The sequence below is a fragment of the Bernardetia aquimarina genome (assembly GCF_042180575.1).
Taxonomy (GTDB): Bacteria; Bacteroidota; Bacteroidia; order Cytophagales; family Bernardetiaceae; genus Bernardetia.
The window spans coordinates 57,672-115,342 of sequence record NZ_CP170094.1 but is presented as its reverse complement, the minus strand read 5'-3'; the positions used below and the strand labels follow the sequence as shown (position 1 = coordinate 115,342).

Sequence of the window (57,671 nt, the reverse complement as noted above, 5' to 3'; positions counted from 1 at the left end):
AAGCCAATGTTAGCAGTAGTGCTTTTTCTTATTTGCTTTTTAATTCGTCTAACTTCTTTAAAAGTGCTTCTCTATTCTTTTTTGATGTCATCCATTTAGGAAGTCGGCTACCTAAACTTCTATTAGAAAGCTCTTGTCCGTTACGTTCTCTTAGTTTTGCTTCAATATGTCTACCAAGAAACTCAAGATGTTCTGAATTGTACGCCCATAAAATATGTCCATCAAATTCTGTCTTTAACCATAAAGGTAGGAAAAAAAATGGGTCAATCGCACCACTAATAATATAGCCTCGTCGCATAGTCATATTATTATTAGGAGAGTATAAAGAGTAACAGGGTTTGTCTATAAGTTTTTTGTTATGACCACAAGATAAACAAATTATCTTTGCATTTTTTTGCTCAACATTCCCAATTAAAAAATTGTCTGGTTTCACGATAGCTTTTTTTGAACAATTCGGACAATCTACTAAAATATCAAACTTAATAAAGTCACTAAGAAATTTCTGATAACTCTCTTTTACTCTTGGTTTCATCTTTATGTAGTTAATTCTTATTTAGCATTACTGCTAACTTGTATATAAACGCAACTGCATTCAATTATTTAAAAAGCTTCGTATATCCCTCTATGTAAAGAAATAAACGAATATTGTTATATCAAATATAAGAATCTTTTAGATTAAATTAAATGCGTTTGGGATAAACTAAACCTCAAAAGCAGCCAAAAGATAAAGGATAGCATATTTTTAACTATAAACTAACCTTATTTTTTTTTCGCCTTTATCTTTTAATTTCTTGAGGGTCATAATTAATTTGATGATTGAATCCATCAAAATTTCCTCTGTAATTATTCCATTATTAATTGGATATAATGATAAAGGATTTTCTTTTTGATAGTTAACTATTTTTTCAGAACTCAAATTTATATACTTTTCTCTATCATCTTTTGGATTCAATAAAACTTTGGAAAAATAGCTTTTATTAGTTTTCATTTTACTTTTAAACTCCATCAATTTATTGAGTAATTCCTCTATATCAATCCAAAAATCATTAGTTCTTTCATTAGATTCCATTTCTGGGTGATATGTTTTCTGAAACAGACTTAAATCAATATTTAATATTTTTTCTATCTGATGGGAAATACTTTTTTGTTCATATGCATCTACTTGTTCAAAAAAATATGATAAAGACTCTGGAAAATCAATATATCCCAACTCATTATTATTCTTTACCTCAATACTATAATACATTCCCATTTTGATACTATTTATTTTTGATAAAACTTAACCTATACTCAAAAAATTCTTCAAAAGCTCTTCGCCAGCGTCTGCACTTTTTTCTGGGTGAAACTGTGCTGCATAAAAATTGTCTTTCTGTAAAGCAGCCGAAAAAGGCAAGATATAATCACAAGTAGCAACGGTATCTTTACAAAGTTCTGCATAATAGGTATGTACAAAGTAAAACTGACTTTGAGATTGAGGCAAAGTATTTTCTTTTACTTTGCTAAACAAATCACTATTAAACAAATCCCCTTTTAAATCTTCTGTTGTATTCCAACCCATGTGAGGAACTTTGTCAGCCGAATTAGTTGGTTTAAATTCTTTTACATTTACATCAAAAATCCCTAATCCTTTTGTATTTCCTTCTTCTGTATGTGAGCAAAGTAATTGCATTCCCAAACAGATTCCTAAAACGGGTTGTTTTAACGTTGGAATAAAAGTATCTAATTCTGCATTTTTGAGTTGTTGCATAGCAGATGCTGCGTGTCCGACCCCCGGGAAAATAATTTTGTCAGCAGACTTTAATACTTCTTTGTCTGCACTTACCACAGCATTAACTCCCAAACGCTGCAAAGCAAAATCTACTGAACGAATATTGCCTGCTTTATAATCTATGATGACTATTTTCATAACAAAATAGTCGCTCGTGAGGACACGAGCAACGGTTAAATTTTGAATAAATATACTTACCATTGCTCGTGGGGACACGAGCAATAATTAAAAAATAAAATTAAACTCCTACACTTCCACTTTTTCCTTTTGAGGGATTTGTTGGAATTACTCTTATTTTTTTGGTTTCTTTATTTGATTTATTTTTTTGATTTACATCTTGTACTTCCAAAGGTCTAGCTGTTTTGTCTTTGTCTTTTACTAAAGCAAGTTTCAAAACTTCTCCAGCTCTTTCTACAAAATGAAACTTCATTCCTTTGATATAATGTTCTTCAATTTCCTCAATATCTTTCTGATTGCGTTTGCTCATCAAAATTTCGTTGATTCCTGCACGTTTGGCTGCTAAGATTTTTTCCTTAATTCCACCCACAGGAAGCACTTTTCCATGTAGTGTAATTTCGCCAGTCATTGCCAACTGATTTTTGACTCTTCTACGAGAATAAGCCGAAACCATAGCTGTAAGCATCGTAATACCAGCCGAAGGACCATCTTTAGGAACTGCCCCAGCAGGAACATGAACATGCAAATCGTATTGGTCAAAAAGCTGGTGGTCAATTTTCCATTCTTCTGCATTGGCTTTCAAATAAGAGAGTGCTGCACCAACCGATTCTTTCATTACATCGCCCAAACGACCCGATAAAGTAGTTCTGCCTTTTCCTTTACTCAAACTCACTTCGATAGACAAGATTTCACCTCCATATTGTGTCCAAGCTAGTCCAGTTGCTACTCCTACTGTTTCATTTTCTTCAAAAAGTTCTTTATCAAAAGAAGGTTTTCCTAATATTCTTTCAACTTCTTTAGGCGTAATTTTCTTTTGATAGTCCTCTTCCATCGCTACCGATTTGGCTACACTTCTGCAAAGCGATGCAATTTGTCTTTCCAAACTTCTAACACCTGATTCTCTTGTATAACCTTCTACTACAAAACGCAACGTTTCAGCAGTAAAACTAATATCTTTTGCTTGTAAACCGTGATTTTTTCTTTGTTTTGCTATTAAATGACGTTTTGCAATTTCAATTTTTTCTTCAATCGTATAACCAGAAACTTGAATAATTTCCATTCTATCACGCAGCGCAGGCTGAATAGTATCTAATGAATTTGCCGTAGCAATAAAAAGAACCTTAGACAAATCGTATTCAGTTTCTAAATAATTATCTACAAACGTATCATTTTGTTCTGGGTCTAAAACCTCTAGCAAAGCTGATGAAGGGTCTCCACGAAAATCACTACTTACTTTATCAATTTCATCAAGCACAAAAACAGGATTTGAAGAACCTGCTTTTTTGATATTTTGCATAATCTTTCCTGGCATTGCACCAATATAAGTACGACGGTGTCCTCTAATTTCAGATTCATCATGCATTCCACCCAACGAAATACGCATATATTTTCTACCTAATGCTTTTGCAATAGATTTTCCTAGAGAAGTTTTACCAACTCCAGGAGGACCATACAAACACAAAATAGGACTATCTAATGAGTTTTTGAGTTTCAGAACAGCTAGATACTCTAAAATACGTTGCTTTATTTTTTCTAATCCGTAATGCTCTTTATCTAATACTTTCTTAGCATTATGCAAGTCTAAATGGTCTTTTGTAGTAAACTGCCAAGGCAAGTCTAACATAAATTCCAAATAAGAAAGCGTAATAGAATAATCAGGAGAAGCAGGATTCATACGAGCAAAACGTTCTACTTCTTTCAAGAAAAACGTTTTTGTTTCTTCACTCCATTCTTTTTTCTCTGCCCTGATATGCAGTTTGTTTATATCTTTATCATTTTCATCTCCAATTTCATCTTGAAGTGTTTTAATTTGTTGGCGAAGAAAATATTCTTTTTGTTGTTGGTCTAAGTCCGAATTTGTTTTGTCTTTTATATCACTTTTAAGCTCTAAAAGCTGAATTTCTTTGTGCATAATCTTCAAAAGCTGAACAGCTCTATCAATTACTTTTGGAAGCTCTAGTAATTTTTGTTTTTCTTTTACCTCTACATTTGTATTTGCAGAGAGAAAATTAATAAGAAAATTAGGACTTTCAATATTTTCTAAGGCAATTTGCGCTTCTGGTGGAATGTCTGTACTCAAATGCAAAATCTTAAAAGCAGCTTCTTTTATAGATTCTATTAAAGCCTCCTTTTTGCGTTCCTCGTTTTTCTTACTTCCTTTTGAGTCACTTATGGATACATCTGTTAGATAAGTTGTTTTTCCAATCAAAAATGGCTCTTCTTGGGTAAGCTCATGAAGTTCGAAACGCTGTTTACCTTGTAGAATAATTGTTGTGTTTCCATCAGGCATCATAATTTTTTTGACAATTTTTGCCACCGTTCCTATGGAATGCAAATCTGATTTTTGAGGCTCATCTTCACCCAAGTTTTTTTGAGAAATGACACCAATATAACTCTCATCTCTATGTGCTTTTTTGATTAAACGCAAAGATTTTTCACGCCCAACAGTAATAGGCATAATAATCCCTGGAAACAAGACAGTATTTCTGACAGGAAGAATAAATAATTCTTCAGGCAAATCGTCTTCTAACTCACGAGCTGCATTTTCTAGCTCTTCCAAATCTATTTGAGGAATGTCTTCTTCTGTAAATGGCACTTGTATATTTTTCAAAAAATGTATGTGATTTTAGTGTACTTGAATATCAAAATTATAAAGAATAGATAACTATAACAATAGAAAAATGTCAGATTGTCAGCATTTGTATAAGACCTTTAATACTACAAACTAAATATGAAATTGTTATAAACTATAAAAATCATTCTTACGAGTGTAAAAAATAGTCAAAACGACTATTTTCTATATCCTGTTTGCAAGTGATGTACCAAGCCTATTTTTACCTTCTTTTGAATGAAAAATACGGCAAAATGGCAGTTTTTGCATTTTTTGTTTGAAGAAGTTTATTAATTAGAAATAGAAAAAATGAACAGCAATTTTATTCCAAGATACACAAAACTTCTTCAAACTTATTTCCTAAAAAACATTTTATTTCTTTTCGTTGTGGATTTAAAACTAGACCAAAATGCCAGTCTTTATCAAAAAAAGTAAGATGATTTTCCTTGTCAATATGAGAAAAATAAACTTCTAAATGTCTAGGATGTGTATGATACCAACCGATAAGCTGTTTTTTGGAATCTTTTTCTTCTATTTTGTCTTGTTCTTCCAACAAAGAATGCCAAGTAGCATGATTGAAATGTAGATGTCGCATCGAACCCTCAGCCGTAGTAGCAGCAAGTGCATAATTAACAATTCCTATAAATTTAGTTTCATTTTGTGCATTTTGATATTCTATTACTTCTCCAAAAAGCAAACCTCCTTGTTCGACTTGATTATCTTGAGTATCATTTCCAAAACCAATATGATTTTTAATAACTTCAAAGGCTTCTTTATGAAGAAAAATAGAATCTAAAACAGGTTGTTTTTGAAAATGGTGTTTCAAATTTTCTTCAAAAAAAGATTCCCAAAAAGGCATAGTTTCAGCTTTTTTGGGAAAATAAGGAGGTGTTTGTTTTGTGATATTAAACATAATTCAATTATGAATTACAAATTACGAATTACGAGTTAAAAATTAAATTATTTACACTGTAACTGAAATTTATAATTGTTCTTGTAAAATATTTTTTTTTTTTTTTAGTACTTTCCTTTTGCTTCAATGGCTTGCTCAATATGTGCTAAATGATGATTTGAGTGCCAAGAATAATTTGCTACCAATTCAAAAAGCGTAAAATAAACTTGATGTTCTGGATGAAAAAAGCGTTTTTCTAAATCAGATTCAGATAAAGATTCAATGATTATATTTAGCTTTTTATGAGTTCCTTCCAAAATAGAAATAGAAACTTCAATAGGCAATGTCATGTCTTGCAGTTCTGCCCATTTATTTTCTAAATACGGTTTTATAGTTGGTTCATCTTCTGTAAGAGTGAGTTTGAAACGAATAAGGGCATTGATATGACTATCCGAACAATGATGAATCACTTGTTTGATTGTCCAACCTTGAGGGCGATATTTCCAGTCTAGTTCTTCCTTTTTTAAGTTTAAAATTACGGCTTTTAATCGCATAGGAAAAGAAGAAATATCATTTTTCCACTCCAAAACCAAATCTTTAGCTTCTGAAAACTCAAATACAGGCTTTTCAAACTCTCCAATCGGATATTTGAGTTTGTCTAATTCTATTTTATCTAATTGAGTATTTTTCATCTCGTGTTTGTACTATACAAGCAAAGTAGGAAAAAGTATGCCCTTTTCCTACTATAATTTATTTACGTCTAACTTCTAAAATCATACTTTTGACTTTATTAGTGAATTCTGAATCCACCTCTTTTGTCATCTTGTGTAGTTGGTTCTGGCTTTTCTGTTGCTGTATCTGTTCCAAATCCTGTAATTTTGAATCCTGAGCTTTTCTTTGCAGCACGTTCTTTGGTTGGGTCAGGCATTTCTTGTTTATCACACGGAAAAATACCACTATTTCTCATACGCAAATACCAATTACGAGCTTCTTCATTGGCAGGGCTGTGTTCATTGGTGATTTCCATGTCATATTGAAGAGTACGAATCATTCGAATCATGTGCCTTCCCAAGCCTTCTGACATTTCCCAAGTTCCATAACACCAACGTCCATTTTTAAACCAGTTTGGATGATAAACGAAAGGTTCATCTAACAATTCTAATTGAGGTGGAGCTTGTGGATAGGCTTCAGGAAGTGTAATTTTGAGTCTGTGTTGATTGCGATAAGTAGGTTGTGTATCAGTAATACTTCGTACAAAAATAGTTACGTTATATTCTTCTACATAAGGCGCATTACCTACCAGTGGTTCAAAAGAAAGTAATGAACCACTAATATTTTCCATTTCTTTATAATCATTCGCCAAACGACGATTACGTATTTCTTGAGGAGTAGCCATAATCAGTTACCAGTAATCAGTTATATAGTAATCAGTTAATTCTAATGATTATAATAACTTTATGTTTAATTTTATTTTTTTTTTAATTTTAATAAATTATAGTTAGAAGTTTTGATTATAAATTATATTTACTTTTGACTTCTAAAATCTAATTTCTTACTTTATTTTCCTGCATCTGTTGCTGGGATTACTCTAAAAGTAGTTCCGTGAGTGATTCCTGCTTGCCCTAATGTTTGGTGATTGAGCATACGGTTTCCTCCTTTTATGGCAAGATTATATCCTTGCTGACTATTTTTGATAAAATCGTGTGTAATAAGTTCGCCTATAATTTCTTGTACGCTCATTGTGTCATCTAAAGTTGCACTAATCATGCGTCCATCAGTTGGGTGTACAAAGTTTACGTTTACGTCTGCCATGTTTGGAATTATCTATTTTTTGTAAGAATTTTTTTAATGATTTTTGAACTATTTTTTTATTCGAATTATAAATTGGAATAAAAGAATGGTTTTCTGATGCTCATTCTAATAAGCTACTAAGAAAATGAATTGCTATCAATTATGCAAAAAATAATTTGCTAAAACTAGCTTCTCTCTCTATTTGATAGTCAATTATACTAAATTAAATAGAATAAGGTTTTATTAGATAGTGCAAATTTACAGATTTACGATTTCAAAATCTATTTTCAAACGTAAGTTTTTGAGATTTTGTTTAGTTTATCACAAACTTCATTAAAAAAGCTATATTTTTCAAAACTCTTCACTCAAAAATTTAACAACAGCTTTACTCGTCTGAACAGGAACTTCTTCCATTGGCAAATGCCCCACACGTTCATAAATCAGCATCCTATTTTGTGGAATAAGCTCATGAAAACGATGTGCATTACGAACAGGAATCCAGCGATCTTCACGCCCCCACATAATCAAAACAGGCATAGCAAGATTTTTAAGATTCTTTGTGTTTTCTTTGTGTTTATTATTTACTAAAAGTAAAAATGCCTCTGGATTACCATCTCTAGTAAAAAGTTCGTAATAACGCTCTATCATCTGAGGGGTAATTTTGGATTGATTGTAATATACTTCTCTAACAAACTGTTCCAAAACATTGTGTTGAATCACATATTTTATAACACGTCCAAAAAACGGAGTACGAGCCATTTTGAAAGGCAATGGAATACTTTGTGCATCTAAAAAGCCTGCTGCATCTATCAAAATCAGTTTTTGTACTTTTTTTGGATAATGAAGTGCATACTCCCAAGCTACCCAACCTCCTAAAGAACTACCACCTAAATAAAATTTCTTTATTCCTAGTATTTCTAAAAAACTATTGAGATAATACAAATGTCTTTTCATCGAATAATCATCATCAGGAACTGTTCCTGTAAGTGCAAATCCAGGTAAATCCAAACGAATAATCTGATACTTTTTTGAAAGTCGTTTTGTCCATTCTTCAAAAGTGTGCAATGAGGAAAAAGCACCATGAAGTAAGACAAGTGGTTCACCTTCGCCTTCAATTCGGTAATGAATAAGCACACCATCAACACTCAAAAATCGTGAATGTTCGTTTGTATATTTTTTTAGAAGAGTTTGAAATTCGTTCACAAAGAGCTAATTGAAGTAAAAAATGAATAGTTTTTTAAAATATTTTGTGTGTTTGTTTATTGATTTAGATTCTTATTTCTCAAAAAATCTTTCCGAATAACGCAAATTAATAGCAAATTTCATAATCTATTTATCTAAAAAAAATGAATTAAAATAGTATCAGAGCTATAAAACACCTTATTTTTGACATTTATTATTATAAAATTGTATTTTTAAATTAATTTTTTACTTAAATCTATTTTTCATCTTTCTAAATCTACTCCTTCCCATTGAGGAACTGTTCGTAAATAACGATACGAATTAAGTTTATAGTTTCGGTTTTCAAATAACCTAAGAAATTGTATTGATACCAATGAAATAAAACCAGCAGTTATCATTACTTCAGAGCCATCTTTTTTTAATAAAGTATTTCCAACACCCAATGCCATAAATAAAACTCCTCCAGTTGTTACTGTTAGGCGAACAGCTTTTATATGTTTTTTACTTATTTGAATTACCCTAAAATCTTCTAAAGGTATCTTTGCAACTCCATTTATACTTATTGAATTCGAATCAATAGCTGTAATAGTAGCTGTTCGTTTGAAACCCTCATCTTTTAGTTTAAATTTTAGCTCATCACCAACATAAAAACGAATACGTTTCTTTCTACCAGGTTTGTTGAGTGTTAGATAATAACCCTTAGAGTTTGAATTATCTTGTGAAAATACTTCATTTATCACAAAAACAGAAAGGATAAAAAATATAAAGGTTGATAAGAGAAGTTGGGTAAATTTCATGGCAATTAATTTATAGATAGTTAAATTTTTGATAAAAAATGATAGAAATTCGTAGTTTTGATAAAATCAAATAACCTAAAAAGTCATGACTGATACGTGGATAATTGCTCAAATGCTGGCACAAAGCTGCTGTTTTTTTTTAATTTTGATGATTTTAACAACTGTTTTGAAAATTATTAAAAATTGGGATGTATCAAGTAATGATGAAACTCAAATCAATCTTGAAAGACGCACGTTTTTAGTTGGAGCAGTTTTAGAATTTGTGCTTTTATTTCAAAGTTTTTCATTGATTGCCTTTTTGGTTACAATTAATGAACATATTCCTTCACTTTTGCGTGGTGCAATGTGTGCAACAGGTGCTTTAGAAGCAAATCAGTTTGGTTATCCTCTTTTATATTTTAAGATAGGAAGTTTATTTGTGTATAGTAGTTTTTTGTTTTTACATTTTTTGGATAAAAAAGAACCTACTTATCCTCTTACCCCTCAAAAATATTATTTAGTTGTTCCTGCTTTTTTGTGTGTCAGTACAGAACTTGTTTTGATATCTCTTTATTTTTGGAATATCAATCCTGATTTGATTGCAACATGTTGTAGTGTGAGTTTTTTTAGTCAAGAAGTAGATCTTACTCATTTTCTCAATTCATCCGTATTTCTTAATCAAGGTATTTTTGTCTGGATTACTACAGGAAGTATTTTAGGAATATATTTAATTTTTAATTTATTTAAAAATAATAAATCCCACAAAACACATAAATTAAGTAAAAAAACTCTTTTTTCTAATTTGCTCCTTTTTGTAAATGGTATTTTGTATATCGTTTTGAGTGTTTATGTGTTGAAATTCTTTTTTGTAAAATACATTTATGGCTTACCTTCGCATCTTTGTTTATTTGATATTTTTTTTCAGAAGTACAATTATATTGGCTATCTGATTTTTTTTAATTTATTTTTTTTAGGACTTTTTTTGGTCAATAAATTAATTTTTGTGTCAGTAGAAAATAGATTAAAAACCAACTATTCTTTATTTTGGAACAAATACCAAAAAATCACTTTGCTATTTTGGATTCTATCTTGGCTTGTTCCATGTATTTATTATTTTCTTTGGAATGGAAGTTTATAAAATTCATAAATAACTACAACTATCTTAAAACCACAACTCTAAATCCTTTTCTACAAAACCAATCGGTAAAAGAATTTCTTCTAATTCTTCTTTTTTATAGATTTTATCTACCAAATTTTGTAATTCTCTATTTAATAAGTGGTTATCGTCTGTACTAATTTCTTGAATTACTGCACCTCTACTCAGCTTTATTTTGATAGAATATTCTTGATTTTTTAAAATCACTTTCCTAGTAACTTCACTTGCTGGCGAACGTCCCCAAATCCATTCAAAAGATTTATATTTTTCGATGGCAATTTTTTCTATTTCTTTTACTTCTTCTTGAGTAAATGTGTGTAAATGAGTTGGTTTATTGAAATACAATAGAATAAAATACGCTAATCTTTCTTCAAACTCTTTTATTGTTGGAATATCTGAATAATGATTATTCTCTAAAACTTCTTTGATATTAATTACTTTACTTCTAACTGATTTAAGACTTTTGGAGTTTACTTCTATATTTGTAGGAATTGTTATAGCTTTTTCTAGCTTGTCCAAGTCTGAATTAAAAAGAAGTGTTCCGTGTGTAATAAAACGGTTTTTGTTGGTGTACTGAGCCGTTCCTGTAATTTTTCGTTTTTCTCCTGCTGTATTTTTAAGCCAAATATCCGAACGTTCTCCTATATTTGCTTCTAATCCTAGTGTTTTCAAAAATTCTACAATCGGAAGTAAAAGTGAATCGTAATTAGCAACCAATTTTGTATTTAAAGGCTTTATGAAGCTAAAATTAAGATTATTCAAATCGTGATACACCGTTCCACCACCCGATATACGACGAGAAAGAAAAATATTTTGAGAACTTAAATAATTATAATTCATTTCTTCCCAAGCATTTTGATTTTTGCCCATTACTAAGGAAGGTTCATTACGATAAAATAACAAATACTCACTTTCTTTGTCAGTAAAATTAGATAGATATTCCTCTAAGGCGAGATTGAAAAAAGGATAGTGAGAAGGAGAAAAGATTAGTTTCAAGTTTTTTGATTTTTATTTAATTGATTGTTCATTTTTTAATTCTTCTATTTTTGATAAGGGTAGTCCTGTAGCTTGTGCAATTTGAGAAATATCCATTCCCATATTGATTAGATTTATTGCTGTTTCAATCTTACCTTCAATTTTACCTTCAATTTTGCCCTCTATTCTTCCTTCACCAAAATACGTATCCATTGCACTTTTCAAGTCCCAATAATCTTTTAAACTTTCTTGATAAACAGCTAACTCTTTTCTATCCATTTTTGCAATCTCTGCAATTTCAAAAAGACGTTTAAAAATTCCGTCAGTTAGTTCAATAGGAAGATTTGATAATTTGTGAAGATTTTTGAAAGCAAACAACCAACGCTCATAATCATTTTCTAATTCCTGTAAAGTCTTATCAAATTTAGGAATTTCTAAAAAAATTAGGGTTAGTTTATTGTAAAAAACAGATTTTGAGTAAGTTTCCATTAGTTGAACATGTGATTCCCACTTATTTTTTCGCTTCGCTTCCTGTTCTTTTGTAAGGTTGTGATCGATTTCGAAGTCTAAGATACCAATCGTATAAACATTTTTCAATTCATATTTCCATTCTTTTCCAACTTGTGCCTGTTCTTGAATTGCAAAGCTAGAGTAATAAATACTTCTATCTTTAAAAAATTTTTGTTTCACTCGTTGTACTTCTACAATAAACTTTTCTCCTTTATCATTGGTGCAATACAAATCAAAAACGGCTTTTCTATCTCTATCATTTTTTCCCATGTGTTCGGTATTGAGATAAGTTAGCTCTGTTATTGTTTCCTTGTCTTGTAATAGTTCATTTAAAAAATTCATCAATAAATCTTTATTTGGCTCTTCTCCAAATACTTTCTTGAATCCGTAGTCTGTAAAAAGATTAATATATCTATCTGTCGTCGTTTTCATTTATTTTAAAGTTTAAATTATAACACAAGATACTAATTTTAATAAAATAATTCACAAAAAAGACGATACTATACTAGCATCGTCTTTTTTATAAAATTAAACTGTATTACAATTTACTTACTTTTTTTGCCTGTAACTAAGTTCATTTCATCGATAAGATGAGAAGCACCAGCAAGTTTGTCAATACAAAAAAGTACATAACGAATATCTACATTGATACAACGTTTGTACTGCTCATCAAAAACTAAATCCCCTGTCATAGCTTCCCAGTTTCCGTCAAAAGCTAAACCAATAAGTTCGCCATTTCCATTGATTACTGGACTTCCAGAGTTTCCACCTGTGATGTCATTGTTTGTAATAAAACCAACGTGAAGTGTTCCATCTTTATCTGCATATTTGCCATATTCTTTAGACATTTGCATCTCTAAAAGTTCTTTAGGTACATCAAATTCATCGTCTTTAGGTACATACTTTTCAGCAACTCCTTCTAAAGTAGTAAAATACTGGTATTTAACACCATCTTTTGGCGAATAGTCTTTTACATTTCCATAAGAAAGACGAAGCGAAGAGTTTGCATCAGGATAATATTTTTTATCCTTATTTTTTACTAAAAGACCAGCTACATAATCTTTCATAGCAGAAGCAACTTCTTCATTAGCGACCATTAATTGAGGTCTTACTTTTGCATAATAAGTTTCTACTACTGAAGTAATAAGTTGTATAACTGGGTCTTTTTCCATTGCATCTGCATTTGGATTTTCTAAAAGTTTCATTGTTTTTTCTTGACTTGCAAAAGCAGAGTTTTCGAAAATAACATGTGCATACTTATTAAAGTCGCCTCCATTTTCTCCAGCTATTCTACCAAATATTTCTGGGTGATATTCTTTATCAATATCTGTATAAAACATTCCTAATAAAGCTGCTGTAACATTTTCATCAACAGTTGCATTGTATTCTTCAAAATGTTCTTTGGTAGCTTCTTTGAGTTTTTCGATCATTGCATCTACTTGCTCTTGATTTTCTTCGTTTACTCCTGCTGCTAATGTTTTTTGTAATTGAAGAAAACTAGTACCAAATTCTACGATTTCACTTCCAAAGAATGCTTCTTGCCAGTAAGCACTCCAAAGTGAATAATCTACCGAACTACTATATGCTTTATCCAAACGAGAAAGTGCTGTACTGTACGCTTCATTTCCAGAAGCATCTGCCCATGTTTGATATTCTTTTTCTTCTACTCGTTTTTTATCAATCGTTTTGAGACGTTTTAGTCCTGCATTCTGTCCAATAAAATATTTGTAATAGTTGCTAATTCCAGCATATTTTGAAGCATACGCAATACGAGTAGCAGCATCTACATCCATTTTTTCTTTCATAAGTGACAGTCTTTTTTCACGTAGTTTTATACGAGCGGGGTTTGTAACAGCATAATCAACATCAAGACCATACGAAGTTTTGAAACGTTGAGTGCTACCTGGGAAACCAAAAACCATAGCAAAATCGCCTTGATTCACACCTTTCATAGAAACAGGTAAAGAATGTTTAGGTTTCAAAGGAACATTTTCAGTAGAATATTCAGCAGGCTTTCCATCTTTGTCTGCATAAACACGAAGCAATGAAAAATCGCCTGTATGACGAGGCCACATCCAGTTGTCTGTATCACCACCAAATTTTCCAATAGAAGAAGGAGGCGCACCTACCAAACGAACATCCAAAAACACTTCTGATACAAAAAGATAATACTCATTTCCGTAGAAAAAGTCTTTGATGTATCCTTTGTAATGTGTGTCTTTTGTGTGTTCTGCAATAATTTCAGCTTTAATCTCTTCTAATTTCTTAGCTTGGTCATCAAGACTAAGTCCATCAAGAGCTTTTTTCACACGCTCAGTTACATCTTCCATTTTTACCAAAACAGAAGCTGTAATACCTGGGTTTGGAAGTTCTTCAGCAAGACTTTTTGCCCAAAAACCATCTGTTAAATAATCATTATCTACTGTACTATGATTTTGAATCATATCAAAAGCACAGTGATGATTAGTAAGCAAAAGTCCTTTTGATGAAATAGCTTCTGAAGTACAGAAGTTCCAAGAAGGGTCGCCATAACCAAGACCAAAAATAGCATCTTTCAAACTTGAGTTATTGACACTATAAATTTCTTCGGCTGTCAGTTTTAAGCCATTTGCTTTCATATCTGCTTCATTTAAGCGTTTTACAAGCATAGGCAACCACATACCTTCATCGGCACGAGTATAGCCTGTTAGCATTGTAAATGCCAAAATCAGAGTAGAAATTTTTAGGCTAATTTTAAAATTAGGTTTGTACATTGTGTGTATTTAATTTTTAGAAATAAGGGAATAAACGTAAAATGACTGATTATTTTTTCACTAAATTTAAAGGAATTAGTAATTTAAAAATCAGATAACTTACAAATGTAAAAAAAAATGCTAGTGTTTTTAGCAATTTTTAAATAAAAAATGAATATCTATTAATCTATTTTATGAAACTACTTTCCTGCAAGGAGAAAAACACATCAATAATAAAGTTTTTAATTTGTTTTTTTTAAGTAAAAAATTCTTATATGATTATTATTTCTGCTAATATTCTTTTGTAATACAGCACTTGAATCAGTCAGAGTACTAAAACACATATTACCAAAAAAGTAAGGTTTGCCTCTATCCTCTTGAATTACAAAATCAAGAGTTAAAGAATCTTTTTGGATACAAATTCCTTCCTGTCCTAAAAGCCAGTAAGTTGTAGTATCTTTTATTTTTTCTTTAAAAGATAGAAATCCATTAAAATCACTTAGTATATTTCCTTCTGAAGCATAAATAGTCGTATCTCCTTGCAAAATTTCAACAGTTTTGTATAAATGCCATTTTGATTCAAAGAATAATTTTGTGTTTTTAGAATTCAATTTGACAAAATCATTGTCTTTAGTAGAAAAACACAGCAGCAATAAAGTAAAGGTTATAAATTTCATAATTTAGTTTATTTAAGTAGAAACGTAGTAAATTTTTCAGCTAAATTCAATTTTTTATCTTTGTCCAAAAAAAGAAAATAACCTGGGTTGTTACACTCTATAAAATAAAATTTATTTTTTGTTTCTATAAAATCAAAACTTCCAAAATCTAAATTAAATGAAGTAAGATAATCAAAACAAGATTGACTAAAAGAAAAATTTTCGATGTAAGTAAATTTAATTTTATCCTCAGAACGTCGCCAGTCTAATGTATAATCTCCTTCTATTTTGAAGGCATATAACTGATTCCCAAAAATAACAACTCTATACTCACAAATAAAGTCTAATTTTTCTTGAAAATGATAGATATGAAAATCAATCTCATCATTTATAATCCATTCATACATTTGTGGACTAATGAGAGTTGGATACGTAAAATAAGCATTTTCAGAATTTTCTTTTGTGATATAATCCGAACCATAAATAGATTTGAACAATATTGTTTTGTCTTTTGCAAAATCCTTAAAAGACTCTATTGTATTGGTAATGACTTGCTTAGGAATTTGAAAACCGACTTTTTTTGCCTGTATCTGTTGTTTTATTTTATCTGCTGCTTGTCGTGTAAAATTTGGATTAGATACAATTTTGATAGAAGAATTTTCAGCACAAGCCAGTAACGCATACAAACTAGCTGAATATTCATTCGTTAAAAATGTCTTTAAATGCTCCTCTATTTCTGAACTATCTATATTTGAATCTCTTGACCACCAAATTGTCTTTATTTCAGTAGAATGAATAGAAATATTTGTGTTTTTGTTAGTTACTCTGAATTCAAACTCTTCTAAATCAATATAAATTTCATATTCTGTATTAAGATTATCTGTATTTATTCTAAGAAATACATCTTTTTCAAGACTTTTTTCTATCTCATCTACCTCATAATCAGTAGTATTACTAATAATTAAAATCTTAGTTCTTTTCATAATAAAAATAGGAATTAAAAAAAACTGTAATATAGATTATTACAGTTTTTTATATTAGAATATAAAATTATATTTATTTTCTAGCTCGTTCTTGTTTTCTTTGTGCAGATTTATTGTGTTCTTCTCTTTTTACTCCTCCAATAACTTTAGCAAGTTCTTCTTTTTTTAATGGCGTAATAGATAATGAAAGTTCTGTCAATGATTTTTTCACTTGTTGATTTTTCATAATAACGAATTTTTATTAGGTTAAGTCAATGTACTAAACAACGTGTATAGTTACATTTTCAAATATATGCTATTTATTTTAACTATACAAATTTAGGGCAAACGCACGAAATTTTTAATATGGTTGTAATAGCTCAAAAACAGGCTTTATTTATCAGAGTAATATTAAAATACAAAGTCAAAAACTAGCTTGATTTGTTTTAAATAGACACAGAAAAATTTCGTGCGTTTGCCCTAATACAAATTTAACGTCTAAATATTCTCCATTTTTTAGCTTGTAGTAAAACTATCTATTTTTTATTCTTAAAATTTAGTATCTTGAAAATTACTTCTACTAGCCTAAACTCTACTTATGAAAAGAAATAAAAAATCAACTACCCTACTCATCCTACTATTTTGCTTTATTTCTCAAATTTCTATTGCTCAATTTGATATAAATGGAACTCCTTTTATTCAAAATTATGATAGAAAGATTTACAAGAGCAGTAATGTAATTTGGACTATTACACAAGATAATCAAGGAAAAATATATGCAGCTACACGAGATAATCTATTACAATACGATGGTGTAAGCTGGAAAAAATTCAAAACTTCCATCAATGGAGGAGTTAGAGATATAGTTATTGATGAAAAAGGAACTTTATATATTGCTGATGAATCTGATTTAGGTTATATAAGTCCTAATAAACATGGAAAGTTAGTTTATCATTCTCTCTCTCATTTGTTACCCAAAGAATATCAAGATTTAACGTTTATCACGCAAGTAAATTATTTCGAAAATGAGGTTTATTTTTCTAGTGAAGATATTTATTATAAATTCAATCCTGCTGATAGTAGTTTTGTGATAGAAAAACAAACAAATGGTAATAAGTTAAGTCTGTTTCAATTTGAAAAAAGACTTTTCTTAACTAAATCAGATAAAGGATTATTTGAAAAAATAAATGGAGAGTGGATACAAAAATTAGATACAAGTTATTTTACAGACGATAACATAAAAGGTTTCTTTCCTTACAAAAAAGACCAACTACTTTTTTTTGGTTCAAAAACTGGGGCTTTTTTATATGATGAAAAAAAAGATACTGTAAGCAGATTCCAAACTCCTGCTAATGAGTGGATAGAAAAAAATTATTTATATAAAGCTACTTATTTTCAAGACCAAAATAAAAATTATTATTATATATTAGGTTCTTTTGATGATGGTGTTTTGATAATTGATACAAATGGAAAAGTAGTTCAACATATAAATAAAAAAGTAGGTTTAATTTCAAATGATGTTTCAGATTTTTATGTTGATAATCAAAATGCGCTTTGGGTAGCTACCTATAAAGGCTTAACAAAAATTTCTTTCGAACTTCCTTTTACATTTTTTAACTTTAATCATAATGTTACCAATCGTGTTAATCAAACTTACAAAAATACAGATAATACGATTTATATTGCTGCCAACAATGGTTTATTCTTTTTAAAAAACAACAATTTTGAAATAGTAAAAGATTTTCCTCATACACAATGTTGGGAAATTGTTCCTGTTACAGATTCTAAATTTGTGGCAGCAAGTGGAAATCGTGGTTTTTTCTATGTTTCAAATAAAAAAGTCATTCAGAATGTAGATGGAGATTGGGCTACAATGGCAATAGCTCGCTCAAAAAAAGACAGTTCTATTTTTTATAATGGAAAATATCAAGGTTTTGAAGTGCTGCGTTATCAGAAAAATCAAGACAGATTTATTCGTTTGGGAGAGGTAAAAGCAATGGAAGAAATTATTACTAGAGGAGTAATAGAAGATATAACTGGTTTTGTTTGGACAACTAATCCAGCTAAAGGATTTTATCAGATTGATATAAAAGATTTTTCCAAAAAAAGCATTGAAGAAGCAAAAGTAACTCTACAAACAAAAGGTTTAGAAGAAATTAAGAATTGCCGAATGAAAGAGCAAGGAGATAAAGTTATTTTTACTTCAGCAGATAAGGAATATATTTTTGATTATGAAAAGCAACTTTTTGAACCTTATGTCAAAAGTAGGTTTACTTTAGTCAAAAATCTTTTTATAGATTCTCAAAATAATCATTGGGATTTAGCTAATAAAATAATTTATCAAAATGGAGATAAAAACAAAGCAGATTCTACCACACTTTTAGCTATTGATGGAGATATTCGAAATGTAGTAGAAGATACAAAAAATGAAAATAAAGTTTATTGGATATCTACAAGTGAAGGACTTACATTTTATCAACCTCAACTAAATTTTGGAAAAAAATCTGAATTTGTTACCTATATCAGAGAAATAAAATTATCAAATTTGGATAGTATTATTTTTTATGGAGAAGGAAATGCAAATGAAGTTTTGGAAGAAAATCATTTTGAATATAAAAATAATTCATTTGTTTTTAGTTATGCAGCTCCTAATTATTATCTTGAAAAAGAAACACTCTATCGTTTTAGGTTGAAAGGTTATGAAGATAACTGGTCAGAATGGACAAACCAAACACAGAAAGAATATACTAACTTGGACAGAGGAGAGTATATTTTTGAAGTTCAAGCCAAAAATTTTCTTAATCAAATTAGTAGTATAGATTCTTTTTCTTTTTCTGTAAAGCCTCCTTTTTACAGAACTACTTTAGCCTATATCATTTATTTGATTTTGGCAATTTTATTTGTTTATGGAATAGTTAAGGTGTATACATTTCGTTTGAAACGTTCAAAGAAAAAATTAGAAAATATAGTAGAAGAACGAACACAAGAAGTAGTTCAGAAAAATGCAGCTTTAGAAACCCAAAAAGAGGAAATTATACTTCAATCTGAAAGTCTAAGACAAATAAATGAAGAGTTGAGTATTACGGTAGAAATGGTAAATAATCAAAAAAATGAACTTCAAGAACAAAACAAAAATATAAATTCTAGTATTACTTATGCCAAACGAATACAAGAAGCTATTCTGCCTTTTGAGAGTAGAATAAAAACAGCTTTAAAAGAACAAGGAAATAATGATTTTTTTGTTTTTTACAAACCTCGTGATGTCGTAAGTGGCGATTTTTATTTTTTTGAAGAAGTAAATGATAAAATAATAATTGTAGCTGCTGATTGTACAGGACATGGTGTTCCAGGGGCATTTATGTCTATGATAGGAAATCAACTTTTGAATACAATTATAAAAGTAAATGAAATTACAAATCCTGCCCAAATATTAGAAGAATTACACAAAGGAATTTTTGAAGCATTAAAGCAAGATGATTCAAAAAATATGGATGGAATGGATGCAGTAGTCATTACATTACACAAAACCCAAAATTTCAATTCTTTTTCTCATTTAGAATATGCTGGAGCTATGAATCCTTTGTATATTATTCAGAATGACGAATTACAGATTTTGAAAGCAAATAAAAGAAGTATAGGAGGAAAACAAAAGAGCAATCAAAAGATAGAAAAAGTTCAATTTTCGACACAAGAGTTTTCTTTTTATGATAAAAGTAAAGAAGATAAAAATATACCTACTACGACGATTTATTTATGTACTGATGGTTTTCAAGACCAATTTGGGGGGGAGAATGGAAAAAAATTGATGTTGAAAGGATTTAGAAATATTCTTTTAGAAGCAAGCCAAAAACCTATTTCAAATCAAAAAGCATTCTTTGAAAATCAGTTTGTAGAATGGAAACAGAATGAAAAGCAAATTGATGATGTACTTGTTTTTGGATTGAGAGTGGGATAATGTAAAATGGATATTCTGAATTTATATATGAAAAAACATAGTACAAAAGAACGATTATTCTGGAAAGTTGATAATGATTTAGCAAATGATGATTTGGATAAAGCTACCTCTAGGCTAGAAAGTTCTTTGCAGTTTAATATTCTTGATACAACGTATAGGAAAAAACTTGGAAATTTATATCTACAAAAAAACAACTTTATCAAAGCAGGAAAATATTTTTATTTGCTAGAAAACAAATCAGAAGTAGAGCAGGAAGCTATAAAGGTCTTTGAAAAACGTTTTGGAAATGATGCTATTTTAATCTGTAAAAATATTATAACCCAATGTCATTTTTCATTTTCAAGATTAAGTAATCATCAAAAAAGCATTTTTAGAAACTTACTTCTTGATATTCATTTAAAATTTGGTATTACTCCTAATTTTTTAAAAGGGTTAGAAAGACACTTGAATAAATAAAACATATCTGAAAAAAAAGTTATGCAAAAAGAATGTTTTGAGCATCATGGAATAAAATCGTTTAAACACTTTATTCTATCAAAATTTTTATTTTATGATTAATTTAACCCTCAAAAAGTTTGTATTCATTTTACTATTATTCTCAAGTTTCACTTTGTTTAGTTCTTGTTATCCTTCCAAAAGGTATGCTGCAATGACTCAAAACAAAGGAGATTACTCTAATTCTTCAGCTAGTTTAGAAAAAATTAAACTGGATAAAATTCAGAAAAATCCTAAAGATCCCAAAACACCAAAAGAAAAACGAAAAATACTTTATTCTGCCAATCTCACACTCATTTCTACTCTACCAGATAGCATAAATCCACAATTAGAACAAATCACAGAAAAATATGATGGTTATATAGGTAATTTGAGTACAACTGAAACAACTATCAGAATTAAGAGTGAATATTTTGAAACAGTTGTGGAAGAAATAGGGAAACTAGGAAAAATTACACATAAAAATATTTATGGAAACGATGTAACTGAACAGTATTGGGATGCTCAAATCCGTTTGGATAATGCATTAGAAACTAGAAAACGTTATTTAGAACTCTTAAAAATGGCTCAAAATGTAGAAGAAGCTATTTTAGTAGAACGAGAATTAGCACGGATTACACAAGATATAGACCTTTTGAAAGGGCAAATTAATAGATTAGATAATTTAGAAGAATTTGCTACCATTAGCATTTCTATCAAAGAAAAAAAGAAATTAGGTGTTTTAGGTTATGTAGGAGTAGTTTTGTACAAAACAGTAAAATGGTTTTTTGTGAGAAACTAGAAAAAGTAATTTTACCTGTAAACCATCAACCTACCTTAACCATCCAGTTTTTTTGAAAGATTCATACATTTGTCCTAAATTCTTTTCTGTCAATATATCTTTTATTTTTTCTGTAATTCCTATAGTACAACCTTGACAAGTATTAAGTTGTATTTCAGATTTTCTTAGTTCATTCATTTGTTTTACTTCATTTTGCTTAATTTTAACTCCATTCTTATTCAAAAAATCAAGTCCAATATAACCATAAGTTGAAATTTCTGGATTTATTGACTTTAACCAATCTGCTAACTTAGTATATTTTTTTTCTTGAACCAGTTCAAGCATTTCTTGACATTTTTTGGGTGGCGAACCTCCAATACCACAAAAAGTACCATATATATAGGTATCCAAATCACTATTTTCTAATTGACTATTCTCTATTCTTTCAACAAGTGTTTTTTGGTCTTTATTTTGAATTAATTTTAAATATGCTAAATTGTTGTTAAGTGTAATAATATTTAGTTCATATGAATGTCCAACAAGTCTAATTTCTATATTTTCTTGTACTAAACTTTTTTCAATTTGTCTATTAAAAACTATTTGCTTTTCAAGTCCATAAGGTTTTTTTTCAGTCACTTTCTCTTCAGACCAAAACTGACCTAATCTTTCAAAATCAAATTCTTCTAGTTTAAGAATTGATATTAAAGTATCTATCTTTTTTTGAACAGGCTTGTAATTAAATTCAAAATTAACTCTTGAAAAATCTCCATATCGACCATCATTATTAATTTCAATTTTATAGATTTTTTTGCTTGCATCATACCCTTCATCATTAGAGTCTTTTCTAATATAAAATGATATTCCACTTTGAGAATGATGAGCATCAGATTCTGATGTAAAACAGCCTTTATCACCATATTTAGTCCAAACATCTTTCATTGTACTTTTACCTAATACAATTCCATTTTTTGTTTTTGCTTCGAAAGGTAATTCTATGGAAATTGACCTTACAATTTGATTTTTGTCGTAAGGGTCTATCTGAAAAGCCAATCCAATTTTATCAAATACATAAGTTGTTACTAAAGTATGTTCTAGTAATTTATAATCAGTTCCATAGATTTCAATCACATTTGAAATTTTAGAAGAATCAATAACAATGGGAACTCCTTCAACTCCTTTTCTTGGAGTAACTAAATTCGTTTGTCCAAAAGCTGAATGAAGATAAAAAACAAAAAAAATGATACTTATTACTTTGACTATTTTTTGCATAAATTACCTAAAATTAAATTTTAATTAAGAATTTTTCAAGACATTTCATTCTCCTTCCTACATAACAGAAAGAGAGTTCAAAGCTATATTTACACTCATAACTTCACTTGCAAACCATCATACGCCAGTTCTATATTTGGTGGTAATTCTTCCAAGACTGTTTTATGAAATCCCATTTTATGACTAATGTGTGTCAAATAGGCTTTTTCAGGATTTAATTTTTGTATCACTTCGATGGCTTCATCTAATGTATAATGAGAGATATGTTTTTCTTTTTGTAATGCCCCCAAAACTAATATTTTTGTTCCTTTTACCTTTTCTAATTCTTCATCAGAAATAAAATTAACATCAGTAATATAGGTAAAATCTTTAATTCTAAAACCAAAAACAGGGAGTTTGTAATGCAAAACTTCGATAGGAATTATCTTTACACCTTCTACTTCAAAAGGTTTATTTTCAATAATATGTGTTTCTACTTGTGGCACTCCAGGGTATTTGAAATCTGCAAAAATATAGGCAAACTCTCGCTTTAATTGCTCTAAAACAGATTCTCGTGCATAAATAGGCATATCTTTTTGCTGAGAAAAGTTAAAAGAACGTATATCGTCCATTCCTGCCGTGTGGTCTTTGTGTTGATGCGTAAAAAGAACAGCATCAAGTTGTGTAATTCGTTCACGAAGACATTGTTGTCTAAAATCTGCACCTGTATCGACGATAAAACTTTTCATTTCGCCTTTATTATTTTCCACTTCAATCTGAATAGAAACACGCAAACGCTTATCTCTATAATCTAAAGATTGACAAACTTCACACTCACACGCAATAACAGGAACACCCTGTGATGTTCCCGTTCCTAAAAATGTTACTTTCATTTATTTATATTTTTATGAATACTTTTTTTAGACAACTTGGAAGCTATCTTCTACGGTTTACCTATTGTTCTATCAAAAAGTTGATAAATGCGCTTGTATTCGTCTGCCCAACTGCTTGGATAAACAAAACCATGTCCTTCAATCGGATAAACAGCAAGTTCCCAATTTTCTTTTCTTAGTTCGATTAATCGTTGCGCTAACCTAACCACATCTTGAAACTGAACATTTGTATCAACCATTCCATGACAAATCAATAAATCCCCTTCCAAACCCTCAGCAAAATAAATAGGAGAAGAACGAATATATGCCAAACTATCCTCAATAGGAGTATTCAAAATATTGGCTGTATAAGGATGATTGTAGTGCGCCCAATCTGTAACCGAACGAAGAGCAGCACCCGAACGGAAAACCTTAGGTTCTTTAAACATTGCCATCATAGTCATGAAACCACCATACGAACCACCATAAATTCCGATTCTTTCTTTATCAATTCCGTAATTTTTGACTAAATAATCTGCGCCAGCTACATAATCTACAAGTTCTTTATTTCCCATGTGACGATAAATTGCCGTTCTCCAATCTCTACCATAACCTTTGCTACCACGATAATCAATGTCAATCACTGTATAACCCTGTTCTCTCAAAAGATTATGAAACATATATTCTCTATAATACGAACTCCAACCATAATGAACATTTTGTAAATATCCTGCGCCATGAACAAACATAACAGCAGCTTTATTTTTTACATTTGCATCAGGCTCATAAATACGAGCTGGAACTTCTACACCGTCTGGTGTTTTGAAAGTGATGATTTTTGGTTCGTACCAAGACTGCTTGTTAAATTCCTCAGTTACAGAATTTGTAATCTGTCTTTGTGTAGTTGAATTGGTTTTATTTTCAAAAACCACTAATTCCCAAGGTTTATTTGAATAGGAATAACGAGCAATCCAATACTTTTCATCTGGCGACAAAATAAAATCTTCATAAACTCCTTTTTGAGAAGTAATTTTTTCTAACTCATTTTTCTTATTATTTTTAGAATTGAGTTTATATAAATGATATTCGTGGAAATTTTCTTTGTTGGCACGAACATAAAACGTTTTTTTATCTTTTGAAAGCCAAACATTAGTTACTTCAAAATTTCCATTAGTGAGTTGATTGCGTTCCTTAGTTTCAAAATTGTAGGTATAAAGATGCGAAAATCCTGTTTTTTCAGATTGAAAATAAACAGTTTCATTGTCTTGCCAGCCTAAAGTTCCTGTTTCTCCATGCCAACCACTAATTCCTTCTCCACCTATCCACGCATCGTCATGTTGCATATCGACAAGTTTTAATTTTTCATTTTCACTTGTCAAATCCATCCCCACAATCCAACGGTCTTTTGAATCATCTGCACGAACTACCATAACACCTTTTTTTCCATCAGGCGACCATTTTGTTTCATGAATCCATAAGTTTCTTGGAGAGTTTCTTTTTATATCTTTTTCATATTCTGCGTAATAAGCAGGATTTTCCATCATCTTTGGAAGTGCTGACAAATCAATCTCATCATTTGCTTTTCCATATCTATCATAAACATAAAGCGAAAAATTAGCTGTAGAATTTCCTACTTTCGAACGAGCAGATAGGTTTTCAGTATAACCAAATTCATTGATATAATTAGGAACTTCGGTAGCTTTTGAAGAATACTCTCCTAAAACGTAAATCACAAAACGTCCGTCGTTACTAATCTGAACTGAAGAAACATATTTTCCATTAAGAGGAATAGCCGTCAAACGATACGGTTTTGGTTGTGTATTTTTGACAGAATCTTCTAAATGATTTATTCTCACAATTTCTAATAAATCATTTTGTTGCTTATTAAGCCACTTTTCAGCTTCATTAAGGCTTTTTTCAACTTTTGAATCTGAATTTACAAAAGAAGTCAGTTGTTGTGTTTGTCCAATTTGCTGTCCTTGCAACCAAAAATAAAACAAGTCATTTCCTTTTTGATAAACAATAGCACTATCATTTCTTGTAAAATATGGATTTGTTTCATTTTCTAGTGTGTTGGTAAGTCTTTTTGTACTACCGTTTTGCATATCTTGCAAATACAAATCTCCATCAACAGAAACTACTTTTGAAGTTTTTATTTTATTATAATTTTCAAAGTCATTATTTTGCCCAAAAACATAATTTTGAGGATTTAGATTAAAATCATTTTCTACAATTTTCAGTGGTGTTCCAATTGGATTTCCATTCGAAATACTTTGTTTGTACCACGTCGGCAAAGGCTCTAAAGACGATTTTTTAGAAAAATAAATTTCTTTTCCATCAAAAGACCAACGTCCATTTTCTGGCAAAACACCAACAAACTTATCGCCTTGCATAATTTGGTCAATTCTGTCTAAGGCTTGTTCTTGACTTTTGATTTCTTGAGAAAAAGAAAGTGTAGTTATCGAAAATAATAAAATTGAGAATAGAAGTTTTAGTTTCATTGGGTTTGTTTTTTGATTTTGATTTTTTTGGAATGGGAAATTAGTAAAAAAATACTTGTGAAACAGACAATAAAGCAATGGTTATAATTATTTTCACAAAGAATAGTATATTTACGAATTATTTATTTAAACCCAAAAAAATGAAATATTTTATTTATATATTGGTATTACCTCTATTACTAGCCTGTAAACAGACTACAAATGAAGAAGAAAAAAAACCAGAAGAGTTTTTTTTCTACTCCGTAGATCGTGAAAATTATAAGGATTCTAAAAAAACAGTTACAATTTATCACTTCAAAACTAGGAATAATGGTGGTACTTATTCTTATTCTTTTATTGAAAATGATTACAATAAAATAAATTACGATTTAGCAATACTTGCTGAGGGAGAATACTACCCAAACACCAAACTGGTTGCTAAAAGATTCAAAATCAAATATCACGATGAGTACACAGGATTAAATGGACGCATTTATATTATAGATAATATTGAGTTGTTGGATAGCGTTCCAAACTATAATAAGTATAATATTAATGACTATATTTTTTTACCTCGTTGTAGTAGTGATGATATTTTAAATTTAATAGAAATTGAGTTTTATAAAACTAGAAAAAATGAAGAGGAACAATGGGAAACTTTTTTTGATGTTAAAACATTAGAGCAAAATAAAGATAGTTTGACTTGTGATTGCGAAGTAAATATGAAAACTAGCAAACGAAGTTATCACGTAGAATTTTCTTTCAAAAAAGAACCTAATGGACATCTAGAAATCTACGGTTTCAAATATGAATGATTAACCTGTATCATTTCCAAACGCATAAGCAACCTATTGACTATTGAATTATACACCTGCTGTCTCTCGCAAGACACAAAAAATAGTTCTTGCTTGCTTCCTAGCAAGTGAGTAATATGTATTCGGCTTATAGCCATGTATTTTGTATTTTTAAACTAGTACAAATCTAAGGTTTTAAAACCAAAATTTAAAAAAAACAAATATAAAATACCAAATACAAATGTGTTTAATAAAAAAAGTAAGGTACAGCAGGAACTGAGCAAAATAAAACATATCTAAAAAAGAATTAGAAAATGGAAATTTAAACTGTCAAGACACTTTTGAGGTGTCAGACAAATTTCGTTAACCTATAAATAATTTTGCCCAGTTACTTAGTAACAAACATAATTGTAAAACTAAACAGTTCGGTGTAGAGGTAGAGCAAACCGTTCTGTCAAAATTAAAATTCTATTTTGTCAGCAGCTCTCATAATCAAAAGAGGACTTTCTGCATGATATGCCATTTTTTTGGTAACACTATGACCAAAAAGACGTTGTACAAAATCACGTTCACGACGCAGCATAACCAACAAAGTAAGAGGGTTTTCTTTAATATATTCTAATAAAACATCTTCTACTTGATCTCCTTCTTCTTGTTTAGGAATAGTTTTGAAACTTACATAATTATTGTCTGCACTTATTTCTGTATAATTTCTTCCAAAGGCTTGAAACTTAGCGTTTGTTTCAGCATCTTTTTCTATATGAATACATTCTAATTTTGCTTTGAAATCCGTAGCTAAACCTTTTAGATAATTCAAGACACCTTTATCATCTGCAATAAGTGATGTCGCATAAACAATTCTTTCGTAAGTACCTTTCAGACTTTCTTCAGGAACAATAACCACAGGACAAGAGGCATCCTTAATAACTTTGGCAGCAACACTTCCCAAGAAAACCTCTGTCAGTCCACTTGCACCTTTTGTACCCATCACAATCAAATCAGATTCTTCTTTTTCTGAATAAAAAAGAATGCGTTGCATAGGATCTCCATCTACTACCAAGTGTTCGAAATCCAAGTCTGGTTCAGTTTCTTTTAAGCGCATCACCACTTTGTACATATTATCTTCGGCTTCTTGTTTGCCAAGGTCTGTAAGTTTTCTTTTGCCTGTAAAACTACCACCACCCATTTGAGGAGGTTGATAAGAATGAAAAACAATAATTTTTGAATCGGATGTTTTGGCAAGCTCAATCGCATGACGGAGTGCTTGTAATGAGTTTTCAGAAAAATCTAAAGGAACAAAAATAGTTTGCATATAATAAAAATGGTGTTGTAAGAATGTTTAATAAATTGATTTTTTGATAAAAATATATCACAAAGTTACTAATAATAAGACTTTTTTAATCGTAAAAATGGCTATTTAGAATCATTTTCACAAAGAAGTGTTTTTTCTTAATCTTCAACTCTTAACTTTGCAATTCATTTTTGAAATTATTTTTTACACAAAATACAAAATTTGCTTTGGAACAACTCTTAGAATCATTTCTAACCTATTTTTTTTCTCATAAACTAGAACTTTTCGCAGCTCTTACTGGACTTGTTTGTGTTTGGCTCAATACAAGAAATAACCATTGGGGTTGGTTTTTTGGAATTGTAAGTGTTGTTCCGTATATCTATATTTTTTTTGAATCAGGTTTGTATGGAGATTCTATTTTGAGTGCTTTTTATTTTGTGGTTAGTATTTGGGGTTGGTATCATTGGCTTTTTGGAGGTAGAAGTAAAAGAAATAAAGCAAAAAAAATCACTAAATTATCCTCTGAGTCTTCAATTTTAGATAAAAATGTAATAGAAGAATTAAACTCTGAAAACTTCTATGATGATAAAATGGCTAAAGAAGAAAATACAGAACTTCCAATTACTCACATGCCTATCAAATTTTGGGTAATAAGTATGGTAGTTGGTATTGCAGGAGTTTTTGGTTTTGGAGCTTGGTTTTCTACGTTACCAAATGCTTCTGTTCCTTATTTTGATGCTTTTACAACATCTTTTAGTGTCGTAGGACAGTTTCAACTTGCCAAACGTTGGGTAGAAAACTGGATTTTTTGGTTTGTTATTGATGTTGTTTGTGTAGGAATTTATTATTACAAAGAGCTTTATTTTACAACAGGACTATATTCTGTATTTTTAGTTTTGGCAGTTTTGGGATATTTTGAATGGAAAAAGCAAATGAATGAATAGATAATATTATTTTTTGTGAAATTTTGATTTTTACTCCATTAGGAGTTTTATATTGGTAGAAAAATAGAAACGTTAAAACTCATATACTCCGTAGGAGTTGTATAGCATTTTTTACTACCTATTCTAAATGCTACCAATATCAAGTTCCTACAGAAAGGTAAATAAGTGTATTAATGAGCTGTAATTTAACTACCCATGTTACACGCTCCACAAAAATTGTCAGATAACCACACTTTTTTATCTCAAAAAAATCATTAAAAGACTACAATAAAGTAATTTTTGTGTTAATTTTACTTTCTCTTATTTTAACCTTGTGTCCAGTTAGAAATAGCAATTTTTAGAAGAGAATAACCCCCTTATATGAAAGAATTCGAAAAAAAATCAGAAAAAAAATCAACTACTGATTTCTCATTATTGTATAAAAATAAAGAAGAAGCTATTCAAAAACGAATAGACTTATTGTATAATAGTATGTCCTTTTCAGAAGGAATAGAACCAAACTGGTCAAACTTTCATGATTGTTTTACAAGTAGCGCACAGTTTATTAATGCCAATCTTGATGCCCCTATGTTTTTAGATGTTCGTACTTTTGCACAAGTTTTGGAAGTGCAGATACAACAACATAACATTCCTCAACTTTTCACACAAGAAATGTCGCATCGTACACAAATTTTTGGAAAAATAGCACAGCGTTTCAGTATTTTTGCCAATAAAATTGAACTAAATGGACAGCCAACTACACAAGGAATAAATAGCATTCAACTTATTTGTGCAAAAGGTAATTGGCTTATTCAGTCTATTTCTTGGTACAATGAACGTGATGATGACAAAATCCCTTCTTATCTATTTACAAAATAATGAATTACTAGAAAAAGTAAGCAAAGACTACTATTTTATTAGATTAAATCTGATTCAAAGCCTCTGTTACACTATTTACTGGCAACTGACACGTTTTGTTTTTACACACATAAATTGTCGTTTTATTATTCAATGTTGGTCGCATTTCTAAAAGTGGTAAGGCAGATTTTTGTCCTTCTTCTTCATTTTTGACAGCCACAATTATTTTATTTGGAATATAAAATGCAGAAATTTCTTTTACAGTTTCTTTATACTTTTCGCCTACAATCGCTATTTCTGGAGTAGGAGTGAGAAAATACGTAAAAAGTGATGCCCAGTTCGAAACGTGTCGTGGTTCGGCTGCAATCAAAGAAGCTACTTTTCCTAACATTTCTTTGCTTGTTTCTTTGTACAAATTATTTTCTAGTAAAATCCCTAAAAAATAAAGATTGGTAGCCATTACAGAGTTGGAAGACGAAATTACATTATCGAAAATTTCTTTCTTTTGGGCGACTAATTTTTCACTTCCTAATTGGTCACTAAAATAAAACAATCTTTCTTCTTTGTCATAAAAATTAGTAAAGACATATTTTGTTAGTTCGTCGGCACGCAAAAGCCATTTTTCATCAAAACAAATCTGATAAAGTGCAATATACGATTCAATCAAAAGCGCATAATCTTCTAAAAAACCATCAATTTCGGCAGTTCCATTTTTAAAAGTATGATATAATTTTGATGTGTTTTCTTTATCAAAAAGATTATTTTCTATAAATTCAGCCGTTTGTAAAGCTAAATCTAAATACTTTGCATTCTCTTTTTCATCATTTGAAGCAGCATTTAAAGAAGAATACACATTACAAAAACCTTTTATCAAAAGTGCATTCCAAGAAGTCAGTATTTTATCATCCAAACTAGGACGAACTTTGTTTTTTCGGACTTCTAAAAAATGATTTTGCCATTCTTTTACTTTGCTTTTCAAAACACCTAACTGAATTTCATTTTCTTTTGCAAATTCTTCATCTGTATCTTTTCTATACAAAATATTTGCTCCTTCGGTAGCATGTGGACTTTCCCAGTTTCCTATTGAAGTAACGGAATAATATTTTTTGAATAATTGTAGGTCTTCGTCTTGATTTTCAGAATTTTTGAAGGTATGATTTGCAAAAATATGTTCTATTTCATCGATTGTCCACGTATAAAATTTACCTTCTTTACCTTCGCTATCAGCATCTAAAGCAGAATAAAAACCGTTATTTGTGTTACTTTTATCTTGTAATTCTCTTGTCAAAAATTCCGTAGTTTGTTCTATTATTTCTTTATAAACTTGTCTTTGATTATAGTCAGATTCTGAGTTTTCTGTAATTGTATAGGCTTCTGCATACAAAGAAAGTAATTGAGCATTATCATAAAGCATCTTTTCAAAATGAGGAGCAAACCATTCTCTATCCACCGAATAACGAGCAAAACCTCCTCCAATTTGGTCGTACATTCCACCTTGAGCCATTTTATTGAGCGTGAGATGTACTTGTGATAGAACTTTAATTTTTATAGGATTTGTTATATTTTTTTTATTCAGATAATCATAATAGCGAAGTAAAAATAAATAATAAGAGGGCATAGGAAATTTTGGAGCTTGACCAACTCCACCAAATTCTGTATCAAAATGCTTTTCGAAACTTTCAAAGGCTTTTTCTAAAATAGTATCTAGTTCAAGCGTCGACGCTTGAACTAGAACATCTTTTAAGTTGTATCTTTCCAAAGCAGAAATAGACAATACTTTAGTTACTTTATTTGCCGATTCTTCTACTTCGCCTCTTTGATTTTGATAGGCTTTTCCGATTTGCTGCACAATATCAACCCATTGATTAGCAGGAAAATAAGTTCCTCCCCAAAACGGTTTTGCATCAGCCGTCAGAAAAACATTCAATGGCCAGCCACCCGAAACGCCCATCATTTGGACAGCTTCCATATAAATCGCATCTACATCTGGGCGTTCTTCTCTATCTACTTTTATACAAAAAAAATATTCGTTCATTACCTTTGCAACAGCTTCATTTTCAAAACTCTCATGTTCCATCACATGACACCAATGACAAGCCGAATAACCAATACTGACCAAAATAGGTTTGTCTTCTTGTTTTGCTTTTTGTAGTGTTTCATTGTTCCACATCTGCCAATGAACAGGATTTTGAGCGTGTTGGAGTAAATAAGGACTACGACTTTTTGAGAGTTGATTCAAAATAAAGGGGGTTTTAGGTGTTGTGAGATAATTATTTGACTTTGAAGCTGTTTAAACTTTTCTTTTTATGAAATCAAAATTTTGTATTTATTCATAATTTACCATTAATAACTCACAACTTCTAAATTGGTTTTTTATCTAATTTCTTCAAATATTTCAAAAGAATATAAAATTTTGTAAAACGACTTCCTTTGTTGTCTTTATATTCTCCAGTTGCATCCAATGCCATCACAGTTGCTCGTTTCGTGATTCGGTGTATTACTCCTGTATGAGATTTTCCATCAAAAGTAAATTTTACCCAGTCGCCAACTCTCAAATCATATTCTTTTAGAGCTTCCATTTTCCCAGTCAGAAGTTGGTGTGTAAAGGCTGTATGTCCGAAAATAGAATTAGCTAGTTTTTTAAAATTACCTTTTTTGCAGCTAGAATCATTAAAGGCTATAAACTCTATCAAATGAATAATTTCGTGTTCGATGACGTGTAGGAGTGCTTCCAAACGGTTTTTGGTCTGAAAACCTGCTAAATTAATAGTTTTATTATTTGTTTGTTCTTTGAAAGAATTAAAAATCAAATACGCCGAAATACGCATTCTAAACTGAATCGGATTGTGTTTTGTAACCTTATAATACATCAGTTTTCCTCCTGCCGAAGTCATTTTTTTGGAAAAATCAAAAGCCATTCTATCAATTACTTTATTTTCTTTAAAGTAATTATCAAAAAAATAAGTGTCATATAATTCAAAAATCAACTTTACATCATTATTCGAAACAAGCCCAAAATTATCCGTTTTTATTTGCTTAGATTGAATAAAAACTTGCTGACGGACTTTCTCAAATCGTTCTGTTATTTCCTTTTTTGAATAGTGGTAGGTTAGAAGTTTCATAATTAGTTTAAATCCTCAACGACGGTGAAGACTCGTTGACGGTTGAAAAAATCTTACTATCTTTAACCGTCGTTGAGGTCAAATGAACCGTCAACGAGGATTAGATAAAATTTACATTTCAATTCCCATTTTTTGCATCAAAAATACGGCATTTGTATTCTGACACACTCCTTTTTTGATTTTGTAGGGATAATGCAGACCTGTTTCCATATTTTCTACTTCAAAGGCATAGTTTGTAATTTTGTTTGGAAACTCGGCTTCTAATTTTGATAATTCTACATCGTGAGAAGCAATAAAAGCCGTTGCAGGAAGTTTTAAAAGCTGTTTGATAATGGCAACAGAACCTAAATAACGGTCTTTAGAGTTTGTTCCTCTCAAAATTTCATCTAAAAGAACCAAATTATATTCTCCTTTTTTATCAGCTTCTTCCAAAATATCCAAAATTTGTTTTAGTCTTTTGAGTTCTGCAAAAAATGAAGACTCTCCTTTTTCTAGTGAATCAATAATACGCATACTACTACTGATAAGCATCGGCACAAAATCAAACTTTGTAGCACACACAGGCGCACCAGCACACGCCAAAACCATATTTATTCCCAACGCTCTCAAAAATGTACTTTTTCCTGCCATATTTGAGCCTGTAATCAAGGCAATTTCACGTATATTTTTTGCTGTGAAATCATTTGCTATTCTGACCTCTTGTTTTAGAAGTGGATGCGCCATTTCTACGATTTCAAAAGCATTTTCTGTTATTTTTTGTTCACTTCCGTTATTATTTAAAACAGAAATGGTAGGAAAAATATATTCTTTATGATTGAATGAAAAAGAAGCCAAACTAAATAAAGCCTCAAATTCTGCCAGCGTTTCTACCCATTTTGGCGTGTCATTTTTATGTTCTTTTCTCCATTTTTCCAATTTTATAGCAAAATGAATATCCCACAAAAACATTCCATTCAAAAACATAAAAGCAACTCCATTCATTCTATATTCAAATAATTCTAATGTTTTGGCTAATTCTTGAGCTGCCTTCGAACTTCCTTTCAGTTCATTTTGTAACGTCTTCGTTTCTTCTTTTTGAAAAGTAGCATTTTCTATAATTTCCCACAAAGAAGCATATTTTTGAAGAAAAGAAATATTTTTTCCTACGGTATCATAAGTCAGTTGTAGTTTTGGAAACATACTTCCCACAATTCCGAGTTGAGCCAAAGAAAGAAAAACAGGCAGAATGTAAGTAACAAATCCCATAAATGTAGCAATCCAACTCACAACAGTAATTACAGGGAGTACAAAACGAATTATATTCAAGACTTTATTTTCTAAGAAAGTATCTTCTGATTGAAGCCATTTTTTTAATTGTAAATATTGGTTTGAAGTTTCTTCATTTAAATGTGCTGTTGTCTGTAAGTTTAATCGCAATTCTGTTGCTTGTTTTGTTTCTTCTGCTAATTCTTTTACAATTTCTTGTCTTTTAGTAATTGTTTTTTCGTCTGTTTTTTCTGAAAGCCAATTTGCCAAAAAACTTCTTCCTACGCTTGTATGTGTGCGTGAGATATAAGAAAAAAGGCTTGTTTGTCCGAAAATATCTAAATCTTTGATGTAAGCGTGCAGAACATCATAAAATTCCATTCCATCATCAAGATTTTCGAAGTTATATTCTAATCTTTCATTTTCTGTTTCTAAAAGTTTGATTCTAGTTTTCCAGTAGTTTCTTTTTTGTTCGGATTTTTGATAGAGTTTTACTAGAAAAATAAAGCCTGCAAATAATACAAAACTAGCTCCTGTTACAATTTGCCAACCTTTAGGAATTAAAAAATAAAGAATTACCAAAGCAGCAAAAAAATAAATCAAGCGAATAGTAGCAATCAAACGAGATTGGTTTTTGAATTTTGAAAAGGCTTGATTAGCTTCTGAAAGATAAGATTGATACATATTAGAATAGATAATTGTCAGTTAATAATTATTTGTATAACAAAATAACACTAAAAAAATATTTTTATAAAAAAATAAATTTGTATTTTAATCACTTAATAATTATTGAAAACAATCTGAAATAATAAAGGTTTTATTTTAAATAAAGTGTACTTTTGCGTGCTTTTATAAATGCACTTAATTACTCATTATTCCGTTTTTTTTTTGGAAAGTGAGTCAAAAAAATGAGATTGCAAATATACACAATACTCTACAAAGAGACTTTAAAAAAATAATCATTTGTACAGTCATTTTACAGAACAATTCGTAGTTCTGTGTTTTTTAACCTAAATTAGTAGCTTTACTAATAGAAAATTAAATTTTTAACTTACTTTTATGTCAATAGATAAAAAAGAAAATGTTATATCGACTTTCGAAACTGAACAACACGTATTAAAACTGCGTACTGTTGAACCAACTGATGCAGTCGATATTGAAGAAATATCAAAACTGATTTATGCGAAAGATCAAGCGTGGACGAAAGAGTCAATTATGAAATTGCTTGAAATGTTTCCAGAAGGTCAGATTTGTATAGAAGACAAAGGAAAAGTAATTGCTTATGCACTAAGTATGGTAATTGATTATTCTAAATTTGGAGATAATCATACTTATCATGATATCGTAAGAGATAATTTTGTGAATCATAATGATGATGGAGATGTAATATATGGAATTGAGGTAAGTGTAAATCCAAATAGCCGAAATATGCGCTTGGGAAGGCGTTTGTATGATGCTCGCAAAGAACTCTGTGAAAACTTAAATCTTAAAGGAATTATTGCTGGTGGGCGTATGCCAAATTTTAGCAAATACTCCGATTCGGTAACACCTAGACAATATCTAGAGAAAGTACGTCAGAAAGAAATTTATGACCCAGTTTTGACTTTTCAGTTGAGTAATGGTTTTCATGTAAAGAAAGTATTGCGTAATTATTTACCAGATGACAAAGAATCAGAAGCGTATGCAAGTCTTTTGAAGTGGGATAATATTTACTACGAAGAAAAACCTACTCTTGTAAACCAACCCAAAGAAGTTATTCGTATTGGTGTTGTTCAGTGGCAGATGCGTAACGTAAAATCAGTAGAATCATTTTTTGAAAATGTTGAGTTTTTTGTAGATGCACTTAGTTCGTATCGTGCCGATTTTGTTCTTTTTCCTGAATTCTTTAATGTTCCTTTAATGGCAGAATTCAATGAAGAGGATACAGCAAAGGCAATTCGAAAACTAGCAGAATATACCGAAGAAGTTAGAGACAAACTGGTTGGTTATGCTGTTTCTTATAATGTAAATATTATTGGAGGAAGTCTTCCTTTGTATGAAAACGGAAAGTTGTACAATGTTTCTTATTTGTGTCGTCGTGATGGAACGTGGGATGTACAGTACAAAATTCATATTACGCCAAGTGAAGTAAATGATTACGGAATGGTAGGTGGAAATAAAGTAAAAGTTTTTGAAACAGATGTAGCAAAAATTGGTATTTTGATTTGTTATGATTCAGAGTTTCCAGAGCTTTCTCGTATGATGGCTGATGAAGGAATGCAAATTTTGTTTGTTCCTTTCTCTACTGATATGCAAAACGGTTATATGCGTGTACGTGTTTGTTCGCAAGCTCGTGCTGTTGAGAATGAGTGTTATGTAGCGATTGCTGGTAGTGTAGGAAACCTTCCAAAGGTAAAAAATATGGATATTCAGTTTGCTCAATCGGCTGTTTTTTCGCCTTCTGATTATTCTTTTCCTAATAATGCCATTATTGCAGAAGCAACTCCAAATACAGAAATGACAATGATTGCCGATGTAAATCTTGATTTATTGAAAGAATTACACAGTCATGGAAGTGTTCGAAATCTGAAAGATCGTCGTACTGATATTTATTCTTTGAAATGGAAAGATAAAAGTGATAAGAAGTAAAAAAACAGTTATCAGTTATCATGAATAAATTTTGAATGATAATTTTCCATAAAAAAGTCTATTTCAAATATTATTTTGAAATAGACTTTTTTGTTTTTAATAAAATAAGGAGAGAAAACACAGGTACAAGCCCGTCAATGAATGACATCCCTGCCCTGCTCACTTCTCCTTTTGCTTTTGAACCGTCAACGAGGCTCTGCCGTCGTTGAGGTTATTGAGTGAGTAATTACATTCCCATTCCTCCCAAATCCATTCCAGGGATATTAGGCATCATTCCTTCTGTACTTTTTTGCATGTGTTCTTTACTTTTTTCTTCTGCTCCTTCTAAAGCCTTATTCACGGCTGCGACTATCAAATCTTGCAGCATTTCTTTGTCATCAGATTTTATAATATCTGGATCAATATCTAATTTAATAACTTGTTTTTTTCCATTAGCTACTGCCTTTACCATTCCACCACCAGCTTCTCCTTCGGCTGTAATATTTATGAGTTCTTCTTGCACTTCTTGAAGTTTGGCTTGCATTTCACGCACTTTACCAAACATTTTCATCATGTCTTTCATCGAATAGGTATTTTAAATTAGATTTCTACTTTTTTTGATTAAAGGTAAAAATACAAAAATTCTCGTTTAAATTTTATTTTTTTTACTTTAGAGTTACGAAATTTTAATTCATTCTCATATCATAAGAATATTTGGAGAACATTTGGTTTATTAAAAAGTTTGAAATATTTATTTTTGCTTCTAGTTTTTTGGCTTATTACTTGTCCTTATCGATTAAAGTTGTTTTTAAGCAGCGTAAATTTGACAGTGTTTTTTACTTAGATTTGGAAAACTCAATTAAAATGAAAAATATACTTTTGCTGCCTTTATTATTTATATATTTTACCTTTTTTAATTTTGTTTTTGCTCAAAATGATACTTTGATTTTTCAGAAAAAAACTCACTTTGAAAACGAAATTATTTTGAGCTGTATTGATTCATATAGCAGAATTTATATTTGTGATAAAAAAGGAGTTATTCAGCGTCTGGATAGTTTGGGGAATGTAGAAATTCTTTTTTCCCCTTCTTCTTCTATTGTTCCGACTACTTTTAATGTTCAAAATCCAAATCAAGTGTTTGTTTTTTATCAAGAATTGCAAGAATGGGTAATTCTGAATCGTTTTCTGACAGAAATAGAACGCTATGAAATCTCTAATAAAATAGAAAGCAATCAATATGGTGAAATTGGTTTTGTGCGTTTGCTTGCTCCTTCACCAAATAATACACTTTGGTTTTTTGATGAATCTGATTTTAGTTTGAAAAACTATGATATTTTGAATAAACAAATTTTATCTCAAACACCTTTGGGTTTAATCTTAAAAGATGAAGATTATCCAATTTCGCATTTACAATTTTATCAAAATCAGATTTTTTTGGGTGTAAAAGGACAAGGTATTTTGATTTTTGATAACTTTGGGAACTACAAAACAGTATTAGAGTACCCAAATTGGAACTCTATTTCTTTTAAAGGAGAGTTTATTTTTATTACAGAGACAAACAAAACAATAAAAAAAGGACTTTATACTAAAACTAACAAAGAAATAATTTTACCCAATCAAACTAAAAAATACAAAGAAGAAAGCATAAATTATTTCTTTCAGTTTGGTTTGAAATGCTATCACATCATTAAAAATGAAATGTATATTTACACTATTTCTACAAAATAAAAACAAAATAAGAAGTTGATTCAATTTTTTTAAGATTCTCTCGTTTAATTAGGGAGTATTGCTTATTTTTGGCATACTTTAAAAAGTATAATCTATCAACGACAAAAAAAGAAATTTCAAATCCTATATATTAAAGTAATTTAGTTATGACTACTATTATGAAAAAAACATTTTTTCTTTCCCTCCTTTTTTGCCTCGCTTTTACTTACCAACTACAAGCTCAAGGATTTTCTTATTCAGGTTTTAAAACAGGACTTTCCGTTGCTCGTGCGCCTATTTCCTTTGATGCCATAAAAACAGATACAACTGGACAGCTTAGTGTAGAATCAGAAACAAATAATGGCAAATTTCGCACAGGGTTACAATTTGGGGCATTTGCAGGAAAAGAATTTACCAAAACTATTGGTCTGCGTATGGAACTCAATTATGTACAAATGGGAAGAGTAGATACAATCAACTTTAATCAGCGTCAGAATTATGGATTGCATTATTTTTCATTTGACCCTATGTTACAACTTCGCATAAAGCCTAATAGCCCTAATCATTTTTATATTATAGCAGGTCCTTCGGCTCGTCTATTAGTAGGAAGTGGAGCAAAAGGCACAGAAAATGTACAACCTTTAGATGTTCGTCAAGCAGATTTAGGAGCTAATTTAGGTTTTAGTTATTTAGTTGGACTAACTCCTTATTTATATCTTACTTTAGAAGCTCGTGCTTACTATGGTTTTATGAATGTAGCTCAAAAACCAAAAGAAAATTCAGTAGGTTTGAATGAGTATATTTCAGCTCTTACTACTGTCCAAAATGCAACAGACCCTTTTGATATTCCAGAAGAAGCAAATACAACTCTTGAAAATGCATCACGTAATGGATTAAATAATAATTATAAAATAACAAACCAAGGTGCTATGTTTAGTATTGGTTTTTGTGTTCCATTACGTCCACCAGCAGAGAAGTTAATCAAAATGAAAAAACAATAAACTCTTGCATATTAATTTTATAGTGAAGTTGTTTAAGAATGAGTTTTGTACGTCTTCTTGTTGGTGTCGCTACGCTAAAACACCAACAAAGGCAATATCATTTTTAAACAACTTCAGCTAAAAATGAATCCGATTACAACTGGTTTGTAATGGGATTTTTTTATTCAGAATACTAAACAACTTATATCTTTTAGATACACAAGAACAGAAAACAAACCAAGTTGAAATTTATCAAAACAAAATATGTCATTATTGCGTATTAGTTCATATACAAACATATCAACATTTATTCATATTAAATCAAAACTAACTCACTCATTATGAACTATTTAGACAAAAGCTATTTAGCAAAATCAATGTTCTATCAAGAATACAGAACACTTGGACAAGAACTTTTAGAAAAAGGAACTACTACAAATGGTGATAATAGTCCAGAAATTTTGGAATACACAAACATGAATATGTATCGTATGAATAGGCTAGACAAAACCACAAAAATAAATGAAAATGTAAAAACAGCTTTGAATAACCTTCCGTCAAATGAAAAATATTATTGGGTAATTCTTACAGAAAGTTGGTGTGGAGATGCTGCTCAAATTGTTCCTGTCATGAATAAAATTGCAGAGGAAGCAGGAGAAAAATTAGAAATTCGATTTCTTTTGAGAGATGAAAATCCAGATTTGATAGATGAATTTTTGACCAATGGTGGACGGGCAATTCCGAAACTTATTTTTGTAAAAGAAGAAAAAACAGACACTACTACAAAACTAAAAATAATCAATTCTTGGGGAGCAAGACCAGCCGAAGCACAAAAATTGGTTACAGATTACAAAGAAAAAGTAAAACAAAACCCTGAATCAGAAGATTTCAAAGGTTTCTCAGAATCTTTACACAGTTGGTATGCAAAAGACAAAACGCAAAGCACACAGAATGAACTCGCAAAGTTATTGAAGAAGTAATGTATTTCCGTAGGGACAATGCATGCATTGTCCCTACAAAATTTTATTTATTTAATCTTCAATAGGAGGATGATTTGAACGACGAATATTTGCATTAAATGTCAAAAGTAAAGCAGGAAGTAAAATCAAATTCGTAAACATTGCCACCAAAAGAGTTATTGAAGTTAAAACTCCTAAAGCAACCGTTCCACCAAAAGAAGAAAAAGCAAAAATAATAAAACCTGCAAAAAGAATTATAGAAGTATAAATCATACTTTTTCCTGTTTCACGCAGTGCAACATCGATAGCTTTATGTCTATCAAAATCAAAGGCTAAAAGTTCTTGACGAAAACGAGCCAAAAAGTGAAGTGAATCATCAACAGCAATACCAAAAACAATACTAAAGACAAGTGCTGTACTTGGCTTGAGTGCAATATTAAAAAATCCCATAATCCCAGCCGTTACTAAAAGAGGAATTAAGTTTGGAATAATAGCAATAATCATCACACGTATATTTTGGAAAAGCGCACCAATTATTATTGCTACCAAAAAACAAGCTAAAAACAAACTCCATTTCAAATTGTCTATCAAATAGGTATTTCCTTTCAAGAAAATAGGTGTTGTGCCTGTTACTCGTGCACTCATTTTGGTCGAACCAATTGAATCAACAAAAATACTATCTAGTTCGGGTTGTAAGCTCGTTTTTACTAAAGAATCCAAGCGCAAAGAACCAATATCAGCTACTTTCAAAGAAACTCTCAAAATCTGTTCGGTACTATCAACAAAAGATGCAGAAATTGCTGTTGGGTCATTTTGTCCTTTCAAATAACGCAACACATACGCTCCAGTACGCTTATCAGGTAGATTATATGATTGTTCGCTTTGATTAAAATAGGCTTGATTGGCAGCTTTTATAAAAGTAACTAAAGAAACAGGAGTAGAAAGATGTGCCGAACTATCTACATAACTTTCAATCTGTTCTATTCTTTCTAATGTCTGACTTCTGCGATAGGCTTTCGGTTTTCCTGTATCAATTATTATTTCTAAAGGCATTGTTCCTTTAAAATTGGTTTCTATAAAAGCAATATCTTTTTTCTCTTTGCTTTCATTTGGCAAGTCATCAACCATAAATGAATTTGCCTTTATTTGATAAAGTCCAATAGATGAAAGAACAATAATCAAAATTGTAACTGCATAAATAATTGTTCTGTGATTTTCTATCAAAAAGTCAAATTTTGTAAGCACAATATTTATAACACCTCTATTCAAATGTTTGGTTCGCCTTCCTTCTGGCATTGGTAAGTAAGAAAACACAACTGGCAAAAAGATAAGTGAGATAAAGAAAGTCGCAAAAATAGTGATGCCAGCAGAAAGTCCAAATTCACTCAAAATACCTATTTGTGTACTTACCAAAACTAAAAAACCAATGGCAGTTGTAGTATTTGTAATCAGTGTAACAATTCCAATTTTTTTGATTACATATTTTATTGCATCTATTTTATTACCTTTTTTGTTACATTCTTGATGATATTTTGTAATAAAATAAACACAATTCGGAATCCCAATGACGACCAAAACAGGAGGAAGAATAGCTGTAAGAATGGTTATTTTGTAACCCAAAATACCAAAAACCCCCATTGTCCAAATAATAACAATCGTAATAAGAGTCAGAGAAACAAAAACAGGGGTAAAAGAACGAAAGAATATAAAAATAAAAATCGCTGTAATGGCGATAGAAAGTGAAAGAAAAATAACCATTTCTTCTTTTACTTTATTCGAAATAGCTACACGCAAAAATGGAAGCCCTACATAATGAATTTCGATACCTGTTTGTTCTGAAAACTTGTTTCCTAATTCACTAATTCTCATAACCGTTTCGTGGTTATAGATTGTACTCGTAATTTTTGGAGGAAGCGTAACCAAGACTAAAGAAGCTTTATTGTCTGGGTTTATGAGCTGATTTTCGTAGAATTTTATTTGAGAGGTAAACTTTAAAAGACTATCTAACTCTTTTTGTGTTTGTACTTGTTTGGGGAAAATAGATTTTGGTTCGAATTTTTTAATATCTTGATTTTTGTAAAGATAAGGTAGCTTTCCAAGTCCTACCACACCTGTAACAGCATTTACACTATCTCCTAACCCTTCAATTTTTTCTCTATTTTCAAATTTTATTTTCTCTAAAGCATACAAAAGTTGTTGCCACTTCTGAAAGTTTTCTAGCTCAAATAGCTTTTCATCTTCTACTCCCAAAACAACCACATTATCATCTTGTCCAAAAAGTGATTTAAACTGATTGAAAAAAACAATATCTTCATCAGAATCAGGAACAACTTTCGAAAAGGTATAAGAAAGTTCTGCTTTTGTGCCTTGAAATCCCATAAAAACGGTCAGAGCAAAAAGAAGAAGCAAAAGCCACAATCTATTTTTTAGAATGAAATTAGCTATTTTTAGCCACATAAATACAAATTTAGAAGTATGAAGTTAGAATTTAGAAGTAAATGCAAAAAACAAAGTCAGAAGTATGAAGTCAGAATTTAGAAGTAAATAAAACTGCAAATTTAGTTATGCTGACTTTCAATTCAAATTTCTTACTTTATTAAGACTTTATTTAAAACCAATACCACCTTTTTGTTTAGTCATCGTTGTATGAAGACCAAGCATTTTTATTGCTGTAATAGCTGCTTCATCACCTTTATTTCCGTGTTTTCCACCTGCACGGTCAAGAGCTTGTTGTTGGTTTTCAGGTGTCAGAACTCCAAAAATTACAGGTTTGTTATGTCTAAGATTTACATTTGTAATTCCCTGTGCTACGGCATCACAAATAAAATCAAAATGACGAGTTTCGCCTTGAATCACACAACCCAAACAAATAACTGCATCAATTTCTGCTTTTTGTGCTGCCCATTGTGCTGCTAAAGTAAGCTCAAAACTCCCTGGTACATCATAACGGTGTATGTTTTTTTCTTTTGCACCATACTCTAACAATTTTTTATAAGCTCCTTCATAAAGTGCTTCTGTTACTTCTTCATTCCATTCTGCTACCACGATAGCAAATTGTTTCTTTTCAATATCTTGAATAGATTTCTCTGAATGAAGGCTTAGGTTTTTATCTTTTGATGACATAATTAATTCAATTACGGATTAAAAATTACGAATTACGAATTATGAATTACAATTTTGAAACGTAATTTTTAATCCGTAATTCGTAATTGAGTTTATCGCTTGCCGTTGTTGGTGTCTCCACCAACGACATGAGTTTATTTTTTCCCTAATTCCTTTTTATCATAACTACTAGGAATAGAAAAGGGAAAAGAAAGATCTGACTCTTCAAATTTGATTCTTTTGTGTTCAATTTCAATTTTGGTTTGGTCAGTTTTATTTTCTTTCTGATTAAAAAAATTAGCTACTGCATTTACTTTAAAAGGAATTTTTTGTCCTTCTAACGTTTGGAAATTGCTATAATCTATAAAAAGGCTATTCATTCCACCTTCTGTTTCTTGGACAGCAATTTTAGATAGTTTTTTATTTTCTCTACTCACATACATAGAAGTTTCGAAAAGCTCATAGATTTGTTTCAAGACAAAATATTTTTCTTGTTTTTCAGGTGTAATACTTTGGTCTAAAGGAGGAACATTGCCCAAAAATAGAGCTTGAAGCATTTTAAAATCGCCATCAAAATTTACTTGTTTGCTAAGCGAACGAATATCGACAGCCGAATAGCTTTTTTCTAAGCGATTGACCAAAAAAGCCGAGTCAGTACGGATAAGCATACGAGCAGCCTCAATACCAAAAGCAGGACGAGCAGAAAGCCAAATCAAACTATCCTTTGCTAGTCGCATATCTACATTACTTCCCAGTTCTTGTTTTTGATTTTGGAAAGAAAGATGTGATTTTGTACTCAAAAATGTAAAATCAAAAGCCTCTACGCCATACTTTTTGGTAAGTTCGGCAGGAGTAGAAACCCCTTTCTGACACGCTGAAAGAAGGAAGATAGAACAAATAATACCTAGAAAAAGACGAAAAAATGAAGTTCCTTTCATAAGAAGAGTTGAAAAAATTATGATTAAAGAAGTAGAGTTTAATCAATGATAAAATAAAAATACCATTACTAAACTCTAATTTTGAATGATTGTTTGATTTAAAATCATTAGTAGGGCAAAGGCTTGCCTTTGACACGAAAATAAATTTTGTCAAAGGCAAGCCTTTGCCCTACGTTAGAATAAAAAACATTAATCTATTTGTTCAAATTTACAATAACCTTGCAAAACTTTAGGGATTTTGATTCCTTCTGTCGTTTGATTATTTTCTAAAATAGTAGCTACAATACGTGGCAAAGCAAGCGCACTACCATTCAAAGTATGCGCTAAATGTTTCTTTTTATCTTTATCTTCATATCTAAGTTTTAAACGATTAGATTGGTAAGTTTCAAAATTACTAACCGAACTTACTTCCAACCAACGACCTTGTGCAGCCGAATAAACTTCCAAATCATACGTCATAGCAGAAGTGAAACCCATATCGCCACCACACAAACGCAAAACTCTGTATGGCAATTCTAATGCTTCCAAAAGTCCTTTTACGTGAGAAAGCATATCTTCCAATCTTTGATAAGATTTTTCTGGGTGTTCAATGACTACTAATTCTACTTTATCAAATTGATGTAAACGATTCAGACCACGCACATCTGCACCCCAAGAACCTGCTTCACGACGGAAACAAGGCGTATGCCCTGTCATTTTGATAGGAAAATCACTTTCTTTTACAATTTCATTTCTGTATAAATTTGTAATCGGAACTTCTGCTGTCGGAATCAAGAAAAGATTATCTGCTGTTGCTTCATACATTTGACCTTCTTTGTCTGGAAGTTGTCCTGTGCCATATCCTGATGCTTCATTTATCAAAATTGGAGGTTGAACTTCGCTATAACCTGCTGCAATGGCTTCATCTAAAAAATAATTGATTAAAGCACGTTGAAGTCTTGCTCCTTTTCCTTTATAAACTGGAAAACCTGCACCTGTGATTTTATTTCCCAATTCAAAATCTATAATATCGTATTTTTTGATAAGCTCCCAATGTGGAACAGCATCATCTGCAAGTGTTGGAATAGTTCCCCATTCCTCAATAATTTCATTATCATCTGAAGATTTTCCAACAACAACATCTTTATAAGGAGTATTTGGAATTTCATACAAACAATTTGTCAAATCATTCTCTAATTCCTTTAATTTATCTTCTAATTCTTTGATTGTCTGTTTATTTTGAGCAGCTTTTTCTTTTGCTTGATTCGCTTCTTCTTTTTTGCCTTGTTGCATCAAAACACCGATAGATTTTGCTACTTCATTTGCACCAGCTTGTAATTCATTGAGTGAGGACTGTGTTGTTCTTCTTTCATTATCGATAGAAATAGCCTTTTCGACAAGCTCAGTAGCTTTGCTAAAGTGGCGTTTTTGAAGTGCTGCAATAACCTCTTCTTTGTGTGCCTGTATGTGTGCAATTTGTAACATGTAATCAGTAATCAGTTACCAGTAATACCAGTAATTTTGGTTTATAATTTCTTTTGTTATTAAAATACTGACAAAAGTCCGATAAATTCAGTTAAAAATCAAGTTTTAATTTCAATAACTGTTTATCTCCTTTGTAAAAAACACAGAAAAGCCTTTACGATTTGTAAAGGCTTTTTTGATTTATTTTCACATTATGAATGTCAAAAGCAAGCCTTTTGACTTACTCAATGATTGTATTACTGAATAACAAGCTGTTTTGTATAGACTTTTCCTTCCGAAACAATCTGAACCACATAAACACCTGCACTTATTTTTGGAAGAGTAATAGAAAGTGTTTTTTCATTCATTGCAATTTCTTGACTATGAATAATTCTACCTAATCCATCTACCAACACAAGATTAGTTTTTTGGTTTGTTGTTGTTGCAAATTCTACTTTAAACGAACCGTTATTTGGATTTGGATAAATCGTAAAAATCTTTGCAGACTCTTCTTCAATTCCTGTTATTCCACCAACGGTAAAGGTTTTTTCTTCTGTTTCAAAACTACAACCTGTTTCATAAACTACTTGTGCTTTGTAGTTTCCTGTTTCAGTTGGTGTAATCAGAATTTGATTTGCAAAAGAAGGAATTGCAACACCATCTTTAAACCACATAACCGAATCAATCGCATCTTGTGAAGTTACATCAATCGTTTTGTCGTTTCCATTTTCTGTATTGATTCTCAAAATAGCTGGATTAACTAACAAACGAGTAATTTCTACTTCACTTGTCGTTACTTTACAACCATCTTGTGTTGTAATTTCTACTTTATATGTTCCGATTTCAGAAGTAGAAAGTGTTGCAGAAGTATTTGAAATAACTGTATTATTTCTAAACCAACGATAGGTAAATCCTGTACCAGTCGTAGCTGAAAGAGTAGTTTCTTCGCTTGGACAAATCGCTGTTTTACTTGCTGTAAGTACTACATTTGTTGGTGCAGTCGTGATAGTAACGGCAATAGTTATGCTATCTGCACACGAAGGCTGACTAGCTTTCAAAGTATAAGTTCCAGATTCTGAAACTGAAATACTTGTGCCATTTCCAATAGTAGCACCATTTAAAATCCATTCGTAGGTTACATTTGCGCTTGTATCTTGTGCATTTAATATTCCACTTCCACAGAAAGAAATTGTATTTCCTTGCTCAATTCTTGCTGTTGGAGCATCTACAAAACGAGTAGTCGTAAATTCAGATTCATCAGAACATCCATTTTTGATTACAACCACTTTATAACGAGCTTCAAAAGTTGTGGTTAATGTGCGTTCTGTTCCTACTTGAACATTTTCTCTAAACCAAGTGTAAGTTGCACCATCTACATTTTGAGCAGAGAGTGTAAATTCAGTAGCACAACTTTCAAGTAAAGTTCCTTGCTCTACAATAGCTTCAAAAACTTCTTTGATTGGAACAACTGCTTCTAAACGCTGGCTTTCTTGTCCATTAATCACAACAGAAATATAAAATGTTGTAGAATCACTCAAAACTGGCGTTTCGATACTTGCATTATTCGTTTCAAAAAGTGGTGTAGATGCTGTTTCAGAATCATAAACTCTATAAGTTGCACCTGCACTCTGTACATTTATTGTTCCTCGTTCGCCCTTACAAGCTGCAACAACAGAAAGTAAAATCGGAGTAGAAGGAAGAGTACGAACTTGAACAGAATTTGAAGTCGCAGTACTATTTCCACAAATCGCTTTTATAGAATAATTGTACTGTGTGTTTGCTGTCAAAGTAGAATCTACAAACGACAAATTCGAAGCTGGAATAGTAGCTAATCGCTGTCCATTTCTCAATACTTCATAATTAACTGCATTTGTGTTTGAAGGCGTATTCCACAATAATTTTACTCTAGTAGAAGTAAGAATTTCTGTACTCAAATTAGTTGGTAAAGTACAATCTGCAATCGGTGGATTTGGAGTTGTAGGATTACATTGAGGCAATACATCAACAATCGTATTTTTGACTGTATTTGTGATAATCGGAGCATTTGTATCAAAATAAATAAATGACCTATTTTCAATGCGTGAAGTATCAGTATGTGCTGCAATTTCACTCAACTCAAAAATAACATATCCTTGACTTAGCTCTGGACTGGTTGTGCTATCAGGCAGATTAATGTTATTAAACACAAAGTTAATCACATTATTATTTGCTGTTGTATCGACAGTCATTGTATGGCTAGTTGCTACAACTCTAAGTGAACGACGATTTAATAAATTACTCAATGAATCGGCAATTCGTACATTCAAAGCAGGTGCATTTCCTGTATTTTGGAAACGAATGGTATAAGTAAGAGGTTGATTTACTTCACGTTTTGTAAATTTCTCATCACAAATTCCTTGTGGATAGACTTGTTTGTCATTTGGATCGTAAGAATTTACTATTGGAAAACAGTATTGTTTTAGGTTATTCAAACGAGTAACATCATTTACTTCAGGGGTAACATGTCCAGAAAAACAAACTTCATCGCCAATATTTAGACTAATATCTGGAGTTACAGAAATTCTAACTATAAAATTTCTATCATAATTCAAATCTATAACATCCCAAAACAAATTATTTCCTACAATTCTATTAGGAGTAATGGAAGCTGAATTATAAGCTACATCATTAGGCAAAGTAACTTTTAGTTCGCCAGACTTAGGAGCGCAAGAGTAGTTATTTGCTAAGACTGTAATTGTTGTAGGTATATCAGGACGAAATATTCCACCAATTATATTTACATTAAAATCATAAATAGAAGAAGTTGGGCGAATCTGAACAGGTTGAATTACTACATTTCCTGCTCTATCAGTAACTCTTAATTGGAGATTTCTGATTGCACTACTACCACAGTAGAGTGTTACGCTATCTCTTCCATTGTGATTAAAGACAACAGAAATATCAGTAGAATCAGTACAATTATCATTCAAAGCTGTGATAAAATAATTAACTGGAACAACAGCTTGATTACTAGCTCCAAAATGAACAGGCACAACTCGTGTAGCGAAAGTCGGTGGAATAGTGTCTTTTACGTGAACAACTGTAGATGAAGTATCTGTATTTCCATTACTATCTGTAACTCTTAATACTACATTCTGAATAGAATCTATACAAGAAAAAGAGCGAGTAGCTAGTCCTGTATCATCATAAAGATAAGAAGCAACCGTATTACCACAACCTGCTGAACTTATACTATCTAATAAAATTGCATCTATTTCCACTTGTCCACTAGCATCTAAATAAGCCGTATAATTTGTTTTGCTAACTGCATTTAATGATTGCAAAGCAGTTACTAAAAGTTCTAACCTCCCATTATTACAACCTGCAATAGAATCAAAAGCATAGAAATAAGTAGAATCTTGTGTAAGAATTGGCGTTGTAAAACGAGTTCCTATGTGTACAGGTGTCGTATTTGTAGGCGAATCGTACCAATAAACTGTTCCGTTTCCACTAACTTCTAAAACGGTAGTATCATTCAGACACACTCCAAACTGATTTTGAGGTGGAGTAATATTTTCCATGGATGAAGTAGTAACCAGTATTGCTAATCTATTACTAACTCCACAACCAGCAACTGAATCTTGAACATAAAAATAAGTGGAATCTGCTGTCAAAATAGGAGTTGTAAAACTACTTCCTGTATGAATAGAAACAGGATTCGTAGGAGAATTGTACCAAGTTACTACTCCATTTCCATCTGCTTCAAGAGTAGTAGATGTATTTGGACATAAATTAAACTGATTTTGTGGCAATGTAATATTATTTATTGCTGCCCCTACACTACTTACTAAATCACCTGTAATAATCCAACTGTTAGGAGCAGAAGTAAGAACACTTCGTGCTGCTGTACCATTGCAATAAGTCAAACCATCAGCTCCTAGAGGTATATTAGACCGTACACTTTGTGCTGCCCAACCTATTAGAGTAGCATCGTAGTTTGAAGTATTCATTCCAGACCCATCTAGCATATTAGCCATAGTTGTGACGTTACTAACATCCCAACTTCCAATAGATTGATTAAAAGAGGTTGCATCTTTAAACATATCATTCATACGCACTACTCTAGATGTATTCCAATTTCCAATGGGTTGATTAAATGAAGTGGCTCCTGAAAATCGGTAGGGTGAATGTGATCCAAACATCTGGCTCATGTCTGTCACATTCTCTGTATTCCAATTTCCAATGGGTTGATTGAATGAAGTGGCTCCTGAAAACATCATCCTCATGTCTGTCACATTCTCTGTATTCCAATTTCCAATGGGTTGATTAAATGAATATGCATTAGTAAACATCCATTTCATATTTCTTACAGCAGATGTATTCCAATTTCCAATAGGCTGATTGAATGATATAGCACTAACGAACATCCAACTCATACGAGATACATTTTCTGTGTTCCAGTTTCCAATAGGCTGATTAAAGGAATTAGCTGAGTTAAACATACCATGCATATCTGTCACATTTGACGTGTTCCAGTTTCCGATAGGCTGATTGAATATTCTAGCACCATAAAACATTTCACGCATATTTGTCACATTTGACGTATTCCAGTTTCCAATAGGCTGATTGAAAGAATATGCATAAGCAAATATTTCACGCATATTTGTCACATTTGACGTATTCCAGTTTCCAATACTGCCATTAAAAACCTCACAAAATTTAAACATACGAGACATGTTAGTTACTCTTGAAAGATTTGGAACATCAGTTGCGTTATAAGTTAAATTCTGACATCCACTGAAGGCATTTTCCATACTTGTCCATTCAATGTTGCCCCAAGCCTCTATAGTACGAAGTTTATTTTTTTCTCTAATATTACCATCCATTTTAAAGTAAGGGAATCTTCCTGTAATAGCGAGTTCATAGGTATCACCATTTGAAAGCCCCCTTATAGTATAGCTTCCTATTAGGTTTATAGAACCATTTCCAACACTTGGATTAGTCAAATTCGTCCAAGTAACATTATAACTATATCCTGACATATTGGCTGCAGGGATAGTGATTGTACCATCAGTAGTTACCCATGTGGTACGAAATGCTTGTGCATTTGCTGTATTTGTGCTAAAAAAGAATAAAGTAAAAAGCAGAGAAAAACCAAATAGTATAGTTTTTATTTGGTTTCTAAAATTAGAATATGATTTTGTCATCAAAGAAATTAAATTACGAATTATGAAAAGTTATAAATTGCCATTTTGGGGATTGAAATGGAAGTTTGTAACGCTGAATAATTCTGTTTAAAATAGAATGAATAGTAATAGAGGGGATTCTAAGTGCAAAGGTACGTTTTTATTTTTGAAAGAAAGTAAGAATTGACAGAAAAAACCGTCTTTTTTATATTGAGTATATTATAAAAATGCCATTTTCATAAAAATAAAAAACCTCTACCACGAATTCCGATAAGCCAAACTGATGAAGAAATTGGTCTTGGACTAGACAAATCATCAAAGAAATGTTCTCTTGCTAGGAAAAAATCTGCTTTTCCTTTTAGTCCTTTAAAATCAAATCCTGATTCTATTCTGTAATTAAACTTGAAGTTTTCGCCTCCTTCTTTTTTTACTTTGTTCGAAAAAATGGCTGTATTTACCCAAGAACGATTATAAAATCCCCATACATTTTTTTCTTTTTTACTGAATTTTATATCAATTCTGCCACCCAAAAGCACCATTCCACTCATATAATCCCAACTTTGTTCTTCTGTAAAACGAGGAAAACGACTATCTTCTGAAATAGTATAATATTCTGCCCTTCCCCAAATATTTGTAGTGATAGTAGGTGAAAGATTTATTTTATCACTAACTGCCTCTAAATGAAAACCGTTGAGAATAGCAACTCTTGAAGTAGGCTGATAACCAATTCTTGAAGTAGTATCGTTGGGAGGAGAATCGCTGTCTATTTCATGTCTTGATTTGTGTGTAAATCCAACGTTCCACGTATAGTTTTTCTTTTTATTGAAGTACGCAAAACTCTCTTGCAAGATAATTCCACGAGGATTAAAAGCAATATTATTATATACGTTTGCATTGACTTCAATGGAAGAAAAAAATGTAATTGAATGAAGTCCAATATCATTCTTTTTACTTTTCCACCTTACAATATCCAACATACCACAAACCTGTGCATTCCAACCCTGTGAGTTTTCTGTCGACTGAAAACCACGAGAGTTATGTCCTGCAAAATTAGTAACTGCAAAGTAGGTTTTGTCAGTAGAATGAGTAGCCGTAGTATCCAAAAAAGGCGAAGGTTGAAAATTTCGCATTACATGGGCTTGTGAAAATGCAAGAGATGGAAGAAAAAAAAGAGTGAAAAAGAGAAAGTAAGTTTTCATAGTTTTAAATAGAAAAACCCTAAGAATCTTTAAGACCCTTAGGGTTTAGACTAAAGTTTGGATAAAAATAAGTTATTAATAAGCTCTAGCAAACAACACACGTTCTTTTGAAGGTTTTCCTGTCAAAATACATGTACCGTCTTCTTGTGGATTGTTCAAAGGAATACAACGAATTGTCGCTTTTGTTTTGTCTTTAATTTGTTCTTCTGTTTCGGCTGTTCCGTCCCAGTGTGCAGCTACAAAACCACCAGCATCAAGAGCTTTTTCGAATTCTTCCCATGTTTTTACATACGTCGTATTCGAAGTTCGGAACATTAAGGCTTTATCATAAATATTTTGTTGAATATCTTTCAAAAGCTGTTCTATCTTTTCGCCTACATTTTCTAGTTCCCAAGACATTTTTTCTTTTGTATCTCTACGAGCCACTTCTATTGTTCCATTTTCCACATCACGCATTCCGATTGCCAAACGAACAGGAACGCCTTTCAATTCCCATTCTGCAAACTTAAATCCCGGACGGAAAGAATCTCTATCGTCTAGTTTTAAAGAAATATTTGCAGCTTTTAGGTCGTGCATAAGAGGAATTAAGGCTCTTTTAATTTCGCTTAAATCATCTTCTTTTTTATAAATAGGAACAATAACCACTTGAATAGGAGCGAGTTTTGGTGGCAAAACCAAACCTTCATCGTCGGAATGAGCCATAATAAGCGCACCCATAAGGCGAGTAGAAACGCCCCAAGAAGTTCCCCAAACGTAATCTAATTTGTTATCTTTTGCAGCAAATTTTACATCAAAAGCCTTTGCAAAATTTTGTCCCAAAAAGTGAGAAGTTCCTGCTTGAAGTGCTTTTCCATCTTGCATAAGAGCCTCAATACAATACGTTTCTTCTGCACCAGCAAAACGTTCAGATTCTGTTTTAAGTCCTTGAATAACAGGAAGAGCCATGTGTTCTTCTGCAAAATCAGCATAAACTTTTACCATTTGTTCTGTTTCTTCGATAGCTTCTTGTTTAGTAGCGTGTGCTGTGTGTCCTTCTTGCCATAAAAATTCGGCAGTACGCAAAAACAGACGAGTACGCATTTCCCAACGCACCACATTTGCCCATTGATTAATCAAAAGTGGTAAATCTCTATACGATTGAATCCAATTTTTGTAGGTATTCCAAATAACGGCTTCACTTGTCGGACGAACGATAAGTTCTTCTTCTAGTTTTGCATCTGGGTCGACCATCAATTTTCCTTTTTTATCTGGGTCATTTTTTAGACGGTAATGCGTAACAATAGCACATTCTTTGGCAAAACCTTCAGCATTTTTTTCTTCGGCTTCAAACAAACTTTTGGGAACAAAAAGAGGAAAATAAGCATTGCTATGTCCTGTTTCTTTAAATTTATCGTCTAAAACACGTTGCATTTTTTCCCAAATTGCAAAACCATAAGGTTTGATAACCATACAACCACGAACGGCTGAATGTTCTGCTAAATCTGCTTGTTTTACGAGTTCGTTGTACCACGCTGAATAATCTTCTTTGCGTGTTGGAAGTCCTTTTGCCATAAGAAAAAGTAATAAATAATTATCTTGATTGGTTTAATTTCTATTTAATTTACAAAGGTAAAATTTTTGAACGTAAAATAATACTTGTTTTTGTAGAATCATTTTGCAACACCCATTTTTACACAAAAATTCCCTCAAAAACATAGATTTTAGCTTTTGAAGGAATTAATTAAACTAAATAGAAATACTCTTGCTCTTTCATTGAATTAGTAAACAGTTGTAAAAATTCAAGTTGATAATATTTTAGTTGATAATATTTTTTTCCTTCAATATAGTCATTAAGTAACTGGGCAAAATTATTTATAGGTTAACAAAATCTGTCTGACACCTCAAAGGTGTCTTGACAGTTTAAATTTCCAGTTTCTAATTCTTTTTTAGATATGTTTTATTTTGCTCAGTTACTTAGGATGAATTAATTTTACCAAAAAATATAGTTACTATTTTGAGATTGAAATGTAAAAAATGATAGAGAAACAGAAAACTAATTTTATAATTATAAAAAAACACAGTATGTATATCCATAAAATAGACACCAATAAACACAAAGAGTTTTTATCTCAAAACAGAAAAGATCCAATTACAGGAGATCTGATTCAAACAACTGATGAGGTAGTTTTTTGTGCAAGCTGTAACTCTATTTTCTTAGTCGATACGTGGCTTTATTTAGATGGCAAACATTGCGACCAGTCTGACACATTAGAAAAATTTCCTTCTTCGTCTGTTATGAATTTGAAAGCTGAGGAAACAGTTTTGTTCTATCAAGCTCTTAACTCTGATGATGGTAATGAAGTAAATTTCCCTATGGAGGTGAAAAGAAATCCATGGGTTAGGAAACAAAGCAAATTATCTTCGATTCAAGGAATTTTCCATCACTCTATAGTAAAAGCAGTTAAGATTATATCTTGGATAATAGGAATCGGTTTGTTTTTTATTTATAAATCTCCTATCGTAATTATTGCCTTTTTATTTACTTTTATTTTACAAATTGCTGAAATACTTCATAATTGGTATTTTGGTAATCAATTAGATTCTGATTTTAAATTATTTAGAGGAAATACATTTTATATCACTAATAAAGCAATCTGTTTTTCAGATTCTTATGGAATAAATCGGTATATTTTATCAGCCAAGTATATAAAACAGATTACTTTTTATGAAAAAACTCCAACAACGAACTTAACGTATTGTGTTGTGGAATACCAAGAAGAAAAAACAAATGAACGAATAACTTTCAATATTCCTAAAAATACATTTAATGATTCTGTTTCTCTTTTTCACTCATTAAAATCTTTATCTATTGCTAATCAAATTCCGATACGAATCAATAGTAGTAATAAAAACACGCTATCACTTACTCAAAGAATAATCGATGAAGGATATAATTTTAGGCTTAGAGATATGAATTATCAATAGAAAAAGCTCATTCATTTACAATAATGTAAATAAATGAGCTTTTGGGTTATCTAAAAAAGAAATTAGTTGTTAAAATTATTTCACAGGAATTGAAGGAGTAGTCGGATAAATACCTCTAAAACGAGCCATAAATTCATCTACATCTGCTTGATCTGCCAAATCAAATTTATCTTTTGCTTTTGGATCTGTAATAATTGTATTGTATTCTTCATTAGAAGAAAGTGTTTTGAGCGTACGTCCATCAAATTGGAAATAATACCATTTGTCAGGATCAATTTCAAAATAAAGTGTAAACTCATCTCTACTTCCTGTCTGTGGAATTTCAAGATAACCTGTTGTTTTGACATCAATTTCTTCTTTTAAGATAGCTGCCAAACCAATATCACCCACACTATAAAATGTTTGTTCATCAGGTGACCAATTCATTGTTACATCGGAGAGTACAATAGTTTTACTAATTACATCTACAATTCCATAGTCATTTGGAGCAAATCGTTTTTGAAAGTTTTGTGCTTCTTTTGCTCCTGCCTGTCCTGCAATTTTGAGAAGTGTATTTTTTGATTTGTTTACAGTTGGTGCAAGTTTTAAGCGTTCTCGGTTTTCTTCTACAAATGAGTTTAAGTCATCTTGCATAAATGAAAATGCATCTCCTTTTGACTCTATATTGATGCTTACCATTGCATCAACAGTATATTGTTTGTTTTGGAAATTTGCTTTTCCTACTCCTGATACATCTACTTGCGCTCTTTGGCTATTTTTAAACATCATAAACTTACCATCAAATTCGGCTGTTCCTAATGTTTTACTAGCTTTAAAAGAATTTCCATCTGCAATTTCGGAAGTAGCAGCTCTTTCCTCAGAAATAATCAAGATTGATTTTTCTTCGGGTTTTACTTTTACTTGCCCTTCTCCTAATAATATAGGTTCTGATTTAGGAATATCTTCTTGCATAACAGGAACAAATAAACCATCTTCACCTAGATAAATTCCTGTAAAGGCTGGTTGTCCTCCAATTTTTTGGTCTTTGATAAGTTCTGATGACCCTGCTGCTGCAATTTTCTTTGCTTGTTTAGAATTCTTATCTACATACGCAGCACTTACCAATGGAAACCAACCTGTTTGAGGAACGCCATCAATTACAAGTCTAGCTTGTCCATTAAATTCTAATTCTGAAAGCCATGCCTTTAGGGTTACCTCTCCTCTAAACTGTTTACCTTCTGAATAGATAAAATCTGTATCATCAATAACATCGTCTTTTTCTTCAATGGTCGTAATTGAAACAGTTCCTTCTGTACCAATGAGTTTTTCAGCGACAGATGTTTTACGCAAACTATCAGGCAAATCTTCTTCTGTAATAAGTTGTTTACCATAATTATTTAGTCGTAAATACTGAATTTTGTCTGTTCCGTTATCATAATTTAAGACTGCTTCGCCTTGATATTCATTTCTAGAAATAATATCTACATTTCCCTCTGTCAGTTTGTGGTATTTATTAATATAATTAATTACCAACTCTGCATCTTCTAATTTATCCATTTTAGCATTTTTACGAATCGTAACATTTCCTTCTCTTGGATAAATTTCAGTATCAACAACTAAGATATAAGGAACTCCACCGATAGTCAAATTTCCACTAGGAATATGATAATTTGCAAACGCAGCTCTAAAATTCAAACTATCTTGCTCTGGAGCAGTAGAAACAAAATACTGTTTGCTAATATCCCCTGTTTCATCTAAACGAAAAGCTACCGTTTGAGCATCTGCATTCCAATAACCTGTTGCAAGTGAAGTTTTGTATTGCAAACTAGGAAAATCAAAAACAGGCTCACCCAAAACTTCGGAGGTAATAGTAGCAGTACGAGGAGATGCCAAAATATCATACTCAAATTTTACATTATTTGCAGCCACAGCAGGAGGAAGAGTTCCACCTAAAGACTTAATTTGAAAATCTGATTTACGTCCGAATACACGAGTAGTTTCGAAGGCAAATAATTTGGATTCAATGATTGCATCTTGAGTTTCTACTTTTCCATAGCCTTTCAAACCTAATGGAGTAAGGGCTAATGTTCCTGTATAATTTGCCTCTTTTAGTGTTCCTCCTTCTCCTTTATACATTCGGAAAGGAGTATCTGTTGTGGTAAGCATCATACTATCTTGTTTGGGAAGCCACTTCATTCGGTAATTTTCAAGCTCTACCTGTGGAAACATCGCCTCACCAATCGTAACAGCATTAATTTTACCTTGAGAGGTAGCCAAATCAGCAGCATATTCTCCTTTTGAAGTAACAGAATCAACAAAGAATATAAAGTCATTTGAATTTAACTCGGCTGCTAGATAAGTCATTTTTGCTGGTTCATTATCAATCACGACCTCCTC

At 31.1% G+C, this 57,671-nt stretch carries 44 protein-coding genes (1 of these 44 only partly in view); 12 read left to right on the top strand and 32 right to left on the bottom strand.

The window, feature by feature from the left end; all coding sequences use genetic code 11:
• Window positions 1–28: 28 nt before the first annotated feature.
• The 10 genes from ACE193_RS00485 to ACE193_RS00440 form a co-directional block, all read right to left on the bottom strand.
• Window positions 29–532, bottom strand: a complete 504-nt coding sequence (locus ACE193_RS00485) for a hypothetical protein (RefSeq protein WP_375561062.1) — start codon at window positions 530–532, stop codon at window positions 29–31.
• A 210-nt stretch (window positions 533–742) separates the two neighbouring features.
• On the bottom strand, window positions 743–1,252 hold the full coding sequence (locus ACE193_RS00480; protein WP_375561061.1) for a hypothetical protein: 510 nt from the start codon (window positions 1,250–1,252) through the stop codon (window positions 743–745).
• A 27-nt stretch (window positions 1,253–1,279) separates the two neighbouring features.
• Window positions 1,280–1,906, bottom strand: a complete 627-nt coding sequence (gene hisH / locus ACE193_RS00475; protein ID WP_375561060.1) for an imidazole glycerol phosphate synthase subunit HisH — start codon at window positions 1,904–1,906, stop codon at window positions 1,280–1,282.
• Window positions 1,907–2,006: 100 nt separating this feature from the next.
• Window positions 2,007–4,556, bottom strand: a complete 2,550-nt coding sequence (gene lon, locus ACE193_RS00470; protein ID WP_375561059.1) for an endopeptidase La — start codon at window positions 4,554–4,556, stop codon at window positions 2,007–2,009.
• 322 nt (window positions 4,557–4,878) lie between these two features.
• Window positions 4,879–5,469: a Mov34/MPN/PAD-1 family protein gene (locus ACE193_RS00465; RefSeq protein WP_375561058.1), complete on the bottom strand. Its 591-nt coding sequence runs from the start codon at window positions 5,467–5,469 to the stop codon at window positions 4,879–4,881.
• A gap of 104 nt (window positions 5,470–5,573) precedes the next feature.
• Entirely contained in the window at window positions 5,574–6,140 is a 567-nt protein-coding gene (locus ACE193_RS00460; RefSeq protein WP_375561057.1) for a YfiT family bacillithiol transferase, read from the bottom strand.
• 98 nt (window positions 6,141–6,238) lie between these two features.
• Window positions 6,239–6,844 (bottom strand): ubiquitin-conjugating enzyme E2, encoded by a 606-nt coding sequence (locus ACE193_RS00455; protein WP_375561056.1) that lies wholly within the window; start codon window positions 6,842–6,844, stop codon window positions 6,239–6,241.
• A gap of 161 nt (window positions 6,845–7,005) precedes the next feature.
• The gene (locus tag ACE193_RS00450) at window positions 7,006–7,260 is read right to left on the bottom strand and encodes an EsaB/YukD family protein (RefSeq protein ID WP_014799628.1); all 255 of its coding nucleotides are present in this window, start codon (window positions 7,258–7,260) and stop codon (window positions 7,006–7,008) included.
• Window positions 7,261–7,590: 330 nt separating this feature from the next.
• Entirely contained in the window at window positions 7,591–8,442 is an 852-nt protein-coding gene (locus tag ACE193_RS00445; protein ID WP_375561055.1) for an alpha/beta fold hydrolase, read from the bottom strand.
• A 242-nt stretch (window positions 8,443–8,684) separates the two neighbouring features.
• Window positions 8,685–9,218 (bottom strand): hypothetical protein, encoded by a 534-nt coding sequence (locus ACE193_RS00440; protein WP_375561054.1) that lies wholly within the window; start codon window positions 9,216–9,218, stop codon window positions 8,685–8,687.
• A gap of 85 nt (window positions 9,219–9,303) precedes the next feature.
• On the opposite strand from ACE193_RS00440, the gene ACE193_RS00435 reads away from it, so the two are divergent.
• Entirely contained in the window at window positions 9,304–10,335 is a 1,032-nt protein-coding gene (locus ACE193_RS00435; RefSeq protein WP_375561053.1) for a hypothetical protein, read from the top strand.
• A 24-nt stretch (window positions 10,336–10,359) separates the two neighbouring features.
• Here ACE193_RS00435 and ACE193_RS00430 read toward each other — a convergent pair whose 3' ends face one another.
• The 6 genes from ACE193_RS00430 to ACE193_RS00405 form a co-directional block, all read right to left on the bottom strand.
• Complete coding sequence (locus tag ACE193_RS00430; RefSeq protein ID WP_375561052.1) at window positions 10,360–11,349, bottom strand: biotin/lipoate A/B protein ligase family protein; 990 nt, start codon at window positions 11,347–11,349, stop codon at window positions 10,360–10,362.
• 12 nt (window positions 11,350–11,361) lie between these two features.
• Window positions 11,362–12,270, bottom strand: coding sequence for an Rpn family recombination-promoting nuclease/putative transposase (locus ACE193_RS00425; RefSeq protein ID WP_375561051.1), 909 nt, complete (start codon window positions 12,268–12,270; stop codon window positions 11,362–11,364).
• A 113-nt stretch (window positions 12,271–12,383) separates the two neighbouring features.
• Complete coding sequence (locus ACE193_RS00420; protein WP_375561050.1) at window positions 12,384–14,591, bottom strand: S46 family peptidase; 2,208 nt, start codon at window positions 14,589–14,591, stop codon at window positions 12,384–12,386.
• A 221-nt stretch (window positions 14,592–14,812) separates the two neighbouring features.
• Complete coding sequence (locus ACE193_RS00415; RefSeq protein ID WP_375561049.1) at window positions 14,813–15,247, bottom strand: hypothetical protein; 435 nt, start codon at window positions 15,245–15,247, stop codon at window positions 14,813–14,815.
• An 8-nt stretch (window positions 15,248–15,255) separates the two neighbouring features.
• The gene (locus tag ACE193_RS00410; RefSeq protein WP_375561048.1) at window positions 15,256–16,209 is read right to left on the bottom strand and encodes an MvdC/MvdD family ATP grasp protein; all 954 of its coding nucleotides are present in this window, start codon (window positions 16,207–16,209) and stop codon (window positions 15,256–15,258) included.
• Between the two features lie 73 nt (window positions 16,210–16,282).
• Window positions 16,283–16,435: a hypothetical protein gene (locus tag ACE193_RS00405; RefSeq protein ID WP_375561047.1), complete on the bottom strand. Its 153-nt coding sequence runs from the start codon at window positions 16,433–16,435 to the stop codon at window positions 16,283–16,285.
• Between the two features lie 351 nt (window positions 16,436–16,786).
• Between ACE193_RS00405 and ACE193_RS00400 the strand changes: the two genes are divergently transcribed.
• The 3 genes from ACE193_RS00400 to ACE193_RS00390 all read left to right on the top strand — a co-directional run bounded on the left by ACE193_RS00400 (window position 16,787) and on the right by ACE193_RS00390 (window position 21,419).
• A complete protein-coding gene (locus tag ACE193_RS00400; protein ID WP_375561046.1) occupies window positions 16,787–20,143 on the top strand; it encodes a triple tyrosine motif-containing protein in 3,357 nt (1,118 codons plus the stop codon).
• Window positions 20,144–20,170: 27 nt separating this feature from the next.
• Window positions 20,171–20,599: a DUF6584 family protein gene (locus ACE193_RS00395; RefSeq protein ID WP_375561045.1), complete on the top strand. Its 429-nt coding sequence runs from the start codon at window positions 20,171–20,173 to the stop codon at window positions 20,597–20,599.
• 94 nt (window positions 20,600–20,693) lie between these two features.
• Window positions 20,694–21,419: a DUF4349 domain-containing protein gene (locus ACE193_RS00390; RefSeq protein ID WP_375561044.1), complete on the top strand. Its 726-nt coding sequence runs from the start codon at window positions 20,694–20,696 to the stop codon at window positions 21,417–21,419.
• Between the two features lie 30 nt (window positions 21,420–21,449).
• Here the strand turns inward: ACE193_RS00390 and ACE193_RS00385 are convergent, their stop codons facing one another.
• From ACE193_RS00385 to ACE193_RS00375, 3 genes are all read right to left on the bottom strand, one after another.
• Window positions 21,450–22,667 (bottom strand): hypothetical protein, encoded by a 1,218-nt coding sequence (locus tag ACE193_RS00385; RefSeq protein WP_375561043.1) that lies wholly within the window; start codon window positions 22,665–22,667, stop codon window positions 21,450–21,452.
• A gap of 95 nt (window positions 22,668–22,762) precedes the next feature.
• Window positions 22,763–23,539: an MBL fold metallo-hydrolase gene (locus tag ACE193_RS00380; RefSeq protein WP_375561042.1), complete on the bottom strand. Its 777-nt coding sequence runs from the start codon at window positions 23,537–23,539 to the stop codon at window positions 22,763–22,765.
• A 50-nt stretch (window positions 23,540–23,589) separates the two neighbouring features.
• Window positions 23,590–26,019 (bottom strand): prolyl oligopeptidase family serine peptidase, encoded by a 2,430-nt coding sequence (locus ACE193_RS00375; RefSeq protein ID WP_375561041.1) that lies wholly within the window; start codon window positions 26,017–26,019, stop codon window positions 23,590–23,592.
• A gap of 140 nt (window positions 26,020–26,159) precedes the next feature.
• Here ACE193_RS00375 and ACE193_RS00370 point away from each other — a divergent pair, with 140 nt between their 5' ends.
• On the top strand, window positions 26,160–26,813 hold the full coding sequence (locus tag ACE193_RS00370) for a hypothetical protein (RefSeq protein ID WP_375561040.1): 654 nt from the start codon (window positions 26,160–26,162) through the stop codon (window positions 26,811–26,813).
• A 439-nt stretch (window positions 26,814–27,252) separates the two neighbouring features.
• On the opposite strand, the gene ACE193_RS00365 is transcribed toward ACE193_RS00370, so the two are convergent.
• On the bottom strand, window positions 27,253–28,104 hold the full coding sequence (locus ACE193_RS00365) for a universal stress protein (RefSeq protein ID WP_375561039.1): 852 nt from the start codon (window positions 28,102–28,104) through the stop codon (window positions 27,253–27,255).
• A 170-nt stretch (window positions 28,105–28,274) separates the two neighbouring features.
• On the opposite strand from ACE193_RS00365, the gene pnuC reads away from it, so the two are divergent.
• Together pnuC and ACE193_RS00355 are read left to right on the top strand one after the other, a co-directional pair.
• Window positions 28,275–29,027, top strand: a complete 753-nt coding sequence (gene pnuC, locus ACE193_RS00360) for a nicotinamide riboside transporter PnuC (protein ID WP_375561038.1) — start codon at window positions 28,275–28,277, stop codon at window positions 29,025–29,027.
• Window positions 29,028–29,387: 360 nt separating this feature from the next.
• The gene (locus ACE193_RS00355; RefSeq protein ID WP_375561037.1) at window positions 29,388–29,885 is read left to right on the top strand and encodes a hypothetical protein; all 498 of its coding nucleotides are present in this window, start codon (window positions 29,388–29,390) and stop codon (window positions 29,883–29,885) included.
• Between the two features lie 43 nt (window positions 29,886–29,928).
• Here ACE193_RS00355 and ACE193_RS00350 read toward each other — a convergent pair whose 3' ends face one another.
• The 3 genes from ACE193_RS00350 to ACE193_RS00340 form a co-directional block, all read right to left on the bottom strand.
• Window positions 29,929–32,103, bottom strand: coding sequence for a thioredoxin domain-containing protein (locus ACE193_RS00350; RefSeq protein ID WP_375561036.1), 2,175 nt, complete (start codon window positions 32,101–32,103; stop codon window positions 29,929–29,931).
• Window positions 32,104–32,224: 121 nt separating this feature from the next.
• Window positions 32,225–32,986 carry a SprT-like domain-containing protein gene (locus ACE193_RS00345; RefSeq protein WP_375561035.1) on the bottom strand — a complete coding sequence of 254 codons (762 nt, stop codon included), beginning with the start codon at window positions 32,984–32,986 and terminating at the stop codon, window positions 32,225–32,227.
• Window positions 32,987–33,097: 111 nt separating this feature from the next.
• Window positions 33,098–34,915, bottom strand: coding sequence for a hypothetical protein (locus ACE193_RS00340; protein WP_375561034.1), 1,818 nt, complete (start codon window positions 34,913–34,915; stop codon window positions 33,098–33,100).
• Window positions 34,916–35,290: 375 nt separating this feature from the next.
• On the opposite strand from ACE193_RS00340, the gene ACE193_RS00335 reads away from it, so the two are divergent.
• Complete coding sequence (locus tag ACE193_RS00335) at window positions 35,291–36,859, top strand: GNAT family N-acetyltransferase (RefSeq protein WP_375561033.1); 1,569 nt, start codon at window positions 35,291–35,293, stop codon at window positions 36,857–36,859.
• Window positions 36,860–37,085: 226 nt separating this feature from the next.
• Here the strand turns inward: ACE193_RS00335 and ACE193_RS00330 are convergent, their stop codons facing one another.
• Complete coding sequence (locus ACE193_RS00330; protein ID WP_375561032.1) at window positions 37,086–37,421, bottom strand: YbaB/EbfC family nucleoid-associated protein; 336 nt, start codon at window positions 37,419–37,421, stop codon at window positions 37,086–37,088.
• A 281-nt stretch (window positions 37,422–37,702) separates the two neighbouring features.
• Here ACE193_RS00330 and ACE193_RS00325 point away from each other — a divergent pair, with 281 nt between their 5' ends.
• The 3 genes from ACE193_RS00325 to ACE193_RS00315 all read left to right on the top strand — a co-directional run bounded on the left by ACE193_RS00325 (window position 37,703) and on the right by ACE193_RS00315 (window position 40,505).
• On the top strand, window positions 37,703–38,566 hold the full coding sequence (locus tag ACE193_RS00325; RefSeq protein ID WP_375561031.1) for a hypothetical protein: 864 nt from the start codon (window positions 37,703–37,705) through the stop codon (window positions 38,564–38,566).
• Between the two features lie 158 nt (window positions 38,567–38,724).
• Complete coding sequence (locus ACE193_RS00320) at window positions 38,725–39,546, top strand: porin family protein (protein ID WP_375561030.1); 822 nt, start codon at window positions 38,725–38,727, stop codon at window positions 39,544–39,546.
• 320 nt (window positions 39,547–39,866) lie between these two features.
• Window positions 39,867–40,505, top strand: coding sequence for a thioredoxin family protein (locus ACE193_RS00315; RefSeq protein WP_375561029.1), 639 nt, complete (start codon window positions 39,867–39,869; stop codon window positions 40,503–40,505).
• Window positions 40,506–40,556: 51 nt separating this feature from the next.
• On the opposite strand, the gene ACE193_RS00310 is transcribed toward ACE193_RS00315, so the two are convergent.
• The 7 genes from ACE193_RS00310 to proS all read right to left on the bottom strand — a co-directional run bounded on the left by ACE193_RS00310 (window position 40,557) and on the right by proS (window position 53,882).
• Window positions 40,557–42,941, bottom strand: coding sequence for an RND family transporter (locus tag ACE193_RS00310; RefSeq protein ID WP_375561028.1), 2,385 nt, complete (start codon window positions 42,939–42,941; stop codon window positions 40,557–40,559).
• 147 nt (window positions 42,942–43,088) lie between these two features.
• Window positions 43,089–43,607 carry a 6,7-dimethyl-8-ribityllumazine synthase gene (ribH, locus tag ACE193_RS00305; protein WP_375561027.1) on the bottom strand — a complete coding sequence of 173 codons (519 nt, stop codon included), beginning with the start codon at window positions 43,605–43,607 and terminating at the stop codon, window positions 43,089–43,091.
• Between the two features lie 134 nt (window positions 43,608–43,741).
• On the bottom strand, window positions 43,742–44,524 hold the full coding sequence (locus ACE193_RS00300; RefSeq protein WP_375561026.1) for a DUF4292 domain-containing protein: 783 nt from the start codon (window positions 44,522–44,524) through the stop codon (window positions 43,742–43,744).
• A 189-nt stretch (window positions 44,525–44,713) separates the two neighbouring features.
• Window positions 44,714–45,988, bottom strand: coding sequence for a serine--tRNA ligase (gene serS / locus ACE193_RS00295; RefSeq protein ID WP_375561025.1), 1,275 nt, complete (start codon window positions 45,986–45,988; stop codon window positions 44,714–44,716).
• 236 nt (window positions 45,989–46,224) lie between these two features.
• Window positions 46,225–51,153 (bottom strand): BspA family leucine-rich repeat surface protein, encoded by a 4,929-nt coding sequence (locus tag ACE193_RS00290; RefSeq protein ID WP_375561024.1) that lies wholly within the window; start codon window positions 51,151–51,153, stop codon window positions 46,225–46,227.
• Window positions 51,154–51,368: 215 nt separating this feature from the next.
• Window positions 51,369–52,331, bottom strand: coding sequence for a hypothetical protein (locus ACE193_RS00285; RefSeq protein ID WP_375561023.1), 963 nt, complete (start codon window positions 52,329–52,331; stop codon window positions 51,369–51,371).
• Between the two features lie 75 nt (window positions 52,332–52,406).
• The gene (gene proS / locus ACE193_RS00280) at window positions 52,407–53,882 is read right to left on the bottom strand and encodes a proline--tRNA ligase (protein WP_375561022.1); all 1,476 of its coding nucleotides are present in this window, start codon (window positions 53,880–53,882) and stop codon (window positions 52,407–52,409) included.
• A gap of 510 nt (window positions 53,883–54,392) precedes the next feature.
• On the opposite strand from proS, the gene ACE193_RS00275 reads away from it, so the two are divergent.
• Window positions 54,393–55,295, top strand: coding sequence for a hypothetical protein (locus ACE193_RS00275; RefSeq protein ID WP_375561021.1), 903 nt, complete (start codon window positions 54,393–54,395; stop codon window positions 55,293–55,295).
• Window positions 55,296–55,370: 75 nt separating this feature from the next.
• On the opposite strand, the gene ACE193_RS00270 is transcribed toward ACE193_RS00275, so the two are convergent.
• Window positions 55,371–57,671: the 3' portion of a hypothetical protein gene (locus ACE193_RS00270; protein WP_375561020.1), read on the bottom strand. It continues 2,907 nt past the right edge of the window; only the last 2,301 of its 5,208 coding nucleotides appear in the window; its start codon lies beyond the right edge, outside the window; it ends in the stop codon at window positions 55,371–55,373.

Bases quoted from the DNA above. Each gene is read 5' to 3' on its own strand.
- ACE193_RS00320 (WP_375561030.1), top strand. From the start codon at position 38,725: ATGAAAAAAACATTTTTTCTTTCCCTCCTTTTTTGCCTCGCTTTTACT.
- ACE193_RS00395 (WP_375561045.1), top strand. From the start codon at position 20,171: ATGAAAAAACATAGTACAAAAGAACGATTATTCTGGAAAGTTGATAAT.
- ACE193_RS00405 (WP_375561047.1), bottom strand. From the start codon at position 16,435: ATGAAAAATCAACAAGTGAAAAAATCATTGACAGAACTTTCATTATCT.
- ACE193_RS00380 (WP_375561042.1), bottom strand. From the start codon at position 23,539: ATGAAAGTAACATTTTTAGGAACGGGAACATCACAGGGTGTTCCTGTT.
- ACE193_RS00410 (WP_375561048.1), bottom strand. From the start codon at position 16,209: ATGAAAAGAACTAAGATTTTAATTATTAGTAATACTACTGATTATGAG.
- ACE193_RS00400 (WP_375561046.1), top strand. From the start codon at position 16,787: ATGAAAAGAAATAAAAAATCAACTACCCTACTCATCCTACTATTTTGC.
- ACE193_RS00415 (WP_375561049.1), bottom strand. From the start codon at position 15,247: ATGAAATTTATAACCTTTACTTTATTGCTGCTGTGTTTTTCTACTAAA.
- ACE193_RS00315 (WP_375561029.1), top strand. From the start codon at position 39,867: ATGAACTATTTAGACAAAAGCTATTTAGCAAAATCAATGTTCTATCAA.
- ACE193_RS00440 (WP_375561054.1), bottom strand. From the start codon at position 9,218: ATGAAATTTACCCAACTTCTCTTATCAACCTTTATATTTTTTATCCTT.
- ACE193_RS00465 (WP_375561058.1), bottom strand. From the start codon at position 5,469: ATGTTTAATATCACAAAACAAACACCTCCTTATTTTCCCAAAAAAGCT.
- ACE193_RS00325 (WP_375561031.1), top strand. From the start codon at position 37,703: ATGAAAAATATACTTTTGCTGCCTTTATTATTTATATATTTTACCTTT.
- ACE193_RS00455 (WP_375561056.1), bottom strand. From the start codon at position 6,844: ATGGCTACTCCTCAAGAAATACGTAATCGTCGTTTGGCGAATGATTAT.
- ACE193_RS00450 (WP_014799628.1), bottom strand. From the start codon at position 7,260: ATGGCAGACGTAAACGTAAACTTTGTACACCCAACTGATGGACGCATG.
- ACE193_RS00485 (WP_375561062.1), bottom strand. From the start codon at position 532: ATGAAACCAAGAGTAAAAGAGAGTTATCAGAAATTTCTTAGTGACTTT.
- ACE193_RS00340 (WP_375561034.1), bottom strand. From the start codon at position 34,915: ATGTATCAATCTTATCTTTCAGAAGCTAATCAAGCCTTTTCAAAATTC.
- ACE193_RS00460 (WP_375561057.1), bottom strand. From the start codon at position 6,140: ATGAAAAATACTCAATTAGATAAAATAGAATTAGACAAACTCAAATAT.
- ACE193_RS00335 (WP_375561033.1), top strand. From the start codon at position 35,291: ATGTCAATAGATAAAAAAGAAAATGTTATATCGACTTTCGAAACTGAA.
- ACE193_RS00375 (WP_375561041.1), bottom strand. From the start codon at position 26,019: ATGAAACTAAAACTTCTATTCTCAATTTTATTATTTTCGATAACTACA.
- serS (WP_375561025.1), bottom strand. From the start codon at position 45,988: ATGTTACAAATTGCACACATACAGGCACACAAAGAAGAGGTTATTGCA.
- ACE193_RS00390 (WP_375561044.1), top strand. From the start codon at position 20,694: ATGATTAATTTAACCCTCAAAAAGTTTGTATTCATTTTACTATTATTC.
- ACE193_RS00290 (WP_375561024.1), bottom strand. From the start codon at position 51,153: ATGACAAAATCATATTCTAATTTTAGAAACCAAATAAAAACTATACTA.
- ACE193_RS00365 (WP_375561039.1), bottom strand. From the start codon at position 28,104: ATGCAAACTATTTTTGTTCCTTTAGATTTTTCTGAAAACTCATTACAA.
- proS (WP_375561022.1), bottom strand. From the start codon at position 53,882: ATGGCAAAAGGACTTCCAACACGCAAAGAAGATTATTCAGCGTGGTAC.
- ACE193_RS00385 (WP_375561043.1), bottom strand. From the start codon at position 22,667: ATGCAAAAAATAGTCAAAGTAATAAGTATCATTTTTTTTGTTTTTTAT.
- ACE193_RS00435 (WP_375561053.1), top strand. From the start codon at position 9,304: ATGACTGATACGTGGATAATTGCTCAAATGCTGGCACAAAGCTGCTGT.
- ribH (WP_375561027.1), bottom strand. From the start codon at position 43,607: ATGTCATCAAAAGATAAAAACCTAAGCCTTCATTCAGAGAAATCTATT.
- ACE193_RS00345 (WP_375561035.1), bottom strand. From the start codon at position 32,986: ATGAAACTTCTAACCTACCACTATTCAAAAAAGGAAATAACAGAACGA.
- ACE193_RS00425 (WP_375561051.1), bottom strand. From the start codon at position 12,270: ATGAAAACGACGACAGATAGATATATTAATCTTTTTACAGACTACGGA.
- ACE193_RS00370 (WP_375561040.1), top strand. From the start codon at position 26,160: ATGAAATATTTTATTTATATATTGGTATTACCTCTATTACTAGCCTGT.
- hisH (WP_375561060.1), bottom strand. From the start codon at position 1,906: ATGAAAATAGTCATCATAGATTATAAAGCAGGCAATATTCGTTCAGTA.
- ACE193_RS00330 (WP_375561032.1), bottom strand. From the start codon at position 37,421: ATGAAAGACATGATGAAAATGTTTGGTAAAGTGCGTGAAATGCAAGCC.
- ACE193_RS00420 (WP_375561050.1), bottom strand. From the start codon at position 14,591: ATGTACAAACCTAATTTTAAAATTAGCCTAAAAATTTCTACTCTGATT.
- ACE193_RS00310 (WP_375561028.1), bottom strand. From the start codon at position 42,941: ATGTGGCTAAAAATAGCTAATTTCATTCTAAAAAATAGATTGTGGCTT.
- ACE193_RS00480 (WP_375561061.1), bottom strand. From the start codon at position 1,252: ATGGGAATGTATTATAGTATTGAGGTAAAGAATAATAATGAGTTGGGA.
- ACE193_RS00285 (WP_375561023.1), bottom strand. From the start codon at position 52,331: ATGAAAACTTACTTTCTCTTTTTCACTCTTTTTTTTCTTCCATCTCTT.
- ACE193_RS00300 (WP_375561026.1), bottom strand. From the start codon at position 44,524: ATGAAAGGAACTTCATTTTTTCGTCTTTTTCTAGGTATTATTTGTTCT.
- ACE193_RS00355 (WP_375561037.1), top strand. From the start codon at position 29,388: ATGAAAGAATTCGAAAAAAAATCAGAAAAAAAATCAACTACTGATTTC.
- ACE193_RS00275 (WP_375561021.1), top strand. From the start codon at position 54,393: ATGTATATCCATAAAATAGACACCAATAAACACAAAGAGTTTTTATCT.